The 50,040-nt window shown below is 45.7% G+C and carries 46 protein-coding genes and 1 riboswitch; of the genes, 13 read left to right on the top strand and 33 right to left on the bottom strand.

From position 1 onward, the window contains the following. A partial coding sequence (locus ACVBIO_RS14965) for a TonB-dependent receptor (protein ID WP_447172916.1) occupies nucleotides 1–1,238 on the bottom strand: 1,238 nt, incomplete at its 3' end. Nucleotides 1,239–1,722: 484 nt separating this feature from the next. Between ACVBIO_RS14965 and ACVBIO_RS14960 the strand changes: the two genes are divergently transcribed. The 3 genes from ACVBIO_RS14960 (at nucleotide 1,723) to ACVBIO_RS14950 (ending at nucleotide 4,535) form a co-directional block, all read left to right on the top strand. Then, complete coding sequence (locus tag ACVBIO_RS14960; protein ID WP_447159051.1) at nucleotides 1,723–3,081, top strand: isochorismate synthase; 1,359 nt, start codon at nucleotides 1,723–1,725, stop codon at nucleotides 3,079–3,081. 214 nt (nucleotides 3,082–3,295) lie between these two features. After that, entirely contained in the window at nucleotides 3,296–3,955 is a 660-nt protein-coding gene (locus ACVBIO_RS14955; protein WP_447159052.1) for a 7-cyano-7-deazaguanine/7-aminomethyl-7-deazaguanine transporter, read from the top strand. Between the two features lie 121 nt (nucleotides 3,956–4,076). Then, entirely contained in the window at nucleotides 4,077–4,535 is a 459-nt protein-coding gene (locus ACVBIO_RS14950) for a GNAT family N-acetyltransferase (protein ID WP_447159053.1), read from the top strand. A 667-nt stretch (nucleotides 4,536–5,202) separates the two neighbouring features. Here the strand turns inward: ACVBIO_RS14950 and ACVBIO_RS14945 are convergent. Both ACVBIO_RS14945 and ACVBIO_RS14940 read right to left on the bottom strand, forming a co-directional pair. Next, the gene (locus tag ACVBIO_RS14945) at nucleotides 5,203–7,341 is read right to left on the bottom strand and encodes a sensor histidine kinase (RefSeq protein WP_447159054.1); all 2,139 of its coding nucleotides are present in this window, start codon (nucleotides 7,339–7,341) and stop codon (nucleotides 5,203–5,205) included. A gap of 33 nt (nucleotides 7,342–7,374) precedes the next feature. Beyond that, nucleotides 7,375–8,757: a sigma-54-dependent transcriptional regulator gene (locus tag ACVBIO_RS14940; RefSeq protein ID WP_447159139.1), complete on the bottom strand. Its 1,383-nt coding sequence runs from the start codon at nucleotides 8,755–8,757 to the stop codon at nucleotides 7,375–7,377. Nucleotides 8,758–9,033: 276 nt separating this feature from the next. On the opposite strand from ACVBIO_RS14940, the gene ACVBIO_RS14935 reads away from it, so the two are divergent. The 6 genes from ACVBIO_RS14935 to moaA (ACVBIO_RS14910) are packed head-to-tail and all read left to right on the top strand — an operon-like array spanning nucleotide 9,034 to nucleotide 14,795. Then, nucleotides 9,034–9,846 carry a substrate-binding domain-containing protein gene (locus ACVBIO_RS14935; protein WP_447159055.1) on the top strand — a complete coding sequence of 271 codons (813 nt, stop codon included), beginning with the start codon at nucleotides 9,034–9,036 and terminating at the stop codon, nucleotides 9,844–9,846. Further along, nucleotides 9,843–10,550 (top strand): ABC transporter permease, encoded by a 708-nt coding sequence (locus ACVBIO_RS14930; RefSeq protein WP_447172915.1) that lies wholly within the window; start codon nucleotides 9,843–9,845, stop codon nucleotides 10,548–10,550. Before ACVBIO_RS14935 ends, ACVBIO_RS14930 begins: the two co-directional genes overlap by 4 nt. A 16-nt stretch (nucleotides 10,551–10,566) precedes the next feature. Continuing rightward, nucleotides 10,567–11,325 (top strand): ABC transporter ATP-binding protein, encoded by a 759-nt coding sequence (locus ACVBIO_RS14925; RefSeq protein ID WP_447163091.1) that lies wholly within the window; start codon nucleotides 10,567–10,569, stop codon nucleotides 11,323–11,325. Between the two features lie 52 nt (nucleotides 11,326–11,377). After that, nucleotides 11,378–11,980: a molybdenum cofactor guanylyltransferase MobA gene (gene mobA, locus ACVBIO_RS14920; protein WP_447159058.1), complete on the top strand. Its 603-nt coding sequence runs from the start codon at nucleotides 11,378–11,380 to the stop codon at nucleotides 11,978–11,980. An 8-nt stretch (nucleotides 11,981–11,988) separates the two neighbouring features. Next, nucleotides 11,989–13,788 (top strand): bifunctional molybdopterin-guanine dinucleotide biosynthesis adaptor protein MobB/molybdopterin molybdotransferase MoeA, encoded by a 1,800-nt coding sequence (locus tag ACVBIO_RS14915; RefSeq protein ID WP_447172914.1) that lies wholly within the window; start codon nucleotides 11,989–11,991, stop codon nucleotides 13,786–13,788. 20 nt (nucleotides 13,789–13,808) lie between these two features. Further along, the gene (gene moaA, locus ACVBIO_RS14910; RefSeq protein WP_447172913.1) at nucleotides 13,809–14,795 is read left to right on the top strand and encodes a GTP 3',8-cyclase MoaA; all 987 of its coding nucleotides are present in this window, start codon (nucleotides 13,809–13,811) and stop codon (nucleotides 14,793–14,795) included. Between the two features lie 166 nt (nucleotides 14,796–14,961). Here the strand turns inward: moaA (ACVBIO_RS14910) and ACVBIO_RS14905 are convergent, their stop codons facing one another. The 3 genes from ACVBIO_RS14905 to ACVBIO_RS14895 form a co-directional block, all read right to left on the bottom strand. Then, nucleotides 14,962–15,723: a hypothetical protein gene (locus ACVBIO_RS14905; RefSeq protein ID WP_447172912.1), complete on the bottom strand. Its 762-nt coding sequence runs from the start codon at nucleotides 15,721–15,723 to the stop codon at nucleotides 14,962–14,964. Between the two features lie 792 nt (nucleotides 15,724–16,515). Then, a complete protein-coding gene (locus ACVBIO_RS14900; protein ID WP_447172911.1) occupies nucleotides 16,516–16,770 on the bottom strand; it encodes a hypothetical protein in 255 nt (84 codons plus the stop codon). A 236-nt stretch (nucleotides 16,771–17,006) separates the two neighbouring features. Then, entirely contained in the window at nucleotides 17,007–19,034 is a 2,028-nt protein-coding gene (locus ACVBIO_RS14895) for an Ig-like domain-containing protein (protein ID WP_447172910.1), read from the bottom strand. 602 nt (nucleotides 19,035–19,636) lie between these two features. Here ACVBIO_RS14895 and ACVBIO_RS14890 point away from each other — a divergent pair. Both ACVBIO_RS14890 and mutM read left to right on the top strand, forming a co-directional pair. Then, a complete protein-coding gene (locus ACVBIO_RS14890; RefSeq protein WP_447172909.1) occupies nucleotides 19,637–20,089 on the top strand; it encodes a hypothetical protein in 453 nt (150 codons plus the stop codon). Between the two features lie 119 nt (nucleotides 20,090–20,208). Beyond that, complete coding sequence (gene mutM, locus ACVBIO_RS14885; RefSeq protein ID WP_447163095.1) at nucleotides 20,209–21,024, top strand: bifunctional DNA-formamidopyrimidine glycosylase/DNA-(apurinic or apyrimidinic site) lyase; 816 nt, start codon at nucleotides 20,209–20,211, stop codon at nucleotides 21,022–21,024. A 584-nt stretch (nucleotides 21,025–21,608) separates the two neighbouring features. Here mutM and ACVBIO_RS14880 read toward each other — a convergent pair. The 18 genes from ACVBIO_RS14880 to moaA (ACVBIO_RS14795) form a co-directional block, all read right to left on the bottom strand. Then, entirely contained in the window at nucleotides 21,609–23,330 is a 1,722-nt protein-coding gene (locus ACVBIO_RS14880; RefSeq protein ID WP_447172917.1) for an ArnT family glycosyltransferase, read from the bottom strand. A gap of 21 nt (nucleotides 23,331–23,351) precedes the next feature. Beyond that, on the bottom strand, nucleotides 23,352–24,017 hold the full coding sequence (locus ACVBIO_RS14875; RefSeq protein ID WP_447172908.1) for a TVP38/TMEM64 family protein: 666 nt from the start codon (nucleotides 24,015–24,017) through the stop codon (nucleotides 23,352–23,354). A gap of 2 nt (nucleotides 24,018–24,019) precedes the next feature. Further along, nucleotides 24,020–24,751: a glycosyltransferase family 2 protein gene (locus tag ACVBIO_RS14870; protein ID WP_447159067.1), complete on the bottom strand. Its 732-nt coding sequence runs from the start codon at nucleotides 24,749–24,751 to the stop codon at nucleotides 24,020–24,022. A 346-nt stretch (nucleotides 24,752–25,097) separates the two neighbouring features. Then, the gene (locus tag ACVBIO_RS14865) at nucleotides 25,098–26,597 is read right to left on the bottom strand and encodes a capsule assembly Wzi family protein (protein WP_447163096.1); all 1,500 of its coding nucleotides are present in this window, start codon (nucleotides 26,595–26,597) and stop codon (nucleotides 25,098–25,100) included. Between the two features lie 6 nt (nucleotides 26,598–26,603). Then, nucleotides 26,604–27,083: a pantetheine-phosphate adenylyltransferase gene (gene coaD / locus ACVBIO_RS14860; RefSeq protein ID WP_447172907.1), complete on the bottom strand. Its 480-nt coding sequence runs from the start codon at nucleotides 27,081–27,083 to the stop codon at nucleotides 26,604–26,606. A gap of 204 nt (nucleotides 27,084–27,287) precedes the next feature. Continuing rightward, nucleotides 27,288–27,968 carry a TIGR01621 family pseudouridine synthase gene (locus tag ACVBIO_RS14855; protein WP_447159070.1) on the bottom strand — a complete coding sequence of 227 codons (681 nt, stop codon included), beginning with the start codon at nucleotides 27,966–27,968 and terminating at the stop codon, nucleotides 27,288–27,290. Nucleotides 27,969–28,014: 46 nt separating this feature from the next. Continuing rightward, the gene (locus tag ACVBIO_RS14850; RefSeq protein ID WP_447159141.1) at nucleotides 28,015–29,238 is read right to left on the bottom strand and encodes a sensor histidine kinase; all 1,224 of its coding nucleotides are present in this window, start codon (nucleotides 29,236–29,238) and stop codon (nucleotides 28,015–28,017) included. A gap of 82 nt (nucleotides 29,239–29,320) precedes the next feature. Continuing rightward, the gene (locus ACVBIO_RS14845; protein WP_447159071.1) at nucleotides 29,321–29,998 is read right to left on the bottom strand and encodes a response regulator transcription factor; all 678 of its coding nucleotides are present in this window, start codon (nucleotides 29,996–29,998) and stop codon (nucleotides 29,321–29,323) included. A gap of 3 nt (nucleotides 29,999–30,001) precedes the next feature. Continuing rightward, nucleotides 30,002–30,523: a PepSY domain-containing protein gene (locus ACVBIO_RS14840; RefSeq protein WP_447159072.1), complete on the bottom strand. Its 522-nt coding sequence runs from the start codon at nucleotides 30,521–30,523 to the stop codon at nucleotides 30,002–30,004. Nucleotides 30,524–30,566: 43 nt separating this feature from the next. Further along, nucleotides 30,567–30,917 (bottom strand): NirD/YgiW/YdeI family stress tolerance protein, encoded by a 351-nt coding sequence (locus ACVBIO_RS14835; RefSeq protein WP_447159073.1) that lies wholly within the window; start codon nucleotides 30,915–30,917, stop codon nucleotides 30,567–30,569. 131 nt (nucleotides 30,918–31,048) lie between these two features. After that, the gene (locus ACVBIO_RS14830; RefSeq protein WP_447159074.1) at nucleotides 31,049–32,155 is read right to left on the bottom strand and encodes an ABC transporter ATP-binding protein; all 1,107 of its coding nucleotides are present in this window, start codon (nucleotides 32,153–32,155) and stop codon (nucleotides 31,049–31,051) included. Further along, complete coding sequence (gene modB, locus ACVBIO_RS14825; protein WP_447159075.1) at nucleotides 32,136–32,816, bottom strand: molybdate ABC transporter permease subunit; 681 nt, start codon at nucleotides 32,814–32,816, stop codon at nucleotides 32,136–32,138. The genes ACVBIO_RS14830 and modB overlap by 20 nt, the downstream gene beginning before the upstream one ends. Beyond that, complete coding sequence (gene modA, locus ACVBIO_RS14820; protein ID WP_447163099.1) at nucleotides 32,816–33,595, bottom strand: molybdate ABC transporter substrate-binding protein; 780 nt, start codon at nucleotides 33,593–33,595, stop codon at nucleotides 32,816–32,818. The genes modB and modA overlap by 1 nt, the downstream gene beginning before the upstream one ends. Nucleotides 33,596–33,623: 28 nt before the next feature. Further along, nucleotides 33,624–34,076, bottom strand: a complete 453-nt coding sequence (gene moaE, locus ACVBIO_RS14815) for a molybdopterin synthase catalytic subunit MoaE (protein WP_447159077.1) — start codon at nucleotides 34,074–34,076, stop codon at nucleotides 33,624–33,626. Between the two features lies 1 nt (nucleotide 34,077). After that, nucleotides 34,078–34,329, bottom strand: a complete 252-nt coding sequence (moaD, locus tag ACVBIO_RS14810) for a molybdopterin synthase sulfur carrier subunit (protein WP_447159078.1) — start codon at nucleotides 34,327–34,329, stop codon at nucleotides 34,078–34,080. 8 nt (nucleotides 34,330–34,337) lie between these two features. Then, nucleotides 34,338–34,814: a cyclic pyranopterin monophosphate synthase MoaC gene (moaC, locus tag ACVBIO_RS14805; protein WP_447159079.1), complete on the bottom strand. Its 477-nt coding sequence runs from the start codon at nucleotides 34,812–34,814 to the stop codon at nucleotides 34,338–34,340. Between the two features lie 79 nt (nucleotides 34,815–34,893). Further along, a complete protein-coding gene (gene moaB, locus ACVBIO_RS14800) occupies nucleotides 34,894–35,418 on the bottom strand; it encodes a molybdenum cofactor biosynthesis protein B (protein ID WP_447163100.1) in 525 nt (174 codons plus the stop codon). An 81-nt stretch (nucleotides 35,419–35,499) separates the two neighbouring features. Continuing rightward, nucleotides 35,500–36,480, bottom strand: a complete 981-nt coding sequence (gene moaA / locus ACVBIO_RS14795; protein WP_447159081.1) for a GTP 3',8-cyclase MoaA — start codon at nucleotides 36,478–36,480, stop codon at nucleotides 35,500–35,502. After that, nucleotides 36,468–36,604, bottom strand: a riboswitch (molybdenum cofactor riboswitch). It overlaps the preceding gene by 13 nt. A 255-nt stretch (nucleotides 36,605–36,859) precedes the next feature. Between moaA (ACVBIO_RS14795) and ACVBIO_RS14790 the strand changes: the two genes are divergently transcribed. Then, nucleotides 36,860–38,509 (top strand): electron transfer flavoprotein-ubiquinone oxidoreductase, encoded by a 1,650-nt coding sequence (locus tag ACVBIO_RS14790; protein WP_447163101.1) that lies wholly within the window; start codon nucleotides 36,860–36,862, stop codon nucleotides 38,507–38,509. A gap of 112 nt (nucleotides 38,510–38,621) precedes the next feature. On the opposite strand, the gene ACVBIO_RS14785 is transcribed toward ACVBIO_RS14790, so the two are convergent. The 4 genes from ACVBIO_RS14785 to ACVBIO_RS14770 all read right to left on the bottom strand — a co-directional run bounded on the left by ACVBIO_RS14785 (nucleotide 38,622) and on the right by ACVBIO_RS14770 (nucleotide 42,429). Next, nucleotides 38,622–38,972, bottom strand: a complete 351-nt coding sequence (locus ACVBIO_RS14785; RefSeq protein WP_447159083.1) for a DUF4870 domain-containing protein — start codon at nucleotides 38,970–38,972, stop codon at nucleotides 38,622–38,624. A 57-nt stretch (nucleotides 38,973–39,029) separates the two neighbouring features. Continuing rightward, nucleotides 39,030–39,728 (bottom strand): MOSC domain-containing protein, encoded by a 699-nt coding sequence (locus tag ACVBIO_RS14780; RefSeq protein ID WP_447159084.1) that lies wholly within the window; start codon nucleotides 39,726–39,728, stop codon nucleotides 39,030–39,032. A 133-nt stretch (nucleotides 39,729–39,861) separates the two neighbouring features. Next, a complete protein-coding gene (locus ACVBIO_RS14775) occupies nucleotides 39,862–41,319 on the bottom strand; it encodes a sensor domain-containing diguanylate cyclase (protein WP_447169125.1) in 1,458 nt (485 codons plus the stop codon). A 264-nt stretch (nucleotides 41,320–41,583) separates the two neighbouring features. Continuing rightward, entirely contained in the window at nucleotides 41,584–42,429 is an 846-nt protein-coding gene (locus ACVBIO_RS14770; RefSeq protein ID WP_447159086.1) for a PfkB family carbohydrate kinase, read from the bottom strand. A 326-nt stretch (nucleotides 42,430–42,755) separates the two neighbouring features. On the opposite strand from ACVBIO_RS14770, the gene ACVBIO_RS14765 reads away from it, so the two are divergent. Then, nucleotides 42,756–42,941 (top strand): hypothetical protein, encoded by a 186-nt coding sequence (locus ACVBIO_RS14765; RefSeq protein WP_447172906.1) that lies wholly within the window; start codon nucleotides 42,756–42,758, stop codon nucleotides 42,939–42,941. 34 nt (nucleotides 42,942–42,975) lie between these two features. Here the strand turns inward: ACVBIO_RS14765 and ACVBIO_RS14760 are convergent, their stop codons facing one another. The 5 genes from ACVBIO_RS14760 to ACVBIO_RS14740 all read right to left on the bottom strand — a co-directional run bounded on the left by ACVBIO_RS14760 (nucleotide 42,976) and on the right by ACVBIO_RS14740 (nucleotide 49,297). After that, on the bottom strand, nucleotides 42,976–44,304 hold the full coding sequence (locus ACVBIO_RS14760; RefSeq protein WP_447159088.1) for a coproporphyrinogen III oxidase family protein: 1,329 nt from the start codon (nucleotides 44,302–44,304) through the stop codon (nucleotides 42,976–42,978). A 258-nt stretch (nucleotides 44,305–44,562) separates the two neighbouring features. Further along, nucleotides 44,563–45,546, bottom strand: a complete 984-nt coding sequence (locus tag ACVBIO_RS14755; protein WP_447172905.1) for a formate dehydrogenase subunit gamma — start codon at nucleotides 45,544–45,546, stop codon at nucleotides 44,563–44,565. An 80-nt stretch (nucleotides 45,547–45,626) separates the two neighbouring features. Continuing rightward, nucleotides 45,627–46,196 carry a formate dehydrogenase FDH3 subunit beta gene (gene fdh3B, locus ACVBIO_RS14750; RefSeq protein WP_447172904.1) on the bottom strand — a complete coding sequence of 190 codons (570 nt, stop codon included), beginning with the start codon at nucleotides 46,194–46,196 and terminating at the stop codon, nucleotides 45,627–45,629. 29 nt (nucleotides 46,197–46,225) lie between these two features. Next, on the bottom strand, nucleotides 46,226–49,081 hold the full coding sequence (locus ACVBIO_RS14745) for a molybdopterin-dependent oxidoreductase (RefSeq protein WP_447172903.1): 2,856 nt from the start codon (nucleotides 49,079–49,081) through the stop codon (nucleotides 46,226–46,228). 18 nt (nucleotides 49,082–49,099) lie between these two features. Then, nucleotides 49,100–49,297 (bottom strand): twin-arginine translocation signal domain-containing protein, encoded by a 198-nt coding sequence (locus ACVBIO_RS14740; RefSeq protein ID WP_447159092.1) that lies wholly within the window; start codon nucleotides 49,295–49,297, stop codon nucleotides 49,100–49,102. Nucleotides 49,298–50,040: the final 743 nt, after the last annotated feature.

Below are 50,040 nucleotides of genomic sequence, written 5' to 3'. Positions count from 1 at the left end.
CCACCGCCGTTTCCGCCACCGCTTCCACCGCCGTTTCCGCCACCGCTTCCACCGCCGTTTCCGCCACCGCTTCCACCGCCGTTTCCGCCACCGCTTCCACCACCAGTTCCGCCGCCGCTATACGTTGCAGCGTCATTAGCAGCTACAGCGTCAGACTCCCAGCTTTGCTTCTCTGCGATCAAAGCTGTAGTGAATACACCGGCATCATCGAAGTTAGAGATAAACTGCAAGTTACCGCCTTGTACGGTAGAGCGACCATCTTGCTGAGCCTTAATGGCTTGATAGGTGTTATCTTTGTATTGGGTCTCTAATACATCGCTCTGGTTGTGATAACCAAAACCACGCAGAGTGAACATATCATTGAATTTATGGGCGACACCTAACTGGAATGTTTTAGCTTGATAATCGTCAACGCGTTCAAATTTAACGCTGCCAGTGCCGCGACCATCACGACTAGGCTTACCCCACTCGCCATCACGGAAACTCATGTTTGCCATCAACTGAGTATTATCGTTAATTAAGTAGTTACCTTGGGCATAGAAGTTATTCAAGGTCTTATCGGCATTTTCACGCACGTCGCCTTGTTGATACTCGGTATCTTTATAATCATGAGACATTGGCCAGCCGTCGGTCTGCTGGCGTGTGTAGTTCACTAGACCTTGCCAATTATCTCCGCTACCCGCTGCATTTAAATCACCGTTAAAAGTGTTGTCTCGCGCCGCTTCTAGGCGACCAGAAATCGCTGGCGCATTGTCACCTTGCTTAGTAATAATATTGATCACACCACCAGCGCCACCAGGGCCGTACAGCACAGATGAAGGACCGACCGATACCTCTATAGAGGCTACTTGAGAGGTTGGAATAAGGCTTGGGTCAAACTGGCCATCTTCTGCATCATTGGCTGGTACACCATTGATAAGGTAAATCACATGGCGCGCTTTAAAACCGCGAATGTCCACGCGAGGTGTACCCTGGCCACCCGTTCTAACGTAGATACCCGGCACGTTTTTTAATATCTGATCAATGCTTTGTGCGCCAGACGCTTTGATCTCTTCTTCATTCAGGCTCCAGTGAGTCGTGGCCGCTTCAGTTACTGAAGCACGTTCACCGTGAACCACAATCACTTCTGTTACGTCGAGAATAGGGTTTCGCTCAAGTTCATCAGCTTGAACTTGATAAGCTAAGCTCATCGCCAATGCTAATGTGGATACTTTCAGCACTTTTTGTTTCATTTTCATCTAGTTTCATCATCCTAACGATCTGTTTTTCGCTATTCTCAAAAAGCTGCGCCTATCTCTCAAGTAAATAAAATCATAAAACAAACTTAGATCGACTAATTTGAACTTTAAGGTAAGAATGGAAACTCAATGACGGACAAATTGACCCACACTTTGTGTGCAAAGGACAAAAGGGGGCACGAATGTCACAGATTAAAAAACGCACACTGGGTATCGGTAATGGCTAAGTGGCTAAGTGGCTAAGTGGCTAAGTGGCTATAACTAAGGTTATTACTAAAGAATAAGGAAATGATTTCGGTTAAATCTAAACCATGCTGATAAAATAGTCAGTGGAAGCTCACACAGGTAGAGTAATCGACTTGACACTGCATGCTCAGACTATTAGTTTGTGGTAAAGATTCTTATTACCAATGTGCGATGGGTGTATCCCAATTAGAGGCAGCTCCTCTAAGCAAGCCCTAATGATATTTGTTTGGAGTACTTATTGACCATCCCCTTGCTGCCTCAAGCTATTAAGTCTTTAACCGACAAAATCAAATCCTTTACTCTTCAACCAAACAGCGACCCTATTGTGCAGCTGTCTGTGGTGGTTTCGCCGATCCCGGTGATTGCCTGGCTGGCAGCGCAAACCACTTACCCTAGAGTGTATTGGAAAGGCCGTGATACCCAGGAAGAAGTTGCAGCCATTGGCTGTTGCAAAGATTTTTTCTTTGGCGATGACGTTGATGATAGTGAGCTCTCTGCTGAGTATCAAAAACAGCGGTCCCTTACCAACAATCAAGATATACGCTATTACGGTGGCGTGGCTTTTGATCGCCGCAATGAAAGCTGGCCTGAATTTGGTAAAGCACATTTTATTCTGCCGCGCATCGAGCTTCGCCGCAGTGGTAACGAATTCAAACTATTAGTTAACCTCAATTTTACCGAGCAAGCTTTCGCTCAAGAAATTGATGATGCGCTACAGTCATTGCAAGCATTAGATGCACCTAAGCCATTAGCACCACCTAACAAAGTGGCACTGATGAGCCGTAGCGATCGCCCTGATAAGTATCGTTGGAACGAATTGGTTAATCGTGTCACCCATCCTAAATTTATTGAAGACACCCCTAAAGTGGTTTTGTCTCGACTGACTCAACTTGAGATCAATGAAGTCGTTGACCCTTGGATGTTACTGGCCTGCTGGCAAGGACGTAATCCAACCAGTTTTCAGTTTGGCTTTCAGTTTAGCCCAGACAGTACTTTTATCTCTTGCACCCCTGAGCGCTTATATCGCCGTCGTCAACGTGAACTATTTACCGAGGCGCTAGCGGGCACGACTGTGCGCGGGCTAAACCAAGAAGAAGACAAAGAACTGGCGCAGGCGTTACTGGATGACACTAAAAATAGCCACGAAAACCAACTTGTTAGACAGCATATCGTTAATGTTCTTAACCCACTCAGTAATTATGTCGGCGCTGATGAAACACCAACGGTATTCAAACTAAGCCACATTCAGCATCTGCACCGCTCTATTCGTGCCGAGCTAAAGCCCGGTGTGAATGACTTTCAGCTGATCCAGGCGCTGCATCCAACACCTGCCGTAGGCGGCTTGCCTAAAGAGTCGGCGATGAACTTTATTCGTCAGCAAGAAGGCTACGTTAGAGGCTGGTATGCGGGAGCATGTGGGTATTTTAATAAGCATGAAAGCGAATTTGCCGTGGCAATACGCAGTGCACTGATTGAACCAGGCCGCATCAATTTATTTGCTGGCGCAGGTATTGTTGCGGGCTCAGAAGCCGATAAAGAGTGGACCGAGCTTGAGAACAAACTCACTACGATTTTATCGATATTGACTGAGTTGTAACGCTTAATCCCTATTGCTAATCATACTCAGCACGCAGAAATTATGCTGCTGCTGAGATTTACGCTTGCTCAAATAAAAAACTGCTCTATAATTTGCGCCCCCTATATTAAGTAGGGGACGAACCACTCTGTTTAACCAAAAATTGTAAAATTATAGCGATGTTCGCTATTGCGGGTTCCCTAACCCCGCCCGATTTATTTAAAAAGGCCACAAGATGTTGATGTTAACCCCTGCACAGGTTCGCCGTGCATTACTGCTATTAGCAGGCTTTCATATTGTTATTATTTGTGCGAGTAACTACCTTGTACAACTTCCCTTTCAGATATTTGGCTTCCATACCACATGGGGTGCATTTAGCTTTCCCTTTGTCTATTTAGCTACCGATCTAACGGTTCGAATATTCGGCCAGCAAGCGGCAAGAAAAATTATCTTCCTCGCCATGGTACCTGCACTGATCATCTCTTATTTGATGGGCGTGGTATTCCACCAAGGTAGCTTCCAAGGCGCTGAAGCACTACTTGAGTTCAACAGTTTTGTGTTCCGAATCGCTTTTGCAAGCTTCGCGGCCTATCTGGTTGGGCAGCTGATGGATATTTTTGTTTTTGCCAAGCTCAGAGAGACCAAGTCTTGGTGGGTTGCACCTTCAGCATCTACCATAGTCGGCAACCTGATAGACACTATCGTGTTCTTCGGCCTAGCCTTCTACGCTTCAACTGACGAGTTTATGGCAACACACTGGCCAGAAATCGCCACTGTGGATTACGGATTTAAGCTAATTGTTAGTTTAGGCCTGTTCTTGCCCGTATACGGTCTGTTATTAAAGTTCTTACAAGATAAGATCTTACAAGATTCGGCTCGTAAAACCGCCAGCTAACGGCAGTTAACGCTTAACAACAACTGGACTGACCTGTTATAATTTCGCCAATTCGTTCACCTTTCAGCCAATGGTTTGGTTGTATTACAGGGTGAACTGGCGAAGTTATTGAGAGTTAGAAATGTACACCATTGAAATTGAAGCCGTAACTGAGTTTACGCCTGAAGTGCTTGAGCTGATCCAGACTGTCTATTCTGCCATTCCTGAATTTGAACAAGGTTACGCTAGCCAAGAGATCAGCCAGCGCCTGCTTGCTGGCCCTGCGTTATTGCTTGTTGCTAAAGTCGAAGGTGAAATTGCCGGTTTTAAACTTGGCTACCAAACTGAAGACCAGGTATTTTACAGCTGGCTAGGTGGAGTCACACCTGATTTTCGTGGTCTAGGTTTAGCTAAGAGCTTACTTGAGTATCAAGAACGCTGGGCGACTGAGCAAGGCTATCAACGTATCGACGTTAAAACCCGTAACTGCTTCCCTAGCATGCTAAACATGCTGATCAGTAATCAATATCAGATCACCGCTATGGTTAGCGATGCTCAAAATCACAGCCAGAATAAGCTGCACTTACAAAAGCATTTTTAATACTGCTGGGTATAACTGTTAGTGAAATAAGTGAGTAAATTGGCTAAAAGTGCGTAATAAAACTTGCAAACCCAAATGAGAATGAATATTGTTAACTTGCGTTCCAAAACTCGGATTAACACATAAAGTTCTCATCATCTTTATCTGCAATAGAGTTTTATTAAGCACGACATTGCTCACACACTCTTTGTGGCCAGGATTATTTCCTGGCTATTTTTTTGAGTTAAGTTCAAAGAAATACATATTTCAGTCTGAAACTGAGTGGGTTTTCAATGTAAATAACGAAAGCTAAAATACTGTTTTAAATCAAGTAATATTTATTTTTGAAATGATTACGATTTGATTGGTTATTGTACTTGCAAGATCAAATGATAATGATTACTATTTGCATGCGTTCCGAAACTCGCTAATACTTAAAGGCATCTCATCTCCTTAAAGTTTGAGTTTTATTAAGCACGACATTGCTCACACACTCTTTGTGGCCAGGATTATTTCCTGGCTATTTTTTTATCTGTCATTCAGTTGTGCTGAGATTAATACCTGCATGTAGGCAAGCGACACCGCATTGGCCATACTCTTTAAAAGGCCCTGTTCAAGCGTTCTACTGAAACACTCTTGTTTAAGAGCTCTGAGCAAGAGCTCTTGTTTAAGCGATCTGATTAAGCAGCTAGTCTTTCGACATATCGCTATGCTTACCGCTAAACTGCAAGCCTTCATAGGGAGTATTACTCTGGTCTTCGATGGCCTTATGGTACAAACCAATAGTAAACAAGCTACCCTTGCCTACTGTAGAGCTCACCTCAATGGTGCCACCAATACGCTTAATAATGCCGTAACTCAGCGATAAGCCTAATCCAGTACCATCTTTACGCGTGGTGTAAAAAGGGTCGAAAATACGGTTAAGCTCTTCCTCTGGAATACCCTTACCTTCATCTTCGACTTCAATTTTCACTCCAACTGGCTCGCCATGCTGCACCCAGTCATAGGTACGGATCCAGATTTGGCCTTTACCGTTCATTGCATGGGCGGCGTTTACCACGAGATTAATAAGCACTTGCAGCAGTTGCGGGCGGTTCACCTGAATGGGATAACTCGCATTGAGTTCTTGGTTAAGCACCACTTGCTGCTTTTGAATCGAGTGGCGCACTAATACCAGCATCTCTTCGATAATGGGGGTGATCTGGTGCATCTCTAACGGGGCGTTAAACTCCCCTGGACGGCTGTATTGCAACAAGCTGCGGATAATGGTGCTAATACGACCCACTTGCTGGATCACTAGCTCAATCTCTTCTTCAACGTCATCAGCTCTATCGCCTAGCTCGTATTTAAGCAATTCCATATTGCCTAAGATCACCGCTGTCGGGTTATTGATCTCATGAGCAATACCCGCTGTAAGCTCACCCAACGCGGTCAATTTTTCATTGATCACCAACTGTTGTCGAGTCTCATTAAGCAGTGCCACATTAGCTTGTAGCTCTTCAGTTTTTTCTTGCAAGCTGCGAGTACGCTCTTCAACTTTAACTTCTAACTGCTCGGCTGCGGCTTGAATTTGGGTGTTGCGTCGCTGCAGAAGATCCAGCATGCGATCAAACTGCTCTGCGAGGTTAGACAGCTCATTGCCACTGTCTAGACCCAATGATCCTATGCGTAAATTACGACCCGATTGCACCGCCTTTACCACATGGTGAATACGCTCTATCGGTTGCAATAAGCTGTAGGCACCGCGATAAACCAGCCAACCAGAGACCAGCAACACCAACATCAAGATAGTCCCGAGCTCAATAATGTTAAGCAGGTAATTATGGATAAACGGCGACTCAGAAAATCCGGTATAGATCATACCGATACGCTTACCGTTAATATCTTCTAGTGGTGAATAGGCTGAAATAAACCAATCGTTGAAAACAAATGCTCTATCGACCCAGAGTAGGCCTTGATTAAGCACCTTTTCGCGCACTTCAGATGACACCAAACTGCCGAGTGCTCGACCTTGTTTGTCATCCCCTTGAGGGAAGAAATGCAGCGGAACGTTGGTACTGATGCGGATATTATCGAGGAAGATGGTGACTGTACCGATTGAGCGTTCTGGTAATGTGCCCTTGTCGTACACTAAGTCGCGAATGTGATCGACGATACGGGTGTCACGGTTAAGCATGATACCGCCATCTAAATACCAGGAAACGTTGCCATTGGTATCAGCAACGGGCAGCAAGCTTCTGCTTAACAGGCCACGTTTTTCTAAATGTTTACTGGGTTCTTGTGCCCGCAATGTCTTCATTACAGTCACTTGGGCTCTGTCGGCGAGTTCAGGGTCTATGCGGGCTAAACGGCTTGGTTCGAGTACCATTAAGCCAGAGAAAGGTGCCACGCCTTCGATGTGGGGAAGCATCTGCCTTAAATCGGGATCGGCCGCGGCTTCAGACACACTAATCAGCCGTAAAAAATCTAAGTTAAGATCTTTTTTGGCCTGGTCTAAAACCTGCTGCAGATTATTGCGCTGTTGCTTGGAGTCATTACCAATTTGGCGAAAATCATTCTGAAACGGCCAGGACTCCATCACCAACTCAAGCTGTTTTTCTTGATTATCCTGGACGGTAATTAGAGTGCTGTTTGCCACGGTCAAATCGGCTTTGACCTTCATAAACAGCTGCTTACCTGTGTAGCTTATATTCCAATATATGGTAATAAAAACCAAACTGACTAAGGTTAGTAAGATAGGCAACAAGGTTAAAATCAAGATGCGATAACGCACCTTAGCCTGCATTTGCTGCCAACTCACACCAAACATATTGGAAAAAAACGACACAGCTACTCCCCTAGAGCGATCTCATTGTTATTGTTATTCTTCTTTATCGGCTTCGCCGCCGAACCACTCTTTGTATTTTCTATCTAGCGTCTTACGTGACACACCTAAATCGCGCGCGGCGGCTGATTTATTACCACCATGCACATCAACAACACGTGTCACATGGTCACGCTCAACGTCTTTAAGCGCCCATTGTAATGGATAACCCGACTCAACCAGCATTTCAGCCTTAGGTTGTGCTTTCCAGTACTCGGCGGGTGGCTTACCTAACAAAATGCAGCGTTCAATCATATTGCGCAATTCACGAATATTACCTGGCCATTCGTGTTGTTGCAGCTTTAATAGGTCTTCATGACTCCAGACCACCTCTTTTACCCCCAACTCTGCTGCCAACTGGCAAGTAAAGTGATGGGTTAGCTCAACGATATCTTCAGGGCGATCGCGCAGTGGCGGGATCACGATATCGAGCACGTTAAGACGGTAGTACAGGTCACGTCTAAAGTTGCCGGCTTCAACTTCTTCCGACAATTTACGGTTAGTTGCCGCCAACACGCGCACATCGATATTAATTTCTTTTTCGCTACCCACAGGACGAATGGTGCGTTGCTCAAGTACGCGCAATAATGCCGTTTGCATCTTAAGTGGCATTTCACCGATTTCGTCGAGGAAAATTGTACCACCTGAGGCAAAGCTAAATAAGCCTTCTCTGTTACCTTTTGCACCGGTAAATGCGCCCGCTGAATGACCAAACAGCTCACTTTCTAATAGCTCTGGTGCAATCGCGCCACAGTTAACGGGCACAAACGGCCCCTGGCGACCACTAAGAATATGCAACTGTCTGGCGACCAGCTCTTTACCCGTACCCGATTCGCCCTCAATCAACACCACGGCGTTGGTTGGTGCGACGCGTTCGATAATATGCTTCACTTCCGTCATCGCATCGCTTTGACCAATGATGGTCGAGGATTGGTTAAATGACACCTCTCGGCGCAGCATCAGATTTTCACGCTTAAGCAAGCGACGTTCAATACAGCGGTCAACCGCCTTCATCATCTGCTCTAAATGGAAAGGCTTCATAATGAAATCAGACGCGCCAGCTCGTAGTGCCTTGATCGCCACATCCATATCGGCATAGCCCGTCATAAAGATGATATCAGAGCGGCGTTCTTGATCGTTGAGCGCCTCATGCCATTCAATACCTGAACGACCGGGTAGACGAATATCAACAATTAACAGATCAAAATGACAGCGCGAACGCAGTTGCTCAGCATCTTCGACGCTGGACGCGGTTTCGACTAAAGCAAACTTTTTAGCAAGCGCTTTCTTTAAAAAGCTGCGCATGCCGGGTTCATCATCAACGATCAGTACAGATACTGCAGAAGGAAGTGGCTTCATATTATTTATTCTCTGTCCCACCTTGTCTGGCCGAGGGACAATTTGACTCATTATGCATCAAGTCTAACATCTAACCCGTTCAAATAGGTCACTATGAACCATGTAATCGCGATCTTGGGACATAATGTCTGTGCTTTTTTTGCCATCAACGCGACCAAGATCACACATGAGTTACAAATGTGAACTGAAATAACGCAAACCAAGCATGGCATCAAACTTGCTTTTAAGTCGATTGAATTCGATTTCAATCAGGTGCTCAGGTATCGAGTAGCCCATTTTATTTTCCAAGGAGTAAAAATGCTAAACCTTAAACGCGTTATTGGTCTTGCGGTTACCGCTGCGCTATTTGTTGGTATGCCAGCTCAAGCTAACGAAGTCATTAAGCTTGCTACCACGACTAGTACTGAAAACTCAGGTCTACTGAAGAATTTATTACCCAAATTTGAAGCTGAAACAGGCTACCAAGTACAAGTTATTGCAACAGGTACCGGCAAAGCCCTTAAGCTTGCTCGCCAGGGTGACGTGGACGTTGTGATGACTCATGCGCCAGGCGCTGAAGCAAAATTCGTTGAAGAGGGTTACGGCCGTCTACCACGTGGCATTATGGAAAATGACTTCGTAGTGTTAGGTCCAAAGAACGATCCTGCTCAAATTCGTTCAAGCAAAACCGCTGAAGAAGCCTTTGCTAAAATCGCTAAATCAGGTGTACCTTTTATCTCACGTGGTGACAACTCCGGCACCAACATGAAAGAGCTGCTTATTTGGAAGAATGCTAATATTACTCCAGAATTCAAAGGTTACACTGCAGTTGGTCAAGGTATGGGCAAAACGCTACTAATGGCTAGCGAATTAGAAGGTTATACACTATCTGACCGTGGCACTTTTGTTGCTTATTCAGGTAAAATAGATCTAGCAGTAGATTTTGATGGCGGTAAAGCACTGGCTAACCCATACCAAATCATACTCATCAGTGAAGCTAAGTACCCAACACTAAACCACAAGGGTGCTAAAGCATTGAGCGACTGGCTGATCGGCGCTGAAGCGCAAGGCATGATCAACAATTATAAAGTTCAGGGAGAACAATTGTTCAAGGCAACATATAGCGAATGAATGAAAGCTGGTTAGCCCTTATACAGCAGGCATTAAGCCTGCTGTTTTCATTGGACCCAGAAGTGTGGTCCATTATAGCTGTTTCTTTTTCAGTCTCATTTGCGGCTTTAGCTATCACGCTATTGCCTTCTATGGTGCTGGGCTTTCTGTTGGCCTTTACTCGCTTTCCTGGCCGCTGGTTAGTCACCAATCTAATCCAAACCTTGCAATCTATTCCAACAGTTGTCATCGGCCTGCTGGTCTATCTGCTGCTAACCCGCATGGGTCCCCTTGGCGATCTCAAATGGCTGTTCACCCAAAAAGGCATGATTTTAGGCCAGATGCTAATTTGCGCTCCTGTATTAGTTGCCATGAGCCAAGCGGCTTTTACCAGTGTTGATCGCCGTGCATGGGAAACCTCTCGAACACTAGGTGCACCAGCATTAAGTGCCATCTGGGCAGTCTGCAGAGAACTTAAAGTTCCACTATTATTAGCTATTGTTGCCGCGTTTAGTCGTATATTGACTGAAATTGGTTGTTCGATGATGGTCGGCGGCAATATTGCTGGCGTCACACGTAATATTCCCACCGCAATTGCACTGGAAACCAGTAAAGGTGACTTTGCCCAAGCGATTGCACTCGGACTTGTACTACTCGTTCTAGCACTCATTTTAAACTTTGCTCTAGGTACACTTAGAGGCAAAGCCGAGCCGAGGAGTCATTAAACAAATGGCATCTATCATGGCAGCGAAAACAGCAAGCAATAATACAAAAGCGGGTGCGAGGATCATTGCACAGGATCTTGAGATGCATTTTGAAGGCAAGCATCTGTTTAGCGCTGCTAAATTAGTGTTTGAACAAAACCGAGTCATTCATCTACAAGGTGACAACGGCTGCGGTAAAACCACCTTGATGAAATTGCTCGCAGGCTTTATTCAGCCAACATCGGGGACGATTCAAGCCCAAGGCTTTAGCATTGCCCCCTGGTGGCGTAGCAACTCTATCACCGGCAAGGCCATTTATTTGCACCAGCACCCTTACTTGTTTGAAGGTAGCGTGTTGTATAACTTGACCTACCCGTTAAGATTCTTACACGCAGATACACAGCTTCTCAAAGCTCGAACCGAGCAAGCGATCGACAAAGCGCAGTTGCGCCACCTGTTGACCCAAGCCGCTTCTAGCCTGTCTGGCGGAGAAAAGCAGCGCTTAGCGATTGCTAGAGCTTGGATTATCCAGCCCAAGCTACTGATGCTAGATGAACCGACCTCTAATATGGATAAACACTCGCAACATTTAGTTTTGCAGATGATTAGCGACTTAAAACAGCAGGGAACTGGCATGTTAATTAGTAGCCATCAGACTTGTATGTTAACCAAAGTATGCGATCATGCTTGGCTGATTAGCGATAAAACCATTACCACCGATACACTTTGCGCTCTTAAAAGCAGTAATGATGCGCAGGCTGAGTTTTCAGCTAATTTGAACGTATCGCTTGGGTAACTTAAATGAGCAAGTTTTAAGTAAAACTGCAATAAACAATAGGGTAACAGTGATGACAGCACGAGTTGATGCAGTAATCCTTGCTGGCGGTATGGCCAGACGCATGGGTGGAAACGACAAAGGTTTAGTCGAGCTAGAAAATCAGCCGATGATTAAACATGCTATTGATCGGATAAAACCTCAAGTTAAGGAGATCCTGATCAACGCAAATCGAAACCAAAACCGTTATTCTGAGTTTGGTTTTAAAGTGATCAGTGACCAAGATAGCGGCTATTTAGGCCCACTAGCTGGCATGATCACCGCAATGAGCAATACCGATGCAGAATATTTACTGGTCGTTCCTTGCGATTGCCCACTGTTACCAACAGATTTAGTCGCTAGAATGCTAGCGAAATTAACGGCTGAAGATGCCGAGCTCGCTGTGGCGAGTGACGGTAAACGCGAGCAACCTGTCGTCATGCTGCTCAAGCCAAGTTTACGTGCATCCATGAAAGCATTTTTAGATGCTGGCGAACGCAAAATCGATTTTTGGTACGCCAAGCATCACTATGTGGTCACCGAGTTTTCAGATCAGCCAAATGCATTTGTAAACGTGAACACACCAGAACAAAAACAGCAGCTAGGTGAAGCCATAGCTAATGAAAAAAATCACTAGAGGTGTAAATGAGCATACCTTTTACTAATCCGTTATCGATTCCTGTACTCGGATTCTGCGCCTACAGTGGCACAGGCAAGACCACATTGTTAAAGCAATTAATCCCTGAGCTTAATCGCCGAGGTGTGCGACTCGCAGTCATTAAGCATGCTCATCATAACTTCGACGTCGATATTCCAGGTAAAGACAGCTATGAAATGCGCAAAGCAGGCGCAAAGCAGATGCTGGTTGCCTCTCATGTACGCTGGGCGTTAATGACTGAAGACGCCAAAGACGGCGACCCTGAGCTACCACATTTGCTAAAACAGATTGAAGCCGACAAGGTTGATATCGTCCTCGTTGAAGGTTTTAAAAAGCTCGAACTGCCTAAAATTGAACTGCACCGCGCCGCTCATGGCAAGCCTTTCATCCATACCAATGATGATAATATTCAAGCCATTGCCTGCTGTGATGACACCGAATTACCCAGCGAACTACGCCGCTTAGACATCAATAATATTGAGCAAATCGCTGACTATGTGGGTGAGTACATTGCCGCATGGAAGCCATGCCCGGTTGATTTACCTATGGCGCCAACCTGTGGCTGCGAGTTAGATAACAGCAGCACGCTGTCAGTGCGACAAGGTATCGATAAGATTTTATCTTACGTTAAGCCGGTAACCGCAACTGAAGCGGTTGAGCTTGATGAACTAGAGAACCGTATCCTTGCAAGCGACGCCATTTCACCTGTCGATGTGCCACAGCACACCAACTCAGCAATGGACGGTTACGCCTTTAAACTGAGTGATGACAGCAGCGCAGCGTACAAGATGGTTGGCGAAGTGATGGCTGGCCACGCTTACAACGGCACCATTGCCGCTGGCGAAGCCGTGCGCATTATGACAGGCGCACCATTGCCAGCAGGAGCAGACACGATTCAGCTACGCGAGCTTGCCAACGAGCAAGATGGCAAAGTGCGTTTTGAAGGTGAAATGAGCCTAGGCCAGCACGTACGCCAAGCGGGTGAAGACATTGCTCAAGGTGCAATAGCCCTTGCAGCCCACACTCGCTTGCACGCTGCAGAGCAAGGTTTACTCGCCTCACTTGGCTTTGGTGAGTTACCGGTATTTAAACGTCCAAAAGTTGCCGTGTTCTCAACTGGCGATGAAGTTTGCCAGCCAGGGGAGCCATTAAAGGCTAACTGCATATTCGATTCTAACCGCTACACCATCAAGTCGATGGCGAAAAAGCTAGGTTGTGAAGTGATCGATTTAGGCATTATTCAAGATTCAGAAGCGGCACTGGCGCAAGCGTTAAAAGATGGCGCCGCGCAGGCAGATATTGTGATCAGTTCAGGCGGTGTATCAGTCGGCGACGCCGATTATATTAAAACCGTACTTGAACAGGTCGGACAAATTAACTTCTGGCGCATCAATATGCGTCCGGGTCGCCCACTAGCCTTTGGCCAAATCGACGATAGCTTATTCTTCGGTTTACCGGGTAACCCAGTAGCAGTAATGGTGTCGTTCTTACAATTTGTACAGCCAGCAATTCGTAAGCTTGCAGGCGAGCAAAACTGGGCACCGGCTATGGTACCCGCGATTACCGACAAACCGCTGCGCAGCCGTACTGGCCGAACAGAGTTTACCCGCGGCATCTATCATTTAGCTGCTGACGGCAAGTTACATGTAACCACAACAGGTGCTCAGGGCTCAGGGATGCTTAGCTCAATGGTAAAAGGAAACTGTCTCATCGTAATAGGCGAGAAAGATGACCAGTTAAATCCAGGTGACACAGTTTATATTCAACCTTTTGCCGACCTTCTATAGAGGTCATGTAGGTAGTTAGTATGAGTTTAATCGTTGACACTTTTGGTCGCACGGTAGAATACCTGCGCCTATCAGTCACTGATCGCTGTGATTTTCGCTGCGTGTATTGCATGAGCGAAGATCCCTGCTTTTTAGGCAGAGAGCATGTGTTAAGTCTGGAAGAATTAGCTTGGGTTGCCCAAGCTTTTACCGAACTTGGCGTAAAGAAAATCCGCTTAACCGGCGGTGAGCCGTTAGTGCGCACCGACTGCGATCAGCTAGTGAAGCTATTAGGTAAGTTACCTGGGCTTGAAGAGTTGTCGATGACAACCAACGGCTCGCGTTTAACCCACTTCGCGGCAGAGATGCATGATTCAGGGTTAAACCGACTCAACATCAGCCTAGATACGCTAAAGCCGGATCTGTTTACCACGCTGACCCGTAACGGCAAAGTTGACCGCGTTATCGCGGGTATCGACGCCGCCATTGCAGCGGGCTTTAAAAAGATTAAGATCAACGCGGTGATTTTGCGTGGTCAAAACGATGATGAAGTCTTAGATTTAATCGAGTTTTGCCGCGAGCGTGACCTAGATATCGCCTTTATCGAAGAGATGCCGCTTGGCGTAATCGATGAGCGCAAGCGCAGCCGCCATTGCAGCAGTAAAGAGATCCAGGACATTATCACCGAGCGTTACCCGCTTATCGCCTCAAACCGCCGTACAGGTGGACCTGCGCGTTACTTCACCATGCCCGGCAGCGACATCCACGTAGGCTTTATCTCGCCACACAGCAACAACTTTTGCCACGAATGTAACCGCGTCCGCGTCACCGTAGAGGGCAAACTGTTACTCTGCTTAGGCAACGAAAACTCGGTCGACTTAAAAGCGATTGTACGCGAGTTCCCCGGTGACATAGAAAAGCTTAAAGTCGCGATTCTAGACGGCATTCAACACAAGCCCAAGGAACACCATTTTGACCCAAATGGCGAAACCCAGATCCTGCGGTTTATGAATGCAACGGGCGGTTAACTGTTGCTTGAACAGTTAGTTTTCGCTTGTTGGTGGTCTGGTGTTTTCTGCAGCCACAGAGTTTGACTGTTAGCTTGGAGTTAGCTGTACGCTAGATACATAAAACCCGACGTCACTGTCGGGTTTTGTTTGGAGGCACTGCACTTAACAGGTCATGGCACCTAATTTAAAGAGCTATATGTTGAATGAACTCCAATAAGTCACTACCTTTTTGAGCCATTCCTTGTGCAGCCCCCAATCGTTTTTCCGCTGAAACTACGCCATCTAAAACACTTTTTGTTTTTTGCCACATAGCAGATAATTTTTGTACTTCAGTGCTACCTTTAGCTTCTTTAAACGCTTCTTCGTTGGCAATAACCTCACCATAAGCTGATTGAACAACCTCTTCTAATGCTTTAGAGCCAACTGCACGATATTTAGAAATTGCATCCTCAATTTTACTAAGATGCTTTTCAATAATATGAATCGTATATGGAGGTAGAGTCGAACTCGCTAGCGTACTTTTCAGCTCGGCAGCCATTGACGCTAATTCTTCTAAGTTTGTTAGATCAACTAACTCTTCTTCATTTGGTAGAATTTCAGAGCAAAACCCTAATGCTACCAAAATTTCAGGCCGAATTTGCTGCTTTGGAGACGACCACTGACTTGTAATTAACTGAACAGCAAATATAGAGTTACACGCATTAAGACTAGAATTATAAAGCTCTGAGCTATAGCCTAATTTGAGCATTTCAGAGCGAATGAATTCTACCTCATCGTGCAAATCAGCAAGGCATCGCGAGATTCTAAAGTTCTTTCGGCTAGCATCTGTTTCCTCAATTTTGAAAACCTCTGACCATACTTCGTGACACGGAGTTTTATCAGGTTTTGTCGATACTATTTTCAGTATTTCTCTGACTCGGTATGCGGAGTTAATATTTACTGCCATTTTATTCCTTACGAAAACTCAAAAATTTATTACACCTTTTAAACAGCCAAACCAACAACATTGGTATCCATACTGTATTTAAAATTAATAGTGCATCTTGGCAATCTTATTCAACTGAATATAACTCATTGTTTTAATAGATCACATCAAATTAATTAAAGCATTATTAATACATATATATATGTTCTTGAAAGGGCAATTACAGCAACTTAACTGTTGCGATTTCTGTCTCTAATATTGTCATTACTCTCGGCCTAAATTTGATGCAACGAATTGCCTGCGGCAGGCGTATGTGCAGATACTGCCGTGACACGCGGCAAGTCCATCCATGGAGGCTCGACCATGACATCCATGTCATGGATGGTCACGGCCGCATCTGCACTGGGTCAGAAAAGCACGACCTTTCACCCTTGCGTTAGCCTTATAAAAAGCAAAAGAAAAAAAGCGAAATCAACATCAACTCAGACGTTACAGAAAACACCCATTCCCCATCGAAGTTGCCGAAGTACGTTGGAATAAATCACGTGAATCCGACAGGGATGTCGGGTTAGCTTTCGCGGGGCAGGATGCCCCATCGGAAGCGTTAGTGATTTATCCATAAGTATGAGGATCAACAACTTCGTTAGGGGCGACAGGGGACTCTTTATGAAAGAAATAGGCAAGAGGGGATTGCTGTTGATCCCCTTTTGGCCGTGTGTGAGCTGGAAGCTCACGACTTTAATTGTTAGACGAAGTCTAACTTAGAAGTCAGGCGTAGCCTGATAGATTAAGCAAAAACGAGCAAGAGTCTCGCTACTCAAACATCTGATGACTCTTAATCAAAGTGCAAGACGGATCATCTTCGCGCTTATTGATATTAACCAATTGGTAAGACGCCTTAATCTCTTTACCAATCTGCTGATTTACCGACTCAACACCACTAGCCTCAACAGCCTTAAGGTATGCCTGCATTAATTCACGATCATTCTGAATGATCAAAAAAATTTCGTTAGATAACTTCTTATTTAGCTTCTGCACAGCCAATTGAGCAATTTCTTTAGGTAACATGATTGTTCTCTGCAAGTATCAGCTAGGTCGCTGATTTCATGTTTATTAAGCGACTATCCATCGAAAAAAATGAAATAGATTAACAAGCAGAAACCACCATTTCCCCATCGAAGTTGCCGAAGTCATAAAAAACACTTGTAGAAACAGCATCGAGATGAGCCATCGATAGCGAGATAATAATTATTGAAAATAGTACAAACAAAAAAGGCACCTTAAAGGTGCCTTTTGCGAAGTTACTATTGAGTAATATTGATGGGAATAATCAACGGCGTTGACTCATGCCCACTCGGTGTTTTCACCACAACAACCAACTCTCCCGTTTCAACATCCGTTCCCCCTTTAACAGCAACACCATAACTCTGTCCGCCAGGCTCATTACTATTCGGCCATATAAAACTGCTCTGCCCCACAACTTCTCCCACTGTCGTGGTAAAAGTGACAACGGAACCCGCTGGCATCTGCTGATCATTGCTATCTGTGATCGTTAGCGACACCTGACCAACATCAGTTCCAACAATGTCTAGCTCTTGATCGCCATTATCATTCTCGCTATCGGTCACAACAATATTAGAACCAACGGCGGTACTACCAGACATTACAATAACGACACTACTCCTAATATGAATTGATTTGTTGTCAGCACAACTATCGAGATTGGACTCGTGACACAATACTCCGTTATAAAGCCCGTCTTTCTCCGTAAATTGACCATCAACATTAAAGTCGATGAGCTCTTCTAGGTTCTCAGGCTCATATATTCCATTTTCATTGTAATCGTTAAACGCTTCATCCATATCGTATGGTTTGCCATCAACACCAACCGACAAGAATAAAGGCACCTCATCGGCATCAAAACGGCCATTACCGTTGGAGTCAGGAAAAGATTCTTCCCCCAATGCATAAGCAGTGATAGTGGAGCGACCATCTTCAGGCGCTGGATTATGGCTTCGCCAAACTACAGAGCACTTTCCATCTAGGGTAAAGCAGGAATCATCGATAGCGCCGCCCTCTGTGGTGAAATACACAGCGGTGCCATCGGGTGCAAAATTATTAAACGCATCAGCAAGGAAAACACTGACAGGAACCTCAACACCGGCAATATCATAAGCCTCAGGGTTTAGCGTTTTGATAGCCAAAGTGAAGCTATCTTGATCTGGGATACCGGTAGAGATAATCAGTTTACTCGACTGAGTGATAAGCTGTGGATCGCTATCATCAACGGTGGCCATAACTCGAACCGTTGTGGCAACTGTTCCTGAGTTCACCACCGTCTGCACCATACCGCTGTTATCGGTGATCCCATGCTCATCACTGAGGTAGGTTCCGCCCATTTCGGTGTTAAGTTTAAAACTGACTGGTTTATTAGTGACCGGGTTACCACTGGTATCAAAGACTTGGAACTTAACGACTGAAGTCTCTCTGCCACCCGTTGTTTTAATGGAGATTAACGAAGGCTCTGCGGAGACAAAGCTAATACTGCCTTCTTTGGCTTCGAGTACATTAATGGTCGCCGAAGCAATCAAGTCCAAGCCTGCAACCGTTGCTTTTACATTAATCGGGTCATCACCGGCGCAGCCTTTGGCGGTATAGGTACTCGTTGCGACTCCGCCCACCAAAAGCACTGGCGAGTCTAATTGGGCTAATGGCGTCGAGAGCTGTGCACATGCCGATGTGAAATAGACATCTGCAGGTTCCTTAAAAGGTAAGCCTTGTTCATCAACAATCAACACCGACACGCTTGTGGTGCCACCAGCAGATAGCGAACTCGAACTCACACTTGCAACACCAACCTGTAGTGGATCGCCGCTTCCCATCTCTAGGTTCGTCGCACCCACGACTAAGATTGCCGTATCTTGCTCACCCGTAACCAGGCTAGCAGTTATCGTGCCTGCTCCGAGCTGACTTCCAGCGTAAATAACAACACTGGCATTGCCCTCATCATCGGTAACAGCAGTCGTTATAGGTAAATCGCCTAAGGTGCCACTAAAGGTGACGATAACCGGTTCAGTCAGCCCAGTGACGGTAGCAACTAGCCGTCCAGGATTAATCGAGGAGATAGACGAGATCTCATTACCCTCGGCATCGGTAATGCTTAAAACGACCTCATAAGTGACGGTTTCACCAGCCGTTGGGGCAGCATTATTATCTAACAGCTCACAAGGCACATTTGGCGGGCAAACGGGCCCATCACCATCATCCCCACCACAAGCCGTTAATATGAAACTAAATAAAATAAGCGCGAGTATCTTGGTATATGACACCATATCTATCTCCATATAAAAAACAGGTGTATAAAAATTATGCACTCAATAGGTATAGGCGAATATTGGCAAGATTTCATATTTTAATTTACTAAACAGTAGAGTATCGACTACTTGCCCATCAGGTTCAAAACCTACCGAGGCAGCAACTTACAATATAAAGGTAATAAATTAGGCCTTCTGACAGTTAATTGGCAAGACTCAAGCTTGGATTGCGGTATAAAACTCCACCACTGATACAGGGAGTGATTAACTGCTGCTTGAACCGTTGTTTCGCTTGTTGGTGGTTTCTGTAGCCACAGTGTTTGACTGTTAATTCATGTGCCCTATACATAAAACCCGACGCTAATGTCGGGTTTTGTTTATCTGGCAGAATACAGGTTTGAGATATTTTTTAGATTTCGTCGCATTTAAGCGCACCGGAAAACCAGTTCCGCAACATGCGCTTCTTAAGCCTCGGTAACATCTTCAAGTTCGGCTGATTCGCACGATGGCTCATTTTTAAAAGCCCAAGCGCCAGCTTGAAACCAACTATTTGTGGTTCCACCCACTTGCAGATACACTTATCAGATCCCCTAAATAAAACAAAAAGCTGAATTCCCAACATGGCTTTCTCTCGCAAAAAGTGGAACACCATCATCATCCTCGCATCTATTTTGATGATTTCAGTGCTTACCGTCATTGACGATAACAGCAAAATAACGCCACTGCAGACTCAGGCACTCTTCGACAAAGCTGCGCCGCTATCCCAGTTACAATACGGTGAGCTTTGGCTGCAAAAACGCCAGTCTGGTTGGCAATGTAGCAGCGAAGTGCTCAACTGTTTAGAGTGGTCTAATGCGTGGGAACAAGTGCATATCTCGGCACTCACCGATAATCCTGAAACTTCAGGCGAGCCTATAGAGCTGGTGATCCAGGTCAATGACCTGATTGATGCACAGCTGTGGATTTTATTTAGTGAGCAAGGCTTGCTAAAGTCACCGGCTGGGAATTGGTATCAGATCCCAGCAAGTTTACGTGAAAGCTTAATCCCTATTGTTCGTGCTCAAGCAAACTAAGCTAGTAATTTAGGCTAGCAAGCTAAGTGCGTAATATAGGCTCTAATCCTGAACGTAAAGTAAGTTCGTCGTATCGCGAAATTCAAGCCATCACTAAATAACCATAAAAGAGAGAATACATGCCGGAACTCCCCGAAGTTGAAGTCACCAGGCAAGGTGTATCGCCTTACCTTATTGGTAATGAAGTGACTGACTTAATCATCCGTAACCCTTCACTTAGATGGCCAGTCCCCGACATTGCTAAGCAGATTATCGGCCAGACCATTCGCAATGTACGCCGCCGTGCTAAGTATCTGCTGATTGATACGGATGCGGGAACCACCATAGTGCATTTAGGCATGTCGGGTAGCCTTCGTATTCTGCCCGCCTCCACGCCAGTGGAAAAGCATGATCATATTGATCTGGTGCTCGCGAGCGGTAAAGCCCTGCGCTTTAATGACCCAAGGCGCTTTGGTGCTTGGCTATGGTGTGAACTGCCAGAGCAAGCCCATCCATTACTGTCAAAACTGGGCCCAGAGCCACTCACTGATGCCTTTAATGCCCCTTACCTGCTTGAGGCTTTAGCCAATAAGAAGAAGGCCATAAAGCTCTGCTTGATGGACAATCATATCGTGGTTGGCGTGGGTAATATTTACGCGAATGAGGCGCTGTTTGCCGCAGGCATTCATCCACAGACTGAAGCTGGCAAAGTCGATGCAGAGCGTATTACTATTTTGGTTAGCGAAGTGAAACAGATCTTGGCAAGGGCGATAGAGCAAGGTGGTACGACTTTAAAAGACTTTACTAATGCCGATGGCAAACCGGGCTACTTTGCGCAAAAGCTGCATGTTTATGGGCGTGGCGGCGAGACCTGCACTCAGTGCGGACATATGCTGAGTGAAATAAAGCTTGGCCAGCGGGCGACGGTTTTCTGTAGCCTTTGCCAAAAGCTTTAAAAGAAGGTGCGAGAGCGTTCGCAAGCTCACTTCTAGGACCTAGGTTCTAGGACGGGCTGCGCCCTGCGAGGAAAAGCAAATGCAAAAGCCAAAACCGTAGCTTTGGCTTTGCTTAGCTTTTACGGCTTTTCCATCTTGACTTGTACCGTCTTAGCTTTTCCTAGGACCTTTTTAAACCGTCTTAGCCTTTCCGTAGGTCGGCATTTAGGCCGACAAATCCTATATAAACCAGAATTGATGGGCTAAAGCCCTACCTACAGAAGAACATACATGCTCTTCTGTCTAAGCATTTCGTAGGTCGGCATTTAGGCCGACAAATCCTTTACATAAACCAAGCTTGATGGGCTAAATCCCAACCTACAGAAGAACAGATATACTCTGCCGTCTAAGCGTTTTGTAGGTCGGCATTTATGCCGACAAATCCTATATAAAACAGAATTGATGGGCTAAAGCCCAACCTACATATAGAGAACATACTTTCCCGGCTTTTCCGTCTTCGCTTGAACCGTCTCAGCTTTTCCTAGAACCTAGGAACTAAGCTCTAAATCCTAGGACCTGCCTTTCCTAGGACCTAGAACCTAAGATCAATCCATCCAGCGCCCTGGCGTCGGGGTGACATACTGATAACGTCTATCTGGCTCGGCGCATGTCGGTAGCAAATTATCTTTGCTTAACAATACCCAATCATCGCGATGAGCGACGCCCATGCTTTTCGCACCAGTAAAATCAAAACAGTTAAGCTGTTGATGATCGCCGACTAAGATAAAGCGCTTATCGCCTTCATGCATCCACTGCCATGCATTTCGCTCTTGCTGCTCAAGCGGGGCAAGGTAGCTAAAGTGGGTAATATCAACAGGAGAGAACAAGATAAACTGTTCTTTAAATTTAACTAAGCCAAGTTGACCATCTGGACCTATCGCCTTAGCAGCGTTAGCCATTAAGGCTTGCGGCGTACGCATAGGCTCTAAAATACTGTAACCCCATGTGCTCATTACAATCCATGTCAGCGCTAGGCTGATCCCCATTCTCACCATGGCTTGTGAGCGGCGCAGCGTAATGAGCACCGCAAACCAGATAAAACCAACCGTCAGCAATAGGTATCCCATATGCGTTAAGTCAGCCGAATAATCGGCCATCGCCTTAACAACGACGGAATGATGAATTAGCGCCAAAATACCCGCTGTAGTAAACACTAAGCCAAGCACCCAAAGTAAGCCTGTTAGGCCCCACTCAAACCAACGCTTAGGCTCGGTACCTGTAATAATCGCCGATAAGGCGAGTGCGAGCATTGGCAGTGCAGGCAAGATATACACGCCTCGCTTACCCGGACTGATACTGAAGAACACGATTACTAGCACTACCCATACCAACAATATGGCAATGGTAGGCTCGGCTTTAACCTTGGCGACAAAGCGTTGCCAGTGAGCCACTATCAATAGCGGCAACGGGAACCACATTACAGGTATCACACTCATCAAGAAGTAATACCAAGGCTCAATATGGTGCCAAGCATTAACGTATCGCTCACCGGTTTGCTTAAACAAAATATTGTTTTGATACTGAATTAGCTCTGGTGTGCCTTGGCTTTGAACAATCAGCACCATAGGCACCAGCCAACAGGCAATCACCGCCAACATGGCCAATGGCCCCGCTAGGCACCACCATTTAAGGCGGCCTTTAAACAGACCTTTTTGGATCAGCGCATAAGCGATAATCGGGATCAGCATCAGCAGTGGCAAGAAGCCCACGCCTTTGGTGATCACCCCTAGCCCCATAAAGGCCCAGCCAGCAAAATACCAGCGCCAATGGGGCCCCGTCATAAAGTGACGCAGCAAACCATAACAGCCTAAGGTGATCCAACACATCACCATGGCATCAATCTGCGCATTTTTACTCTGGATTAAAAACTGCGGCGCCAACATCAACAACAAGGCGGCATTACGGCCGACACGCACATTCCACAGTCTTGAGCCTAGGTCATAAACCAAAAATAGCGTTAGAAAACCCGCTAAGGCATTTGGCAATAAGAAGGCGACTTTTAAGCTGCCGGTTAAGCCATAAAATAGTGCGATAGCCCACATAAATACTGGCGGTTTATCGGGGTAAAACTCCCCTCCGCGCTGGGGGAAAAACCACTGCCCAGAATCCACCATCTCTCTGGCCACTTCGGCAAAACGGGGTTCATCAGCTGGCCAAGGAGAACGCCAGCCAATACCTACCAGTAAAATCACCGCGGCAAACAGCAGCAGCATGCTCAATACTTGATAATAGTCGTCACTATTGAATCGTTGTTGTAGCGATTTCAATATCATTTTTAGTAAACCTTATTATTCATCGGTAACAATCTCGCCCACCTGTTTACGCAAGCGCGTTTTATACAGGTATGCACCGATCAGAGAGGAGAAAATAAACAGCACAATACTAATGATTAAGTTGTTGTGGTCTGACAGGCCAATGCCTGCACCTGCAAAACTAAAGATAAGCATCTGCGGCAGGTAACCTATACCGCTACCGGCAAAAAATTTCCACGCACTCACATGAGTCGTGCCTGCAAATAAGTTGGTTAAAGCGTTACTGCCAATAGGTAACAATCGAATCATCAGTACCTTCAAGAAAGTACGATGAATGATCAACCTCTCGAAACGAAACAGTTTATCTTTGAAGCGTTTCTTAAGGCTGCTTCTGAAGGTTAACCGGGCAAAGTAGAAGGTGATCACGCAACCGAGCAGTGCTGACAATGTGGCCAGTAATGCACCATAAACGCCGCCTAAAGCAAACCCCAATACAAAGGCGATGACTTGTCGTGGGCCACCAACACTGGTGAATGCCGCCCCCATGAGAAACAGTACTGCCAAGGCGCTGTTACCGTTCTGTTCAACATAGTTGCCTACCCAGTTGCTATCGGTTAAGTGCTCAAATAGACCTTGCTGGGCTGCAAACATCAACAATACCAGTATTGTGATGACCAATAATGTTTTAGCTAAGCGCTTCATCGTTACTTGACCTGTGTGGTCTCAGTTTTGACCACATTGGGTAAACGCGTTCTGCGGTTAAGCCACATCACCCCCATGATATCAACAATGCCCACCCACACTCGGTTCCATGCGGTGTACTTTGACTCACCTTCCATGCGGTCTCTGTGATTGACTACCGAGACTTTTATCTCACCGCCATGACGACGAATAAGCGCAGGTATATAACGGTGCATATGATCGAAATATGGCAGCTTTAAAAAGCTGGCTTTTGGAAAGACTTTTAAGCCACAGCCGGTGTCTGGTACGCCGTCACCGAGTAGGGCGTCGCGAATTTTATTGGCGACACGAGACTGAAAGCGTTTCCAGGCGGTATCTTTACGGTTTTTACGGTAACCGGCGATACAAAAATCACTATGGGTCATGGTGGGAATAAGATCTAACATCGCGGGAATATCGGCTGGATCATTTTGACCATCGGCATCTAAGGTGGCAATGATGTCTCCACTGGCGTTTTGTACGCCAGTATGCAGCGCGGTACTTTGGCCGGTGCTTTTTTGATGACGAATTGCTTTCGTCGCACAACCGAGTCGCTCGCCGGTGCGCAGCAACTCACCAAAAGTATCATCACTGCTGCCGTCATCAACAACTATCACTTCAAAAGGCGTTTTATCTTTTAGGGCTCGATGGATCTCTTCGACTAAGGGACCGATATTAGCTTGCTCGTCTTTTGCTGGGATAACGACTGAAATCAAAATATGTACTCCAAAAAAGTTGTTAGAGCTAAACTTAGCCCTGTTCAATCTTTGACTGAAACCACTACCAAAGAGGTGTATTCACTATCGGCGAGCACTGGGAAATTCAGGCTTTCCTCTATGATCCTCACCAAACATCTCTATACAGAAACTGATTAAGCTTCTGCTGTAACCTACAGAAAAAGATAAAGATTTAAAAATAAAAACGTACTTTAACCCACGATTATGTAATTTTTAGTTAGTAGGCTCGATAGAGATCAGTACAAGCTGCATCTTTGCAGTGCCAACCTCATCTGCTTTAAATACTAAAAAGCCAACGCTTTTGGCGTTGGCTCTATTTAATCATCTAGAATTTGTACTCGTATGTACCAAATACGGTGGCATTGGTTTCGTTATCTTGCACCTCAAATTCTGATTGAGACACAGTGCCACCCACGCTCATCATGCCATACCAAAATGGCATGCGATAGCTCAACTCCAGCATCAACAAGTCCTCTTTTTTCGGCTGTGGTGCCCATCCGTGGCTAGGGCTTTTACCATCTTTATTAAGCTGAGCATAACGCAGTAACGAGGTAAAACCTTTGCTATCAGCAAACTGACCGATTAAGCCTAAAACATACACATTAGCGTCACTGTCATAGGTGCTACCCAATGCGCGGCCGTAATAACGTGAACCACTTCTATAGGTTGAATGCTCATAGAAACAGTTAAAGGCATTTTCATCTTCACCGCAGAACACCATAGTATCTGTGTACTCGAGGAACAACTTATACTGCTGACCATCTAAATTAAAACGCGTATCGGCACCGAACATTGAACCACAATCGACGATATCCCATGGCGCAGAGCTTTTAGCATCTTCACAGGTTCTTTCGTAATACACACCAAACGGCACATTGTACCAAGTATCGCTAAAGCGGATGTCGTATCCGGCCATCTGGTTGCCATAGTTACTACAGCCCACTTCATCGACGTTATCTGCACGGCAATCGCGCTGACCCGTTATCGATTTAAAGGCGCTGTCCCAAGTACACTCTTGACCATCACCACAAAATTGAGTGGTCCACGACAGCCCCATTTCAAGTTGTCTAAAGGGGCGAATCGAGCCTCGGAAATTCCATAACAGTGCATTAGGAGCATAGCGCTCCTCTTCAAAACGACTAATGCCTGCGGTAAAGGTCCAAGGGCCGAGCCAAGATAACCAAGGCGTCTCGAAAGCCTGTGCATTATTACGGCTCAGCATTAACGACGGCATCGGCCTAGCGTTATTCGACTTATGCAGTGCCGAGTCAAATCCCGGGCCCCACCACTGTTCAACGGCGCCAAAGGTAAACATCCAGTTACCCAGTGCCATCGCAAGATAGGAGTCATCGAAACGAAACTCTTCGTCATCACTCGGTTTATAATTGGCTGACGCCGATAGCTTATAAGCAAATCGCTCGCCTACGTACTCGTATGATGCACCCAGCTCACCTTGCTCACGATAATCTGAGCCAAAGTGTTGAAACCGCGCTGGGTCGCTTGCTGCCGCAAGCTTTATACTGGTATTACCGCGATTATCGACGGCATTACGGTAGTAATAATTCACCCGCGAATAGGCATCGATTAATGCTGGTGTCAGCATTGATGGCTCTGCTTTGGCAAGATCTGCACCAATACCTGACCACATTAATGGATAGGTATTAACCGGAACCGTAATCACACCCGCATCGGCCAGGGCTTGAATATCGGCTCTAAGGTAGATATCTGAGGTGTCGACCCAAGGTGCTGCAATGCTAACACTTGAGTAAACCAGTGCTAATACCGATAAAAGCTGAATGGCAGATGTTTTAATAAATTTAAGCATGGACAACTATTTAGCCTTAACCGTTAATGCATTTGCGACTTCAGCGTGAACAAACTGGCTAACATCGCCGCCATGAAGCGCAACCTCTTTGACTAAGCTCGATGAAATAAACGAGTTTTCTTCTGCCGGAGTTAGAAACACGCTTTCAAGATCAGGACTCAAACGACGATTCATATTGGCTAGCTGAAATTCATATTCGAAATCAGAAACCGCGCGCAATCCTCTGACCAAGACGCTAGCATTTTGTTCCTTTGCAAAATCCACTAATAAGCCACTAAAGCCGACCACCTCGACGTTATCGAGGTGAGCCGTGACTATTTTTAATAAATCGACACGCTCTGCAAGGGTAAATCTAGGCTGTTTAGAGGGATTCGCCGCAATGCCAATAATCACGTGCTCAAATAAATTGGCGGCACGCTCAATAAGATCGGCATGACCATTGGTAACTGGGTCAAATGTTCCAGGATATATGGCTCGCTTATGCACGTTTAAGTCTACCCTTAGTATTGTCACTCAGTGATATGAGCGACCATAAAATTCATAGCCCAATGATAAGGACTTTTTAGGGGCACTATCCTACTCGTTATCGCCTGAATTGTGAATGCAAAAGCCAATATAAGCCACAATACTTACCGATTATTGACACTTAAACCCACAAGACGAAACATAAATAAAAACGTGCTAACGCATCTAGCTTTTCTTTAGCTTAGGCCAAGATAAATCATGAGGCTGCTGCCAAACGTTAAGTTGCGCACTGACTGCGGACTGTTGGAAGAACTCTCCGGAGGTTGGTGCTGCAATATATTGATACTGCACACCTAAGTAATCGAACTGCAGGCAGTAAGCATGCAGATAGCCCCTATCAGCATCCGCTCCGCCGTAAAGACTATCGCCTAAGATAGGCACACCTATGCTAGCGAGTGCGACTCTAAGTTGATGCGTTTTACCACTATGGGGCTTGAGCAGATACAAACGATCGCCCTCTGCAATAGAATGAGAAAAGAACTGGGTAATTGCCGGGTTGTCTGTCGTGCGAAGGAGTTTATGCATGCTACGACGAGATTTGGCCATGTCACCAATCACCCAGCCTTGCTTCTTTTTAGGCTTCCCCTTTGCCAGTGCGAGATAATACTTTTGCACTAAATGCGTTGAAAACATGCGAGTAAACTCAGCCGCAGCAGCACTAGATTTAGCAAGGATAATAAGCCCAGAGGTCATGGTATCGAGTCGATGGACGGCGTAGAGCTTAATCCCAAGATCGGCCTCGGCTTGAGCAACTACGCCAGCGCTACCGTCTTGGCTATGGAAATGCACCTCGGCGGACTTATTAATAACAATAAAGTCGCGTTCATCGGCAATGACTTGATACATAGATTGAGGTTTCCAGGAATTGGCAGTAGCTCGGCTAGCGCAAAGATTAAAACGTAATAATAACCTTTAGACCAGGCTGATTATCGGTTAAGGCTATTTTAGCATTATGACGCGACAGAATCGCCTTCACCATAGATAAACCTAAGCCCGTGCCTTTATGGTGACGACTCGGATCTAACCGCACTAAGCGCTCGAATACCTTCTCACGAGAAGTCTCAGGGATCCCGGGGCCATTATCTTGAATTGAAATAACATTACGGTTCTGAGAAATGCTAATTTCAGCGCCCTCACCCGAATATTTAATCGCGTTATCGACCAAGTTAAACAGTGCCTGAAATAATAGATACTTGTCGCCACTGACCTGAAACTCTTCACCCGTGCTGAGCTTCAACGACTGACCGTTAAACTCGGCCATCGCATCGGCCATTTCAAATAGATCTTGGCTGATATTAATTAAGCTGACATCTTGCAGTTCGAGTGTTTGCTGCCCCTCTTCGATGCGTGTTAATGACAACATGGCGTCGAACGTCGCCAAACAATGATCGAGTTCTTCAGTGAGAATGGCGCAACTTTCAGCAAGCTCAGCCTCTGGCTTACTCGGTAACTGCTCAAGCCCAATACGTAGGTGAGATAAGGGCGTACGCAGATCGTGGGCGATATTATCGGTAACCCCACGCACTGCCGCTAAGTTCTTCTCTAGGGCATCGAGTACCCCATTAAATTGGCGTGCCAGCATATCAAACTCATCTTGACGCCAGCTCACTGGTAATCGAGTCGAATATTGTCCCCGCTCAATCCGCTTACTCAAGCGGTTGTACTGTACTAGGCGGCGTAAAATAGCTTTAGAAAATAGATAGCCCAGTGCTAGCGTTAGTACTACGGTCAGCATCAGTGCGGTAATTGCCGCATTAGTGAATTTGTCGATTAACGCGCCAAGCTGGTCGACACGGGTTGCGATGAGCATAGGGCCATAGCGAGTCATCACCATGCCACCCGTTAAGATATGCAGCTTTTCGGGCCCACCGGTAAATACCGGAAACTCACGTTTCTCGGGAAGCATAGGCATATCTTTGGGGATCATACTTAGCGAACCAACCAGATCGAGGGAGTCACGCCAAACAATCAGGGCAACTTTAGGGTCGGCACCGCGCACCTGAGTCGCAAAACTGCGCCTATCAAGTGTTAACGCCATCTGTTGGTAACGGGTCTTTTCTGCATCTAGATGTAAGTCCAGCTGATGCTCTTGTTCATTTATCAGCTGGCGATACATGCCCAGTAACAAGGTGCCAATAATGACCGTTACTAGGGCTGAGAAAATGATGGTAATGCGCCAGGCACTACTCTGATAGGGCTTAATGCCCTTGGCGTAACCGATATCCGGCACCTCGAACAGTTTCGATTAATTCGCCATGACCAAGCTCTTCAAACTTACGTCTTAGCTTAGCAATATGCACGTCGATAACATTAGTACGTGGATCGAAATGGTAATCCCACACCGCTTCAAACAGTAGCGTGCGACTGATCACTTGGTTTACATGCTCCATCAGGTACTTAAGTAACTGGAATTCTTTTGGCTGCAGCATGATCTCTTGTCCATCTAAGGTCACTTTGCGTGTCAGCAGCTCGATGCTAAGCGGACCAACAGTCAAGTCGGTAATAGTGGGCTGAGATTCACCACGTTGCATTAATTTTTCAGCACGAACCAACAACTCAGAGAAAGCAAACGGCTTAGTCATGTAGTCATCGCCACCCGCTCGCAACCCTTTGACTCGCTCATCAACATGACTGAGTGCAGACAAGATCAACACAGGTGTTTGACTGCCGGTCGCGCGCAGCGCAGCTAACAGTTTTAGCCCATCGAGCTGTGGCAACATACGATCTAAAATGATCAAGTCGTACTTCATGCTGGTAGCCAGCAATAAGCCTTGGTGACCGTCTGTTGCTGTTTCTATATTGTGCCCTTGCTCAACAAATCCCTTAACGACATAATCGATGGTAGTCGCGTCATCTTCAACCATGAGTATTTTCATGTTTTAGTCCCATTTGAGCAGTGGTAATAATTGTTTATTTTCAATATCGAAGGCTAACTGACGTTTACCATCAATATCAAGAATTTCTAATTCTATATAGCTAATACCTAGATCGTTGTCGACTTCAGCTTTGACAATGTAGCCGCTGGTTTCTTTACCGACTAGGGTAAGCATATCAGATAGCGATAAACCATTTTCCTGCAGCATAACCACACCCGCAAGCTCATCGTTATCGTCTTTTTTAATACGGCCGACTTCGCGCTCTTTTAAGCTGCCATCTATGGCTCGATATTCATATTCTGTAATGGTGTTAGCTTGCTGATCGATCATCTTGAATTCATAAACCAATTCACCATGTTCGATATTCGCTTCAAATTCAGAGATCACGCCCACATGTTGCTGTTCAAGCTTCTGCACCATTTCTGTAGGCGAGGGATAATCTCCCGTAGACAGCAATGAATACAAGCCTTGTCCAGCAAACGAACTACCAGAAACTAACAATAAACCAATTAGCCAGCGAGCCATGGCTCCTCCGAAAAATAAACGCTAAACCACTTTCAATAAAGGATTATTCAGAAATCAGACGTATGCTGTCAATTTCTATTTCAATACCGCTCCACTCATCATCAACTTCACCGACAAGCTTCACTTTCGAGTCGCTTGAAACTTCGATGTCACGCAGCAGCTTATTATCGATTTCAACTTCGACATTACCGCTGTCATCACGGAAAAGGTACTTTTCATCGCCTAGGCTTTGCACTAAATAGCCTGTCAGCTCTACAGGAGTATCGTCTTTTGCTGTCGCTGCGTCAGAAGCGGTTTTAATCTGACTTACTGGACCTGGACCATTATATGCGGCCATAGCAGGAAGGGTTAACACTGCAGACAACATGATTAAACCCGTTAATTTTTTTGACATAACATAATACTCCTCTTACATGTAGGAGCACATGATATGACACGCTATATAACATCTAGATGGTGCAAAGATTAAACTTTGATCATATGCGTGAAGCCGAATCTAACTTGGCTAAATTGTCTGAAAATAAGTTACTTTTCCAGTATATGGATTAACTCAGATTTTAGCGCCACCGTTGTTTGCGTGCCGACGCTTAGGGCTAACTTTTGTGCTAAATGTAGTGGTACTTCGGCATGAATTTTATGCTGCACGCCAACGACACTTGCCAGCACTCGCACTGTCTCCCCCATGATCAACATCGAGTCGATAGTAATATCCAGTTTATTGAAGCTACGGCACAAACGGCCTTTTTTAATCGAATTGAAACGCACGCCTTGATTGGGGATCACCCAGCGGACTTTAGCACCGACATCTAAGCTTTCAAAATAGGTACTCGCAATGAGGTGCTCACCAAACTTAAGCCAGGTGATCTGTCGCTCCGCTTCTTGCGCAATCACATCGGCGTCGAAGATGTTACGCAGGCCCATCTGTTTGGCAACGGCTTCATCGCGTGGACGAGTTAATACCTCACGTGGCCTGCCTTGCTGCAACATTTTTCCTTGGCTAATCAAAATCATGCTGTCAGCTAATAACATCGCCTCATTCAGATCATGGGTCACCATTATCACCGGAATCGCTAACTGCTCTTTAAGCCTAGCGAGCTCCAGATAAAGACGCTCACGGGTTTCTCTGTCAACTGCCGAGAAAGGTTCATCGAGTAGTAATACTGACGGCTCTCGCGCCAATGCTCTAGCCAGTGCCACCCTTTGACGTTGTCCGCCAGAAAGGTGCGCAGGCAGTCTGTCGGGTAAACCATGTAAGTTCACTCGCTCAAGCCAATCTTTTGCCCGCGCTTCACGCTCGGCTTTAGGTATATGGTCCAGCGCTGCCACCACGTTCTCTAACGCGGTTAAATTAGGGAACAGTCCAAAATGTTGTGGTACATAACCTAAGTGACGTTGCTGCGGCGTTAGCTGTATGCTCTGCTGGCGATTAAACCACTGCTTATCACCGTAACAGATCTCGCCATCTTCTGGCTGAGTCAGACCTGCTATCATCCGCAGTAGCGTCGACTTACCGCCTCCTGAGGGACCAACAACGGCCAAGACCTCTCCAGCCTTACAGCTGAACTCGGCATCTAACTTAATATGTTTGGTCTGTTTAATGCGGCAATATAGATCAGCGACGGTTTGCGACATGCTGGCCTCCAACACGACGCGACAAACTCGTGGTCAATGCCAATACCGTTATCGCAAACAGCAGTAATACCAGCGACATATTACCCGCACTGGCAAAATCAAATGCCTGCACGCTGTCGTAGATAGAGATAGCAATGGTTTTGGTTTCACCGGCAATATTACCGCCCATCATCAGCACCACGCCAAATTCACCTAGCACATGAGAAAAACACAATACTATCGCGGTCAATACACCCGGCCACACCATTGGTAGCTCAATTTTAAACAATACTTTAAAGCGACTCATACCGCAGCAGGCAGCCGCATCACGCACATCTTCAGGCACGGCTTCAAATGCGCGCTGAATAGGCTGAATAGCAAAGGGGATATTGACTAAGATGGAGGCTACGACTAAGCCAGAGAAGTGAAATACCAGCTGATGCCCAAGCAGTTGCTCTAGCATTCGACCTAGCCAAGACTCACTGCCAAGCCCCACCAGCAAGTAATAACCAATAACCGTAGGTGGCAACACCAGCGGCACCATGACTAAGGCTTCTACCCAGGACTTACCGGGAAAATGTCGATAAGCCAAAAAACGTCCCGCTAGAATCGCCAGCGGGATCAAGATCAGTACAGTGACACTACTGAGCTTGATTGATAGCAATAGCGCTTCCCAATCCATTACTGTGTCGCTCTCGCAAAGCCGTAATCGGCAAAGATATCCTGAGCGGGTTCAGACAGCAGGTAGCTATAAAATAGTTTGGCAGTTTCACCCGCTTTTAGGGTTAGCACCATGCGCTGATCCAATGGCGTATAATATTCTTGTGGGATAACCACATAATTTGCACGCGCCTTAAAACGTTCCGCCGAGGCTAGCGACAAGGCAACTAAGCCACCTTGAGTGGCACCACTAAGTGCAAACTGTGCCGCTTGAGACACGTTTTCGCCAAACACCAGATAGGGTTGAATCGGTTGCCAAAGTCCCAGCTTTTGCAACACTTCTTTGGCGCGCTCACCGTAGGGAGCATGGTCAGGATTAGCGATGGCGAAGCGTTTAAGCTTATTTGCAGCCAGCAACTGCTTAAGCCCCTCTAAGTTAGGGTCAAGCGTTAGTGGCGATGACTTAGGCGCTGCAATGGCGAGTTGACCCACTGCGTATATCACCCCGTCATCGAGCGTCTGCTTAGCTTTGGCTAGCTGTTTGATATAACGCTCATCAGCAGAAAGGAACAGCTCAAAGGGAGCACCATGCCTAATCTGCGCAACAAAATTGCCAGAAGAGCCATAGGAGATCCTGACTTTACGGCCAGTCTCTTGAGTAAATTGCTTAGCGATATCATCCAGTGCAAACTTAATACTCGATGCAGCCGCTATCGCGGGCACATCTTGTGCTGCTAGCGCACCTTTGCTTATTGCTAAAAATGGCAGCAATAGAGCAAGCACCATAACCCTAAACTTCATTGAGCCGATCTCCTTGCTAAAGCGTTTGCTACGCTTTTTTATCCCACATTTTTGCAGCTTGTTCATCGGCGTCACGGGCCTCTACCCAGTTAGCGCCTTTGTCACCGGCTTCTAATTTCCAAAACGGCGCTTTGGTCTTAAGAAAATCAATCAAGAACTCACAAGCAGCAAAAGCTGCCTTTCGATGAGCACTGGTTACGCCGATAAAGACAATCTGCTCACCCAGCGCCATAGCACCCACGCGGTGAATAATCGTGACGTTATTGAGCGGCCAACGCTCACGCGCCTGCGCTTCAATCTGGTTCAATACCGCTTCGGTCATGCCTGGGTAATGCTCAAGGGTGAGATCGGTCACCGCACTGCCATCGTTAAAGTCACGTACTTTACCGACAAAAGTCACCACGGCACCATCGCTATTGTCTTGACTGATTAAGTGGTATTCCTCTGGAACATTAAAGTCCTGGGTCTGAACACGGATCATATTAACCTCCGGTAACCGGTGGGAAGAATGCCACTTCATCACCATCTACAATCGCCGCATCCCACTGGCTAATGGTTTGGTTTACAGCCACCAATAGCTTGTCAGACGCCAACACTTTGGCCCATTTATCGTCGGTAGCGGCTAGCGTTGCACGTAGACCTTCAGCGGTTTGCGTGTGCTCACCGGCTTCAACTTTTACGCCAGCGGTGCCAAGTAGTTCTCTAACTTGTGCAAAAAATAATACGTTAATCATATTGGTCTCTATACCTTAAAGTGCCCAGACTTACCGCCACGTTTCTCAGTCAAACGCACCTGAGAAATCACCATATCTTTTTGAACCGCTTTACACATATCGTAGATAGTCAGCGCCGCAACCGAAGCGGCTGTAAGCGCCTCCATTTCAACCCCTGTTTTGCCCGAAAGCTTACAAAGACTGCGGATCCACACGCGGTTATGCTCAGGTTGCGCTTCTAGTTCAACTTCAACTTTGGTCAGCATCAGCGGATGACAAAGTGGAATAAGATCAGAGGTCTTCTTCGCCGCTTGTATGCCCGCAATACGTGCGGTAGCAAACACATCACCCTTGTGATGACTGCCGCTCATGATCATCTCTAAGGTTTCACTCGCCATTTCAATATAGGCTTCAGCTCGTGCTTCTCGCTCGGTAACAGACTTATCTGTCACATCTACCATGTGAGCATTACCATCTGCATTGATATGGGTAAAAGCATTGGTCATTGGGTTTACGCCTTTTATAAAATATGGGTCATAGAATATGAATCAAAAAGAGTACCGTAACATTGGCCTCTAGTGAGGCTTATTCGGTGATTTTTTTCACATGCATCACAAAGTTACAAGGACGATGAGTTGCATCAAGTTGTTCTTTAATCAGCTTATTCCAGCCAGTCTTGCAGGCACCTGTTGAGCCAGGAAGACAGAAAACCGCAGTTTTATTGGCAATGCCACCTAAGGCACGCGACTGCACTGTCGAGGTGCCAAGCTCGGTATAAGTGATATGACGAAAGAGCTCACCAAAGCCTTCGATATCTCTATCGAATAACGGCTTTACCGCTTCAGGGGTATTATCTCTATCGGTAAAACCGGTGCCCCCCGTGGTGATAATCACCTGTACGTTATCGGATGCAATCCATTGAGAAAGCACCGAACGAATTTGGTATTTATCATCTTTGATAATCTGGCGTTCGGCAAGCTTATGCCCCGCCGCTAACAGTGCGCTTTCAAGAAAAGCACCTGATGTATCAGATTCAAAATCACGGGTGTCAGATAAGGTTAAAACAGCAATGTTTAGCGCCGTAAATTGGCTTGGAGTGCAGTGTCCCATTATGGTCTCTTATTTATCAGAGTCTAGCGACGATTATACCTAGCTTCTGACGCAACTAAGTTGCGTCAGATCAGAATTTAATTAGCCACCAATAGAAGCGAGGTGCTGTGTCACACCAGTGATGCCGTCATGCAAGAAGTGCGTTTCTTTCTTCTGCGCAAGTTGACCGTGTAAGCGCTCTATTAATTCAGCTTGTTGATCTGGTGTTTGCAGTAAATCACGCAGATCGACACCGTTTTCAGTGAACAAGCAAAGGTGTAATTTGCCTTTGGCCGATACCCGCAAACGGTTACAACTGGCACAGAAATTTTTCGCATAAGGCATGATAAGCCCAATACGACCTTGGTAATCTTGGTGACTGAAGTTTTGCGCTGGGCCATCGTCAACCGCTGGCGTATCAAACTGCCAACCCGCCTGCTCAAGCTGCAACTTGATATCGTTACCCGCTAGATGATGCGCCTTGAAATAGTCGTGACCTAAGCCCGTTTCCATTAGCTCAATAAAACGCAAATCAATAGGCGTGTTTTTAATCCAATGCAAGAAGCGCGGTAAGTCTTTATCATTAAGACCTTTAAGCAATACCGCATTGATCTTCACCCGCTCAAAGCCCGCTTCTAGAGCAGCATCCACACCACGCATCACTTCATCAAACTTATTCTCACCAGTGATCTGGTAGAACATTTTCGGGTCTAAACTATCGACCGAAATATTGATGCGTCTTAGCCCTGCGTCATACCATTCTTGGGCATGCTTAGCTAAGCGATAACCGTTTGTCGTAGTCGCAATGGTATTAATCTTATCGTTATCTTTAACGATACGAATAATATCAGTGAAGTCTCTTCGCAAAGATGGCTCGCCACCTGTGATACGGATCTTCTGAGTACCGACTTTTGAAAAAGCCGAGACTAAATGTTCGATTTCGTTGAGATCGAGAAATTTAGGCTTACCGTCTGGGCGGTAGCCATCGGGGAGGCAATACGTACACTTAAAGTTACATACGTCAGTGACTGACATACGTAAATAATGAAACCGTCGACCAAAGTTGTCTTGTAGTTGGGACATGATCACCTTTCCAAGTAAGGGGAGGTGAGAGCATTTCTTTTCTCACCCCGGTGGCGTTATTGCCACGGCTAAAAACCCGTATCTGTCTCGACGTAGGGTAAGAAGCTCGGAGAACCGTCAATCTTGATTATAGGCGTATTTCTGTGACAAACCATACCCCAAGAGCCAGAATTGCTGGCCAAAAGCACCAAATGCAAAGATTTTGTGACAACGATCATGCAATGAGCTGCTTAAAATATCTGCACTGTTATCGTGGAAACACTGTGCCCTTGAGCGATTTTCAGGTAAGGTGAACTAAAACATTAAAACACCCGTTTATAGTGTTGTTGACTCAATTAGCGCTATTGTCATCGGGGGAGAAAGAAGGAAAGGTGATCTGATGGAACGCGAATCGATGGAATTCGATGTTGTAATCGTGGGGGCGGGTCCCTCAGGATTAGCAGCAGCATGTCGCTTAATGCAAATATCTCAAGATAGTGGCCAAGAGCTAACCGTCTGCGTAGTCGAAAAAGGCTCCGAAGTGGGTGCGCACATTTTATCTGGCGCAGTATTCGAACCCAAAGTACTTGATGAGCTATTTAACGATTGGCGCGATAAAAATGCCCCTCTACTTACCGCTGTCACCCATGATGAAATTCACATGCTTAACTCGCCAATCGACGCGCGAGCCATGCCAAATGCGTTTGTACCAAAAACCATGCACAACCAAGGTAACTACATCATCAGCGTCGGTAACCTATGCCGTTGGTTAGCTGAGCGTGCTGAAGAGTTAGGTGTCGAAGTCTTCCCTGGTTTCCCTGCAAGCGAGTTGCTATTCAACGAGGATGGCAGCGTTAAAGGCATTCAAATTGGTGACATGGGTGTTGGCGAAGACGGTCAGCCCAAAGATGGCTATGAGCCAGGCATGGAGCTGCACGCCAAATACACCGTATTTGCTGAAGGCTGCCGTGGTCACTTAGGTAAACAGCTCATCGACAAGTACCACCTCGACAATGGCAAAACCCCACAACATTACGGTCTAGGCTTTAAAGAGATCTGGACCGTACCCAGCGAGCAACATGAGCTCGGTAAAGTCGTGCACACAGGCGGCTGGCCATTAACTGAAGGCGCCTCTGGCGGCGGCTTTATGTATCATATGGAAGATAATCAGATTGCAGTGGGCTTAATTGTCGACCTTAACTATAAGAATCCACATTTAAGTCCGTTCGATGAATTCCAGCGTTATAAGACTCACCCAGTTATCGCTCAAACGCTAACCGGTGGTGAGCGTGTTGCATACGGCGCAAGAGCTATCACTAAAGGTGGTTTAAACTCACTGCCTAAACTGACCTTCCCGGGCGGTATGATTATCGGTTGTGATGCTGGCACACTCAACTTTGCTAAGATCAAAGGCACTCATACCGCAATGAAGAGCGGCATGCTAGCTGCTGAAACACTAGCACAGGCCATGATGGCTGGGGTTGAAGCGGGTAAAGATCTCGATTGCTTACAAGACAGACTTGATAAAAGCTGGCTTAAAGAGGAGCTATATTCTTCCCGTAATTTTGGCCCAGCTATGCATAAATTTGGTACCTATCTTGGCGGTGCATTTAACTTTGTCGACCAAAACTGGTTTGGCGGTAAGCTGCCTATCACCCTAAGGGACGAGAAACCTGATTATGCGCAGATGGCAGAGTCGAGTGCCTACAGCAAAATTGATTACCCTAAGCCGGACGGTAAGTTAAGTTTTGATAAGCTTTCTTCAGTGTATCTCTCAAATACCTTCCATGAAGAAGATCAGTTATGTCATCTACGTTTAAAAGATGTTCGTATTCCAATTGATGTGAACCTGGTTAAATTTGATGAGCCTGCCCAGCGATACTGCCCTGCTGGCGTGTATGAAATTGTCGAAGAAGCAGGTGAGAAGAAGTTTGTTATCAACGCTCAGAACTGCATTCACTGCAAGACCTGTGACATTAAAGATCCAAGCCAAAATATCACCTGGGTAACCCCTGAGGGTGGCGGTGGACCAAACTACCCTAATATGTAGCATCCAATATATAGTTTGATTGCAGAACTAAATAAAGAGCCAAATAAAATGCCTATCGGATATTTCCAATAGGCATTTTTGTTTAAGGTATCTTACCTAGGCGGTAAAGAAATTAATAAACCCTAGGCTTAATGAAGTTAATCGTCAGCGGATATTTATAACTCTCACCCTCGCTTGCTTTAATTATCGCGATAATAGTAAAGACGATATCGGCTATTGCGAATAGCGCAATGAGAATAAAACCAATACCCACCAACATCAAAATGGCACTCACAGTGACATAGATAAGCATACTGATTTTAAAGTTTAAACAGTTACGACCGCAGCTCTCAACCAGAGGAAACTCATCACGTTTCATTAACCAAACGATTAAGGGCCCTAAAATACTGCCAAACGGGACAAGGTAACCAGAAAAACTAGCAACCTGTACAATAATCCCCATATTTTTTTCATCTTGCGTCATACACACCACTCCTTGCATTAATTGTGGCCATTAGTTAGCCCCTTATCAGATAAAGCCTTAAGGAGTTTGTGGGCCATACAGGCGCATTTGCCAATCTTCGATGGCATTGTTCTCTATTCGTCGCTGTAAACTATTGACCCAGGCAGCCGCTAAACCTTCGCAATCAAGCAAACGTTGATATTGCTCTGCGTTAAATTCTGGCAAGAAATAGATATGCATAGCCTCTGCCACACTGATATCCGTTAAGCGCTTAATCCGCTCGATGGTATCGGTTTCAACAACCGTGCCGGGCTTTAATACTCGGTAAAACCAACCACATCGTCCACTTTGCTGCATCGCCAAAGCAAACTCATTATGACCAAACTGTAAATTGAGCTTAAAACAGGGAGAGCGCGGCTGAGTTACTTGCAGTTCGACCTCACCGATTTTGATGATATCGCCAATATTCACCTCGGTTTCATCTAAGCCAACAGTACTGATATTCTCCCCCATAGCAGGGGCATCTTTAAAGCTCGCCATCATGTCCCAGCGACGATACTGACCATAATGCTCCCGAGGGAAATGATGCAACACTCGATCGAGTCCACCATGGTGCTTAACATCGGCCTGAGCATCTCCGGCAACGCCTTGGATACCGACTTGCAATTGAACCGCACGGCGCTTGTGATTAATCCCAGAGGTCACGCTACCTAGCCCAACGATGACTTCACCCTGGTATAAGCCTGAGATCTGCTCCACTAATGTTTGAGGTGCCATTAATATCTACTCTGCTGAAAAACTTGAACTATCCTAACATCGTCAGCAAAAGATGCAGTAACTTGATTTAGGCTGAGGCCCCCAGAGCTAAGCAATAGAAGACCCCCCACATTTCTGTAGCCTAGGGCACGCGCTAATAAGACAGCACGACTCGATTACGTCCTTGCTCTTTGGCTTGATAGAGCGCGATATCGACACGATTAATCAGGTCTTCGGCATTTTCTGTTGCCCGGTGCTGCGCAGCACCACAACTCAAGGTGACATTGATTTCACAACCATTGACGCGTAATAGTCGCTCAGCCACCTGCTGCCTTATCTTTTCGGCTAGCTCACTACTCTGGCTTAAACTGCTATTAGGCAGCAAGATTAAAAACTCCTCGCCGCCCCAACGACACAACAAGTCATCCTCTTTAAGCTGACTTTTGAGCATATGGCTAACGGTTTGGATAACCAAGTCACCAATATTATGTCCGTAAGAGTCGTTGACCTGTTTGAAATGATCGATATCGACTAATAATAGCGATATCGGCCTATTATCAAGCACTGATCTTGCCAATGAATGAGCAAAATGTTCTTCAAAAGCTTGTCGATTAGCCGCGCCAGTGAGCTTGTCGGTTGATGCCATCAATTCCAACTTACGTTGATACTTCCCCAGAGTCATATTGGCGATTATCAGGATCCCAATAGTCACCAACAAACTTAAACCGATATTTATCCAAAAGGTGGTTAACAGCTTTTGCTCTCCCCGCGCTTCATTCTGTTCCACAATTAAGTACCACTTAAACTCCGGCACTAAACGGCTATTAAGGAAGATGGTGTTGCCATCTTTTTGATACGAAAATGCGGTGCTTGGGCTGGTCAGTATTCTTGTTGCAAGCTTTTCAAGCCCAGGACTCGTTTGCAGCGTCGACGCGCCACTATACTGCTCACTCTGCAGAGTAATGTTGCCTTGCCTGTCACTAAAATATACGCTGCGATTATAACGAGTCTGATAGAGCTCGATGAGATGCTTTACACTTTCAACCGCTAACCCTACCCCTGTCACGCCGATAAAGTTACCTTCAAAGTCAAACACCTTATAGTTAACGTAAATAACGGTTCGATTTAGATCTGCTGAATCGGGATCAATATTGACCTCAAAATGTTCAGATTCAGGTAGAGAGCGAACTCTAAAATACCAAGCATCCTCAGGATCAATATCTTTAATCTGTTTGAGCACGCCACTTGAGTGGTAATACTTACGTGAGGCTTCGGAAACAAAAAAGCTAGTGACTGTGCCGTACTTCTCTTGGATCTCTTTCAAATAGCGAATAAGTTTTTCTGGATTCTTTTCTTGGTTAAGGGTCCAATCACGAACAAAAGTATCTTGCGCCATCAATGACGAGATAAAGATAGGCCTAAGCAGATCTTGTTGAATTTCAGAGTAGATATTGTCACTGGTCAGTGGCAGGTTATTATCTTTAACCTGTTCACTGAGTGAATCGTGGGCGACTTGATAACTGATCCCACTGGTCACCACGAAGGCAACTAATAACAATAAGGATAAAATCCATATAAAGCGTTTCTTATCGTTAAAAAACCTATCGCCCATAAACCGTCCTTGCTTAACATCTAAAGCCACAGTCAATAAAACCTAGCCAGCGTTAACTATTTGTTAAATTTTCTCAATCGTAACTGAAAACCCATGGGCTCGCATCGACTTTTAGTCTTTTTATAGCGATTTGATAGAGGCTAGAAAAAGAAAGCCCTGTCGCAGTGACAGGGCAAAAGGAAGTGAAAAAGTTACATTCAGAGATGATTCAATACCAATTCTAGGCTGAATTGATGTCAGTGACATGACACCAATATGACAAGCTCATGGCGCTTCAGTGAGATATTGCTTTAAGCCTTTTCCAGGAATAGAGCTATGACACGCCACTGCAAAGCCGGACCAAATAGCGGCCTCTTGCATCGATTCGATAATATCTTTATGACTCACTAAGGCGTGAATCAGCCCTGCCGCGTAGGCATCGCCTGCACCAGTTGTATCCACAACGTTACTCGGGACTGCCGCAACCGTTACAGGCTCTGCTGCGCTATATAAGATCGCCCCGTTTTCGCCGTCGGTAACCACAAAATATTTGAGATTGTCACCCGCTATCGATGTTGCAAAATGCCAAAGATCTCCATCACAACGGCCCTGCATATCACTTAAGGATGCGATTAATACGTGGCATGGGCGCGGACGTTGATCTTTAGCCAGTTGGGCGACGACCCAACAATGCTGCATTGCAGTTTTGGCCCAACTCACCGCCCCTTCGCTTGAAGAGTTAATATAAAGGGCATCAATATTTTGCCAGTTCGGTGGTAATGGTAATTCAAACTTAGGTCGCTCAGGCCGGATAATGGTTCGCTCACCATCCGGCGTCATCATCAGTAGCATCTCACAAGTATTACCCGCGCGGCGCTGGATCAAGCTGCAGTTAATCCCCTGAGTACTGGCTTCGGCTATCAACCAATCACCAACATCATCACGGCCCACCTCGGTGACAAGGGTGACTTGGTTACCCGCCCACACTAAACCTATGCCCGTGTTAGCTCCGCCGCCACCTAAGCGCTGACCACCATCTTGATAATGGAATCGCCCACCGGGCTTGATAGGTTGATTTAGGTTAAAAATACGATCGCAGTTGAGGTTTGCTACCAACAAGATATTCGCCATAACAGCTCGATATAAGCAAGAGTTCACTCGATAGTAAGAGATTTTATTCAGGGTTCCAAGCTCTGGCCAAGAAATCAACAAACAAAGCCTCTGTAATGCTTTTATTACCAGCGATGTAAGCGATCTCTTAAACTAATGTGAGAGCTTATAGCCAGTGGCTTTAGCCCTGTTTTTTCAATTTACGGGTAACTTATTGAAAAAAATCCACTCCATACAGAGTAATTCACTGGGTATAAGCTACCCTTATCGTATCTGAGTTGATACTGCGCTATGCAAATCAAATTTACGATTTATGATATTGGTAAGCCTACTTACAGGATAGTTGAATGGACTCAATTATTGGCATCCACGAGCAAATGGAATTTGGGGCAACGCCAGAGGCCCAGCTTACTCGATATCAAGCGTGTTTAGTGGAATTCGAACAGCTGCAATATACCGATGAGTACGTATTGCAGGTCAAAGAAGATATCAAAAAACTACAGGCGATGATCGCAAAAAAGGGTGAACCCTAACGCGATCACCCTTCTAAATTTATAAGCTACAATATTACATGTCGCAGGCTTTAAGCGGCTTGCGCAACTGAGCTCGTACGTTATCCATACCTGAATAGAACTCTTTCATCATCAGTAAGCCCATCATCTTACCGTTATCGGTCACAATCAACTTATCAGGGTCAGTTGGATCGTTCTTAATCGCACCGATGGCTTTCATCGATGTCATCTCTTTAAACAGAGCGGTATCAAGATTTACACCAAAAGTATCGCGGAAATATTTACGCGATAAACGGCCAGAGAACATACCGAGTAAGAAACGATATTGCATCACTTCCTTACGACCATAATTCTTCTGTTGATCAACACCCATACGACCATCAGCAATGCGTTCTTGGTAATTTCTGAGTGAGAATGTATTCACATAAAGCGTGTCATTTAAGAAACTAAATGAACCTGAACCGACACCTAGATACTCATCATAATCGATAACGTATTCATCAAAGCCTTCGTTATTCGCCTTACCAAACGCCCAAGCTGATAACTGGTTATATTGACCATTCAAGCTATTCAGGATTTGACGATACTGACGCGCCATATCACCATGGGGGGCTGCTAACTTACCTTTGACACTCTTACGTGTTTGGTGAGTAATCATCAGCGGATAAGTCGTAATTTGGCGAGGGTCCAAACGAGAGGCCATATCCAAGTCATGCTGGATCACCTCATCGGTCTGGCCACGGAAGCCAAAAATAAGATCGACGTTAATGATCGGAAACAGCTCTTTAGCCGCCATAATCTTATCGAAAGTCTCTTGTCCAGAACCGAACTTATCAAGACGGTCTGTCATCGCGAGGATATCATCATTAAAGCTCTGCACCCCGATCGACATACGATCGACCAAGCCTTCTAGCTGTTTAAAGCCAGGGCTATCTAAGTGCTGTGGATCTGATTCACACGACACTTCTTTTATACTTGGGAACAACTTCTTTGCGTGCTCGATGGTACGGGCAAGCTCATCTTCTAATACGGTTGTGGTACCGCCACCGATATACATAGACTCGAAGTCATAGCCTAACGCTTTAACCATATCCATCTCTTTACGCAAAGAGATAAAATAGGCGCGTGCCTTATCTTCTTTAAATAGGAAGCGGTGGAAGGTGCAGAATGAACACAAGGTGTGACAGAAAGGCACATGCGCATAAAGCATGTATTTCTTACCCTCAATTGGGTTTGGCATCATTTCAGCTGAAACGGTGTCCAGTCTTAAATTGCGATCAACATAAAACTGCATGACTTTCTCCATACCGCTAATCATCCAGTTAGGCGTGGTGATATTGGCGCTATAGGGTTGAGCAGTTCCAGGCAAAATAATTGAAGACATAAAAGTTCCTATAAGAAGAATGCTAATGACAAAAGAATCGGAAATTGGAATGCAATTGAGGTGAACAAAATTAGCACGTTAAATGAGCATAAAACGTGATTAGGTTATAATTTAGCGTTTCCTATCAATGAAATGTAGTTTTTTTTGTTAAGCAGATCATACTTTAGCGATTGCGCATAAATTGTACGACGAGTACTTAATATAAAAACACCCCAGCTACGAATAGCTAGGGTGTTTAGGCGTTAAGCATAAAGAGGATTACTCTTTGTACTTAAGCGTACCGTTCTCTTTGATCTCATCGAACCAAAGATTGTGGTGTTGGCTTGCCCAAGTTTCGTCACAGTAACCAGAAACCATACACTCCATACCACCTTCAGACATAACCGTTGCCATGAAGATATGCACGATTGAGAAAGCAGTAATGATGATAGCACTGACAGAGTGAAGCACTAACGCAACCAGGCTTAATGTACGGCTAGGCTCGAACAAGTTCGGGAATAGCAATAACATACCAGAAGCAGAAATCAGCAGGCCAAAGGCAGCGAATGCCCAGAACCATAACTTCTCACCCGCGTTAGCAAAACCTGCGTCAGGATGCTTACCTTTAAATGGACCGAAGTTGATGTAACCACCAACAACCATCATCCATTTAATGTCGTACATCTTAGGCATCTGGTTCTTAGCCCATAACGTTACCATTAGCGCCCAACCCAACATGAATGGGATCGCCATGATGTCGTGGACTTGCTTAGCAGCGTTTACCATACCAGCCCATAGGCCTTCACCGATGTACGGCTGAACGAAGTAACGACCAGCAAGTAGCATTAAGCCTGTCAGAATCAATAGCAGACAAGGGATCGCACCTAGCCAGTGAATTGATACGTCAAACTTAGACCAGCGGTAAACCAGCTTGCCTGAGTAACCACCGTGAAGCTTAGAAATGCCATTCACTTTGATAAACAGAACAAAAATAATGATCATGCCGAAAAGGGCAGCCATTAACGCTGGAGCAAGAATATCACTACGCAATTCAAGCACACGTAGGTCATACGTGTTGATTGCTTGACCGTGGAACTCACTTGTTGATGTTGTACGGCCTTCTTCGCCAGCTTTTAGCTGAGCCCAAATTTGACCGTTGTTAACTTCAATAGTGTCGCCCACTTTGTCAGTAGCATGAGCGAAAACAGAGACACTGAAAAACAGTGCAATTGCTACGCCTATGTGTTTTAACCATTTGTTCATAATACGTCCTCTTTTACCACTGGGTGGCTCAAGAAAATGAGCCACCTAGGGTACGTTGGATGTTAGTCAACCTAAGTTGATTAACCCCAAACTGCGTTTTTAGAACCACGGTATGCAACACGCTCACGGAAGATTGCAGAAACAACTTCTGCGTCACCCGCTAGTAGCGACTTAGTAGCACACAGTTCAGCACACATAGGTAGCTTGCCTTCAGCAATACGGTTTGCACCGTACTTCTGACGCTCTGCTTCAGAGAAGTTCTCTTCTGGGCCACCGGCACAGAAAGTACACTTGTCCATCTTACCGCGAGCACCGAAAGCGCCGCCTTGAGGGAACTGAGGTGCACCAAATGGGCAAGCGTATAGGCAGTAACCACAACCGATACAAGTATCTTTGTCGTGAAGTACGATGCCATCTTCAGTCTTGTAGAAACAGTTTGCAGGGCAAACAGCCATACAAGGTGCATCGCTACAGTGCATACATGCTACTGAGATAGACGCTTCGCCTCTCTCACCATCATTGATAGTCACTACGCGACGACGTTGAATACCCCACTCTAGAGCAGAGTCGTTTTCGTTCTTACATGCTGTGACACAACCGTTACACTCGATGCAACGCTTGGTATCACATAAAAATTTCATTGTAGCCATTCTGGCAATTCTCCTAGCTAATTCTGCTATTACGCTTTAGTGATCTGACACAGCGTTGCCTTGGTTTCCTGCATCTGAGTCACAGGGTCATAACCATAAGTCATTGCAGTGTTAGCTGATTCACCAATAACGTAAGGAACAGTACCTTCTGGATAGTTAGGCGCTAAGCTTTCACCTTCCATGACACCCGCAAAGTGGTAAGGCATCCAAGTTACACCAGGCTTAACGCGTGGAGTGACCATAGCCTTAATCTTAATGCGACCGCCTTCAGCACCTTCTAGCCATACTGTGTCACCGTCTTGAATGTTACGGTCAGCAGCATCAGCAGGACTGATTTCAACAAACATCTCTTGTTGAAGTTCAGCCAACCATGGGTTTGAACGCGACTCTTCACCACCACCTTCATACTCAACTAGACGACCAGAAGTCAGACCTAGTGGGTACTTATCTGTGTTGTCCACCTCTTGGATTGACTTGTACAGAGTTGGTAAACGATGAACTTGCATATCGTCATAAGTTGGGTACTTAGACACAAGATCACGACGAGGCGTGTATAACGGCTCACGGTGAACAGGCACTTGGTCTGGGAATGTCCAAACGATACAACGCGCTTTAGCGTTACCGTATGGGATACAACCGTGCTTCATCGCTACGCGAACGATACCGCCAGATAGATCGGTCTTCCAGTTTTTACCTTCTGCTTGCGCTTTTTCGTCAGCAGTCAGTTCATCCCACCAGCCAAGCTGCTTAAGCATAGCGGCAGAGAATTCTGGGTAACCGTCTTGGATTTCAGCGCCTTTAGAGAAGCTACCGTCAGCCAAGATGTTTTCGCCTTTATACTCAACACCATAACGTGCACGGAAGTTACCACCGCCGTCTAGAACATGTTTGCTTGTGTCATACAGGATCTGTGTACCAGGATGCTTCTGCTCTGGCGTACCCCAACATGGCCAAGGTAGACCATAAGTTTCGCCTTTAGCAGGACCGCCAGCAGCTTCAAGAGTCTTGTTGCTGAAGGTACCCCAGTTCATTGTGTGCTCTTTAATACGCTCTGGGCTTTGACCAGACATACCAATCGTCCACATACCGCGGTTAATTTCGCGAGTGATGTCTTCGATAACAAGAACGTCGTTGGCATCTTTAGCGATACGCTTAGTATATTCGTTAGCAAAACCAAGCTTTTGAGATAGACGGTACATGATCTCAAGGTCGGTCTTAGATTCGAATAATGGCTCGATAACCTTTTCGCGCCACTGCTGGCTACGGCCAGAGTTAGATACTGAACCTTCAGTTTCAAACTGAGTTGCAGCAGGCAATAGGTAAACACCATTCTTACGACGGTGCATAACACCCGCCATAGTTGGGAATGGATCCACAACAACAACAGTGTCCATCTTGTCTAATGCATCACGTACGTCGCGCTGACGCGTTTCAGTGTTAACTGATTGACCCCAGAAAAATGCCATGCGAACACGATCTTTCTGAGCTAGCTTTTCAGGTGTTTCTAAAACACCGTCGTGCCAACGTGAACAAGGAATACCAGGTGTGTTCATCGGAACGCGACCTAAGTATGAGTTTTGATCGAAACGACCTTTAACCCAGCTAGGATCTAGTTCCCAAACGTTAGTCCAGTGATCCCATGCGCCTGAAGTCAAACCGTAATAACCAGGAAGGTTGTCGAACAATAGACCTAAGTCAGTCGCACCCTGAACGTTATCGTGACCACGGAAAATGTTAGTACCGCCACCAGATACACCCATGTTACCTAGGGCTAGCTGAAGGATACAGTATGCACGAGTGTTCGCGTTACCCACGTGATGCTGAGTACCACCCATACACCAAACTACAGTGCCAGGACGGTTGTCGGCCATAAGCTTAGCGGCTTGGTAAACTTCTTCTTCGCTACATCCAGTGATGTCTGTAACTTCTTTTGGTGGGAACTTCTTCGCTTCAGCGCGAATGCTTTCCATCTCAAATACACGCTCTTTAATGAACGTCTTATCTTCCCAACCATTTTCAAAGATGTGCCAAAGCATACCGTAAATGAATGGGATATCCGTACCTGGACGCAGTGCACAGTGAAGATCAGAGTGAGCTGCTGTACGAGAGAAGCGTGGATCAACAACGATTAATTTAGCGTTGTTTTTCTCTTTAGCGATCAAGATATGCTGCATTGCAACAGGATGCGCTTCAGCAGGGTTTGCCCCGATGAAGAAGATTGCGTTTGCATTCTGGATATCGTTGAAAGAGTTAGTTTGCGCACCGTAACCCCAAGTGTTAGCAACACCGGCTACCGTGGTAGAGTGACAAATACGTGCTGAGTGGTCGACGTTGTTCGTGCCCCACATAGCCGCAAATTTACGATACATGTAACAGCCTTCGTTCGAGAACTTAGCGCTACCCATAAAGTAAACAGAGTCTGGACCTGATTCTTTACGAATGGTCTGCATTTGGTCGCCAACTTCGTTGAAAGCCTGCTCCCAAGAGATTTTCTTCCACTTGCCATCAACAAGCTTCATTGGATACTTAAGACGCTTTTCACCGTGACCGTGTTCACGAAGTGCAGCACCTTTAGCACAGTGACCGCCCGCGTTGAATGGGTGATCGAAAGCAGGCTCTTGACCTGTCCATACGCCATTTTGAACTTCTGCGTAAAGACCACAACCTACCGCACACGCACTACATACAGTACGTTTGATTTCAGTTGGTACATCATGTGGGATATCTTTGGCTTCTGCTTTGCGCATCATGCCTGTACCCAACAAAGAAGCCGCAGCAATACCACCAGAGGTGATACCAGCTTGCTTCATAAACTGACGACGGCTAATACCTAGAGATTTTTTCTCTACCGTAGATGCCGCGTTGGATTTGCGAGTTAACTTCATCGCTTAAATTCTCCTAAACTAGCCGCGTAAGCTATTGTAATAACTGCGGATATGCGCAGTTTCATGATAGCCATTGTCATTGTTCGAGCTGACTTTACTTTCACTTGCTTGAGCAACACTCACGCCCGTAGCGGCGATAGCAACACTTGCAGTGCCACCAATGGTCAGTGCTTTCAGCAAAGATCTGCGGTTCAGATCAGGCTGTTGCTTCTTCATTTTTACTCCTGGTAGAAAGGAATACTCTGGTTATAAAAACTTAAGATACGTTTAAAAATTGGACGGCATACACTTCAACTGAATCATTTGTAAATAAAGTGATCAACATTGTAAAAAGCGTTTACTTATTAAAGGTATCCATTCAAATCACCTGCGTAATATAAAGAATTTTATGTCAGGAAAAATTGATCTGAATCTGGTTAAATTTCTACTTTTGGCCAAATTTTACCGAAAGTGTTAAGTAGCGCATATTTACAGAAGTGTAGACGGTATATAGCACTAAAAATTTACGCTTTACGAGTTGAGGTTGATTAACAAATAATTAGCAACTACAACACCTTAAACTCAATCTATAAGCTTAATAGCAACTATTACCATTTATTCCATCTAATGCCTACTTTTTAGACAAATGTAGTTGTTTCAGGAGTCAAAACATTAGCGCGAGAAGCTATGGAGAGGAGCCACAAATCTGTCTGTACACAAAACGTTAATATATCTTAACGACTGCAGTAAAAACGTTACCTTTCAAAACAGTCGGTTTGTATATATTCGTTCGCTTTACTATTTAGTTTATGAAGGGAAACCTGCGTCAGAGGGAAGCGATTTCAATCGCTCTTACTTTAACGAGCCTAATACTGATCACTATAGCAAGCGATCGACTTAGAGTCTGAGGGATCCCCAGGAATTTAATAGCATGCTTGTGGATCCCGAACTAAGCCTTGCAGTGTCTTAATGGCCGTTCG

This window comes from Shewanella sp. 0m-8 (assembly GCF_052977265.1).
This window is presented reverse-complemented; position numbering and strand designations above follow the sequence as displayed.

Bases quoted from the DNA above. Each gene is read 5' to 3' on its own strand.
- ACVBIO_RS14785 (WP_447159083.1), bottom strand. From the start codon at position 38,972: ATGACGCAAGATGAAAAAAATATGGGGATTATTGTACAGGTTGCTAGT.
- ACVBIO_RS14830 (WP_447159074.1), bottom strand. From the start codon at position 32,155: ATGTCGCAAACCGTCGCTGATCTATATTGCCGCATTAAACAGACCAAA.
- ACVBIO_RS14790 (WP_447163101.1), top strand. From the start codon at position 36,860: ATGGAACGCGAATCGATGGAATTCGATGTTGTAATCGTGGGGGCGGGT.
- ACVBIO_RS14775 (WP_447169125.1), bottom strand. From the start codon at position 41,319: ATGGGCGATAGGTTTTTTAACGATAAGAAACGCTTTATATGGATTTTA.
- ACVBIO_RS14840 (WP_447159072.1), bottom strand. From the start codon at position 30,523: ATGGCTCGCTGGCTAATTGGTTTATTGTTAGTTTCTGGTAGTTCGTTT.
- ACVBIO_RS14900 (WP_447172911.1), bottom strand. From the start codon at position 16,770: ATGTTACCTAAAGAAATTGCTCAATTGGCTGTGCAGAAGCTAAATAAG.
- ACVBIO_RS14875 (WP_447172908.1), bottom strand. From the start codon at position 24,017: ATGAAGCGCTTAGCTAAAACATTATTGGTCATCACAATACTGGTATTG.
- ACVBIO_RS14765 (WP_447172906.1), top strand. From the start codon at position 42,756: ATGGACTCAATTATTGGCATCCACGAGCAAATGGAATTTGGGGCAACG.
- ACVBIO_RS14895 (WP_447172910.1), bottom strand. From the start codon at position 19,034: ATGGTGTCATATACCAAGATACTCGCGCTTATTTTATTTAGTTTCATA.
- moaC (WP_447159079.1), bottom strand. From the start codon at position 34,814: ATGACCAATGCTTTTACCCATATCAATGCAGATGGTAATGCTCACATG.
- modA (WP_447163099.1), bottom strand. From the start codon at position 33,595: ATGAAGTTTAGGGTTATGGTGCTTGCTCTATTGCTGCCATTTTTAGCA.
- ACVBIO_RS14950 (WP_447159053.1), top strand. From the start codon at position 4,077: ATGTACACCATTGAAATTGAAGCCGTAACTGAGTTTACGCCTGAAGTG.
- mutM (WP_447163095.1), top strand. From the start codon at position 20,209: ATGCCGGAACTCCCCGAAGTTGAAGTCACCAGGCAAGGTGTATCGCCT.
- ACVBIO_RS14780 (WP_447159084.1), bottom strand. From the start codon at position 39,728: ATGGCACCTCAAACATTAGTGGAGCAGATCTCAGGCTTATACCAGGGT.
- moaE (WP_447159077.1), bottom strand. From the start codon at position 34,076: ATGATCCGTGTTCAGACCCAGGACTTTAATGTTCCAGAGGAATACCAC.
- ACVBIO_RS14835 (WP_447159073.1), bottom strand. From the start codon at position 30,917: ATGTCAAAAAAATTAACGGGTTTAATCATGTTGTCTGCAGTGTTAACC.
- ACVBIO_RS14865 (WP_447163096.1), bottom strand. From the start codon at position 26,597: ATGCTTAAATTTATTAAAACATCTGCCATTCAGCTTTTATCGGTATTA.
- moaA (WP_447159081.1), bottom strand. From the start codon at position 36,480: ATGTCCCAACTACAAGACAACTTTGGTCGACGGTTTCATTATTTACGT.
- ACVBIO_RS14905 (WP_447172912.1), bottom strand. From the start codon at position 15,723: ATGGCAGTAAATATTAACTCCGCATACCGAGTCAGAGAAATACTGAAA.
- ACVBIO_RS14915 (WP_447172914.1), top strand. From the start codon at position 11,989: ATGAGCATACCTTTTACTAATCCGTTATCGATTCCTGTACTCGGATTC.
- ACVBIO_RS14740 (WP_447159092.1), bottom strand. From the start codon at position 49,297: ATGAAGAAGCAACAGCCTGATCTGAACCGCAGATCTTTGCTGAAAGCA.
- mobA (WP_447159058.1), top strand. From the start codon at position 11,378: ATGACAGCACGAGTTGATGCAGTAATCCTTGCTGGCGGTATGGCCAGA.
- fdh3B (WP_447172904.1), bottom strand. From the start codon at position 46,196: ATGGCTACAATGAAATTTTTATGTGATACCAAGCGTTGCATCGAGTGT.
- ACVBIO_RS14955 (WP_447159052.1), top strand. From the start codon at position 3,296: ATGTTGATGTTAACCCCTGCACAGGTTCGCCGTGCATTACTGCTATTA.
- ACVBIO_RS14850 (WP_447159141.1), bottom strand. From the start codon at position 29,238: ATGTATCGCCAGCTGATAAATGAACAAGAGCATCAGCTGGACTTACAT.
- ACVBIO_RS14855 (WP_447159070.1), bottom strand. From the start codon at position 27,968: ATGTATCAAGTCATTGCCGATGAACGCGACTTTATTGTTATTAATAAG.
- moaA (WP_447172913.1), top strand. From the start codon at position 13,809: ATGAGTTTAATCGTTGACACTTTTGGTCGCACGGTAGAATACCTGCGC.
- ACVBIO_RS14890 (WP_447172909.1), top strand. From the start codon at position 19,637: ATGGCTTTCTCTCGCAAAAAGTGGAACACCATCATCATCCTCGCATCT.
- ACVBIO_RS14925 (WP_447163091.1), top strand. From the start codon at position 10,567: ATGGCAGCGAAAACAGCAAGCAATAATACAAAAGCGGGTGCGAGGATC.
- ACVBIO_RS14770 (WP_447159086.1), bottom strand. From the start codon at position 42,429: ATGGCGAATATCTTGTTGGTAGCAAACCTCAACTGCGATCGTATTTTT.
- ACVBIO_RS14760 (WP_447159088.1), bottom strand. From the start codon at position 44,304: ATGTCTTCAATTATTTTGCCTGGAACTGCTCAACCCTATAGCGCCAAT.
- moaB (WP_447163100.1), bottom strand. From the start codon at position 35,418: ATGGGACACTGCACTCCAAGCCAATTTACGGCGCTAAACATTGCTGTT.
- ACVBIO_RS14845 (WP_447159071.1), bottom strand. From the start codon at position 29,998: ATGAAAATACTCATGGTTGAAGATGACGCGACTACCATCGATTATGTC.
- ACVBIO_RS14935 (WP_447159055.1), top strand. From the start codon at position 9,034: ATGCTAAACCTTAAACGCGTTATTGGTCTTGCGGTTACCGCTGCGCTA.
- ACVBIO_RS14930 (WP_447172915.1), top strand. From the start codon at position 9,843: ATGAATGAAAGCTGGTTAGCCCTTATACAGCAGGCATTAAGCCTGCTG.
- modB (WP_447159075.1), bottom strand. From the start codon at position 32,816: ATGGATTGGGAAGCGCTATTGCTATCAATCAAGCTCAGTAGTGTCACT.
- ACVBIO_RS14745 (WP_447172903.1), bottom strand. From the start codon at position 49,081: ATGAAGTTAACTCGCAAATCCAACGCGGCATCTACGGTAGAGAAAAAA.
- moaD (WP_447159078.1), bottom strand. From the start codon at position 34,329: ATGATTAACGTATTATTTTTTGCACAAGTTAGAGAACTACTTGGCACC.
- ACVBIO_RS14755 (WP_447172905.1), bottom strand. From the start codon at position 45,546: ATGAACAAATGGTTAAAACACATAGGCGTAGCAATTGCACTGTTTTTC.